This window comes from Streptomyces sp. 4N124 (assembly GCF_052245395.1).
In the GTDB taxonomy this organism is placed as follows: domain Bacteria; phylum Actinomycetota; class Actinomycetes; order Streptomycetales; family Streptomycetaceae; genus Streptomyces.
Map to the genome: position 1 here is coordinate 110,123 of NZ_JBQQBS010000016.1, position 54,790 is coordinate 164,912.

General features: G+C 70.1%; 60 protein-coding genes and 1 pseudogene (2 of these 61 cut by a window edge). 29 read left to right on the top strand and 32 right to left on the bottom strand.

What is annotated here, in order from left to right:
• The 3 genes in view from ACTWQO_RS18605 to ACTWQO_RS18615 are tightly spaced (at most 14 nt apart) and all read left to right on the top strand, a layout consistent with a single transcriptional unit that may run on beyond the window.
• Positions 1-55: the 3' end of a carbohydrate ABC transporter permease gene (locus tag ACTWQO_RS18605; protein ID WP_443238457.1), read on the top strand. Its footprint begins 896 nt before the window's first position; 55 of the gene's 951 nt are visible here — the last part of the coding sequence; the start codon falls outside the window, past its left edge; the stop codon is at positions 53-55.
• Between the two features lie 14 nt (positions 56-69).
• A complete protein-coding gene (locus ACTWQO_RS18610) occupies positions 70-924 on the top strand; it encodes a carbohydrate ABC transporter permease (protein ID WP_443238458.1) in 855 nt (284 codons plus the stop codon).
• Positions 921-2,291 (top strand): glycoside hydrolase family 32 protein, encoded by a 1,371-nt coding sequence (locus ACTWQO_RS18615; protein WP_443238459.1) that lies wholly within the window; start codon positions 921-923, stop codon positions 2,289-2,291. Before ACTWQO_RS18610 ends, ACTWQO_RS18615 begins: the two co-directional genes overlap by 4 nt.
• Here ACTWQO_RS18615 and ACTWQO_RS18620 read toward each other — a convergent pair.
• Positions 2,254-3,318, bottom strand: coding sequence for a LacI family DNA-binding transcriptional regulator (locus tag ACTWQO_RS18620; protein ID WP_443238518.1), 1,065 nt, complete (start codon positions 3,316-3,318; stop codon positions 2,254-2,256). The genes ACTWQO_RS18615 and ACTWQO_RS18620 overlap by 38 nt on opposite strands.
• A gap of 141 nt (positions 3,319-3,459) precedes the next feature.
• On the opposite strand from ACTWQO_RS18620, the gene ACTWQO_RS18625 reads away from it, so the two are divergent.
• The 4 genes from ACTWQO_RS18625 (at position 3,460) to ACTWQO_RS18640 (ending at position 6,511) form a co-directional block, all read left to right on the top strand.
• Positions 3,460-4,290, top strand: coding sequence for an aldo/keto reductase (locus ACTWQO_RS18625; protein WP_443238460.1), 831 nt, complete (start codon positions 3,460-3,462; stop codon positions 4,288-4,290).
• Between the two features lie 32 nt (positions 4,291-4,322).
• Complete coding sequence (locus tag ACTWQO_RS18630; protein ID WP_443238461.1) at positions 4,323-4,937, top strand: DNA polymerase ligase N-terminal domain-containing protein; 615 nt, start codon at positions 4,323-4,325, stop codon at positions 4,935-4,937.
• 5 nt (positions 4,938-4,942) lie between these two features.
• Positions 4,943-5,965, top strand: coding sequence for a non-homologous end-joining DNA ligase (gene ligD, locus ACTWQO_RS18635; RefSeq protein ID WP_443238462.1), 1,023 nt, complete (start codon positions 4,943-4,945; stop codon positions 5,963-5,965).
• A gap of 111 nt (positions 5,966-6,076) precedes the next feature.
• Positions 6,077-6,511 carry a cupin domain-containing protein gene (locus tag ACTWQO_RS18640; RefSeq protein ID WP_443238463.1) on the top strand — a complete coding sequence of 145 codons (435 nt, stop codon included), beginning with the start codon at positions 6,077-6,079 and terminating at the stop codon, positions 6,509-6,511.
• On the opposite strand, the gene ACTWQO_RS18645 is transcribed toward ACTWQO_RS18640, so the two are convergent.
• The 3 genes from ACTWQO_RS18645 to ACTWQO_RS18655 form a co-directional block, all read right to left on the bottom strand.
• Positions 6,512-8,860, bottom strand: coding sequence for a SpoIIE family protein phosphatase (locus tag ACTWQO_RS18645; protein WP_443238519.1), 2,349 nt, complete (start codon positions 8,858-8,860; stop codon positions 6,512-6,514).
• Between the two features lie 55 nt (positions 8,861-8,915).
• Complete coding sequence (locus tag ACTWQO_RS18650; RefSeq protein WP_443238464.1) at positions 8,916-9,383, bottom strand: peroxiredoxin; 468 nt, start codon at positions 9,381-9,383, stop codon at positions 8,916-8,918.
• Positions 9,384-9,476: 93 nt separating this feature from the next.
• On the bottom strand, positions 9,477-10,223 hold the full coding sequence (locus ACTWQO_RS18655; RefSeq protein ID WP_443238465.1) for a helix-turn-helix domain-containing protein: 747 nt from the start codon (positions 10,221-10,223) through the stop codon (positions 9,477-9,479).
• 78 nt (positions 10,224-10,301) lie between these two features.
• Between ACTWQO_RS18655 and ACTWQO_RS18660 the strand changes: the two genes are divergently transcribed.
• Positions 10,302-11,417 carry an MFS transporter gene (locus ACTWQO_RS18660; RefSeq protein ID WP_443238520.1) on the top strand — a complete coding sequence of 372 codons (1,116 nt, stop codon included), beginning with the start codon at positions 10,302-10,304 and terminating at the stop codon, positions 11,415-11,417.
• 8 nt (positions 11,418-11,425) lie between these two features.
• Here ACTWQO_RS18660 and ACTWQO_RS18665 read toward each other — a convergent pair whose 3' ends face one another.
• Positions 11,426-11,947, bottom strand: a complete 522-nt coding sequence (locus ACTWQO_RS18665) for a MarR family winged helix-turn-helix transcriptional regulator (RefSeq protein ID WP_443238466.1) — start codon at positions 11,945-11,947, stop codon at positions 11,426-11,428.
• Positions 11,948-12,063: 116 nt separating this feature from the next.
• Here ACTWQO_RS18665 and ACTWQO_RS18670 point away from each other — a divergent pair, with 116 nt between their 5' ends.
• Positions 12,064-12,843 carry an Fpg/Nei family DNA glycosylase gene (locus ACTWQO_RS18670; protein ID WP_443238467.1) on the top strand — a complete coding sequence of 260 codons (780 nt, stop codon included), beginning with the start codon at positions 12,064-12,066 and terminating at the stop codon, positions 12,841-12,843.
• Between the two features lie 262 nt (positions 12,844-13,105).
• Positions 13,106-14,134: an SDR family oxidoreductase gene (locus tag ACTWQO_RS18675; RefSeq protein WP_443238468.1), complete on the top strand. Its 1,029-nt coding sequence runs from the start codon at positions 13,106-13,108 to the stop codon at positions 14,132-14,134.
• A gap of 14 nt (positions 14,135-14,148) precedes the next feature.
• Here the strand turns inward: ACTWQO_RS18675 and ACTWQO_RS18680 are convergent, their stop codons facing one another.
• From ACTWQO_RS18680 to ACTWQO_RS18700, 5 genes are all read right to left on the bottom strand, one after another.
• Entirely contained in the window at positions 14,149-15,249 is a 1,101-nt protein-coding gene (locus ACTWQO_RS18680; protein WP_443238469.1) for an FUSC family protein, read from the bottom strand.
• A gap of 129 nt (positions 15,250-15,378) precedes the next feature.
• The gene (locus ACTWQO_RS18685) at positions 15,379-17,493 is read right to left on the bottom strand and encodes a catalase (protein WP_443238470.1); all 2,115 of its coding nucleotides are present in this window, start codon (positions 17,491-17,493) and stop codon (positions 15,379-15,381) included.
• Positions 17,494-17,567: 74 nt separating this feature from the next.
• Positions 17,568-18,431 (bottom strand): Rieske 2Fe-2S domain-containing protein, encoded by an 864-nt coding sequence (locus ACTWQO_RS18690; RefSeq protein WP_443238471.1) that lies wholly within the window; start codon positions 18,429-18,431, stop codon positions 17,568-17,570.
• Between the two features lie 125 nt (positions 18,432-18,556).
• A complete protein-coding gene (locus tag ACTWQO_RS18695; RefSeq protein WP_443238472.1) occupies positions 18,557-19,696 on the bottom strand; it encodes a baeRF2 domain-containing protein in 1,140 nt (379 codons plus the stop codon).
• A 182-nt stretch (positions 19,697-19,878) separates the two neighbouring features.
• Complete coding sequence (locus tag ACTWQO_RS18700) at positions 19,879-20,820, bottom strand: LysR family transcriptional regulator (RefSeq protein WP_443238473.1); 942 nt, start codon at positions 20,818-20,820, stop codon at positions 19,879-19,881.
• 135 nt (positions 20,821-20,955) lie between these two features.
• Between ACTWQO_RS18700 and ACTWQO_RS18705 the strand changes: the two genes are divergently transcribed.
• From ACTWQO_RS18705 to ACTWQO_RS18720, 4 genes are all read left to right on the top strand, one after another.
• A complete protein-coding gene (locus ACTWQO_RS18705) occupies positions 20,956-21,888 on the top strand; it encodes an NAD-dependent epimerase/dehydratase family protein (protein WP_443238474.1) in 933 nt (310 codons plus the stop codon).
• 54 nt (positions 21,889-21,942) lie between these two features.
• On the top strand, positions 21,943-22,485 hold the full coding sequence (locus tag ACTWQO_RS18710; protein WP_443238475.1) for an NADPH-dependent F420 reductase: 543 nt from the start codon (positions 21,943-21,945) through the stop codon (positions 22,483-22,485).
• Positions 22,486-22,553: 68 nt separating this feature from the next.
• On the top strand, positions 22,554-23,048 hold the full coding sequence (locus ACTWQO_RS18715; protein WP_443238476.1) for an SRPBCC domain-containing protein: 495 nt from the start codon (positions 22,554-22,556) through the stop codon (positions 23,046-23,048).
• A gap of 28 nt (positions 23,049-23,076) precedes the next feature.
• A complete protein-coding gene (locus tag ACTWQO_RS18720; RefSeq protein WP_443238477.1) occupies positions 23,077-23,580 on the top strand; it encodes an SRPBCC domain-containing protein in 504 nt (167 codons plus the stop codon).
• Positions 23,581-23,683: 103 nt separating this feature from the next.
• On the opposite strand, the gene ACTWQO_RS18725 is transcribed toward ACTWQO_RS18720, so the two are convergent.
• Entirely contained in the window at positions 23,684-24,220 is a 537-nt protein-coding gene (locus ACTWQO_RS18725) for a dihydrofolate reductase family protein (protein ID WP_443238478.1), read from the bottom strand.
• Positions 24,221-24,562: 342 nt separating this feature from the next.
• Between ACTWQO_RS18725 and ACTWQO_RS18730 the strand changes: the two are divergent.
• Positions 24,563-24,744: pseudogene (locus ACTWQO_RS18730) on the top strand (ISAzo13-like element transposase-related protein); the annotation flags it as partial.
• A 30-nt stretch (positions 24,745-24,774) separates the two neighbouring features.
• Here ACTWQO_RS18730 and ACTWQO_RS18735 read toward each other — a convergent pair.
• Together ACTWQO_RS18735 and ACTWQO_RS18740 are read right to left on the bottom strand one after the other, a co-directional pair.
• Positions 24,775-25,362 carry a DinB family protein gene (locus ACTWQO_RS18735; RefSeq protein ID WP_443238479.1) on the bottom strand — a complete coding sequence of 196 codons (588 nt, stop codon included), beginning with the start codon at positions 25,360-25,362 and terminating at the stop codon, positions 24,775-24,777.
• A gap of 74 nt (positions 25,363-25,436) precedes the next feature.
• Positions 25,437-25,829 carry a winged helix-turn-helix transcriptional regulator gene (locus ACTWQO_RS18740; protein WP_443238480.1) on the bottom strand — a complete coding sequence of 131 codons (393 nt, stop codon included), beginning with the start codon at positions 25,827-25,829 and terminating at the stop codon, positions 25,437-25,439.
• A gap of 106 nt (positions 25,830-25,935) precedes the next feature.
• Between ACTWQO_RS18740 and ACTWQO_RS18745 the strand changes: the two genes are divergently transcribed.
• On the top strand, positions 25,936-26,772 hold the full coding sequence (locus ACTWQO_RS18745; RefSeq protein WP_443238481.1) for an enoyl-CoA hydratase/isomerase family protein: 837 nt from the start codon (positions 25,936-25,938) through the stop codon (positions 26,770-26,772).
• Between the two features lie 323 nt (positions 26,773-27,095).
• Here ACTWQO_RS18745 and ACTWQO_RS18750 read toward each other — a convergent pair whose 3' ends face one another.
• Together ACTWQO_RS18750 and ACTWQO_RS18755 are read right to left on the bottom strand one after the other, a co-directional pair.
• Positions 27,096-27,953 (bottom strand): class I SAM-dependent methyltransferase, encoded by an 858-nt coding sequence (locus ACTWQO_RS18750; RefSeq protein WP_443238482.1) that lies wholly within the window; start codon positions 27,951-27,953, stop codon positions 27,096-27,098.
• 129 nt (positions 27,954-28,082) lie between these two features.
• Positions 28,083-28,688: a helix-turn-helix domain-containing protein gene (locus tag ACTWQO_RS18755; RefSeq protein ID WP_443238483.1), complete on the bottom strand. Its 606-nt coding sequence runs from the start codon at positions 28,686-28,688 to the stop codon at positions 28,083-28,085.
• Between the two features lie 98 nt (positions 28,689-28,786).
• Between ACTWQO_RS18755 and ACTWQO_RS18760 the strand changes: the two genes are divergently transcribed.
• The 4 genes from ACTWQO_RS18760 (at position 28,787) to ACTWQO_RS18775 (ending at position 33,077) form a co-directional block, all read left to right on the top strand.
• A complete protein-coding gene (locus tag ACTWQO_RS18760) occupies positions 28,787-29,266 on the top strand; it encodes a hypothetical protein (protein WP_443238484.1) in 480 nt (159 codons plus the stop codon).
• Positions 29,267-29,609: 343 nt separating this feature from the next.
• A complete protein-coding gene (locus tag ACTWQO_RS18765; RefSeq protein WP_443238485.1) occupies positions 29,610-31,217 on the top strand; it encodes an MFS transporter in 1,608 nt (535 codons plus the stop codon).
• A 142-nt stretch (positions 31,218-31,359) separates the two neighbouring features.
• Positions 31,360-31,878, top strand: coding sequence for an adenylate kinase (locus tag ACTWQO_RS18770; RefSeq protein ID WP_443238486.1), 519 nt, complete (start codon positions 31,360-31,362; stop codon positions 31,876-31,878).
• A gap of 272 nt (positions 31,879-32,150) precedes the next feature.
• Positions 32,151-33,077, top strand: a complete 927-nt coding sequence (locus tag ACTWQO_RS18775) for an alpha/beta hydrolase (protein WP_443238521.1) — start codon at positions 32,151-32,153, stop codon at positions 33,075-33,077.
• Positions 33,078-33,107: 30 nt separating this feature from the next.
• Here the strand turns inward: ACTWQO_RS18775 and ACTWQO_RS18780 are convergent, their stop codons facing one another.
• The 10 genes from ACTWQO_RS18780 to ACTWQO_RS18825 all read right to left on the bottom strand — a co-directional run bounded on the left by ACTWQO_RS18780 (position 33,108) and on the right by ACTWQO_RS18825 (position 41,311).
• Complete coding sequence (locus ACTWQO_RS18780) at positions 33,108-34,124, bottom strand: NADPH:quinone oxidoreductase family protein (RefSeq protein WP_443238487.1); 1,017 nt, start codon at positions 34,122-34,124, stop codon at positions 33,108-33,110.
• Between the two features lie 47 nt (positions 34,125-34,171).
• Positions 34,172-34,537: a MerR family transcriptional regulator gene (locus ACTWQO_RS18785; RefSeq protein WP_443238488.1), complete on the bottom strand. Its 366-nt coding sequence runs from the start codon at positions 34,535-34,537 to the stop codon at positions 34,172-34,174.
• Positions 34,538-34,600: 63 nt separating this feature from the next.
• Positions 34,601-35,440, bottom strand: coding sequence for an SDR family oxidoreductase (locus ACTWQO_RS18790; protein WP_443238489.1), 840 nt, complete (start codon positions 35,438-35,440; stop codon positions 34,601-34,603).
• A complete protein-coding gene (locus tag ACTWQO_RS18795; RefSeq protein WP_443238490.1) occupies positions 35,409-36,647 on the bottom strand; it encodes an NAD(P)/FAD-dependent oxidoreductase in 1,239 nt (412 codons plus the stop codon). The genes ACTWQO_RS18790 and ACTWQO_RS18795 overlap by 32 nt, the downstream gene beginning before the upstream one ends.
• Positions 36,644-36,841, bottom strand: coding sequence for a ferredoxin (locus ACTWQO_RS18800; protein ID WP_443238491.1), 198 nt, complete (start codon positions 36,839-36,841; stop codon positions 36,644-36,646). The genes ACTWQO_RS18795 and ACTWQO_RS18800 overlap by 4 nt, the downstream gene beginning before the upstream one ends.
• Before the next feature lie 47 nt (positions 36,842-36,888).
• Entirely contained in the window at positions 36,889-38,130 is a 1,242-nt protein-coding gene (locus ACTWQO_RS18805; protein ID WP_443238492.1) for a cytochrome P450, read from the bottom strand.
• A gap of 291 nt (positions 38,131-38,421) precedes the next feature.
• Positions 38,422-39,147: a response regulator transcription factor gene (locus ACTWQO_RS18810; RefSeq protein ID WP_443238522.1), complete on the bottom strand. Its 726-nt coding sequence runs from the start codon at positions 39,145-39,147 to the stop codon at positions 38,422-38,424.
• Between the two features lie 23 nt (positions 39,148-39,170).
• Positions 39,171-39,677: a MarR family winged helix-turn-helix transcriptional regulator gene (locus ACTWQO_RS18815; protein WP_443238493.1), complete on the bottom strand. Its 507-nt coding sequence runs from the start codon at positions 39,675-39,677 to the stop codon at positions 39,171-39,173.
• Positions 39,678-39,812: 135 nt separating this feature from the next.
• The gene (locus tag ACTWQO_RS18820; protein ID WP_443238494.1) at positions 39,813-40,463 is read right to left on the bottom strand and encodes a TetR/AcrR family transcriptional regulator; all 651 of its coding nucleotides are present in this window, start codon (positions 40,461-40,463) and stop codon (positions 39,813-39,815) included.
• A 158-nt stretch (positions 40,464-40,621) separates the two neighbouring features.
• Complete coding sequence (locus ACTWQO_RS18825) at positions 40,622-41,311, bottom strand: TetR/AcrR family transcriptional regulator (protein ID WP_443238495.1); 690 nt, start codon at positions 41,309-41,311, stop codon at positions 40,622-40,624.
• A gap of 113 nt (positions 41,312-41,424) precedes the next feature.
• On the opposite strand from ACTWQO_RS18825, the gene ACTWQO_RS18830 reads away from it, so the two are divergent.
• From ACTWQO_RS18830 to ACTWQO_RS18850, 5 genes are all read left to right on the top strand, one after another.
• Complete coding sequence (locus ACTWQO_RS18830; RefSeq protein WP_443238496.1) at positions 41,425-42,174, top strand: SDR family oxidoreductase; 750 nt, start codon at positions 41,425-41,427, stop codon at positions 42,172-42,174.
• A gap of 82 nt (positions 42,175-42,256) precedes the next feature.
• Positions 42,257-43,159: an SDR family NAD(P)-dependent oxidoreductase gene (locus ACTWQO_RS18835; RefSeq protein ID WP_443238497.1), complete on the top strand. Its 903-nt coding sequence runs from the start codon at positions 42,257-42,259 to the stop codon at positions 43,157-43,159.
• A gap of 96 nt (positions 43,160-43,255) precedes the next feature.
• On the top strand, positions 43,256-44,218 hold the full coding sequence (locus tag ACTWQO_RS18840; protein ID WP_443238523.1) for an ATP-dependent DNA ligase: 963 nt from the start codon (positions 43,256-43,258) through the stop codon (positions 44,216-44,218).
• Between the two features lie 146 nt (positions 44,219-44,364).
• Entirely contained in the window at positions 44,365-45,141 is a 777-nt protein-coding gene (locus tag ACTWQO_RS18845; RefSeq protein ID WP_443238498.1) for an NPP1 family protein, read from the top strand.
• A 79-nt stretch (positions 45,142-45,220) separates the two neighbouring features.
• The gene (locus ACTWQO_RS18850; RefSeq protein ID WP_443238499.1) at positions 45,221-46,804 is read left to right on the top strand and encodes an MGH1-like glycoside hydrolase domain-containing protein; all 1,584 of its coding nucleotides are present in this window, start codon (positions 45,221-45,223) and stop codon (positions 46,802-46,804) included.
• A gap of 466 nt (positions 46,805-47,270) precedes the next feature.
• On the opposite strand, the gene ACTWQO_RS18855 is transcribed toward ACTWQO_RS18850, so the two are convergent.
• Positions 47,271-47,426 (bottom strand): PPE family protein, SVP subgroup, encoded by a 156-nt coding sequence (locus ACTWQO_RS18855; RefSeq protein ID WP_443238500.1) that lies wholly within the window; start codon positions 47,424-47,426, stop codon positions 47,271-47,273.
• On the opposite strand from ACTWQO_RS18855, the gene ACTWQO_RS18860 reads away from it, so the two are divergent.
• Both ACTWQO_RS18860 and hemC read left to right on the top strand, forming a co-directional pair.
• On the top strand, positions 47,358-47,819 hold the full coding sequence (locus ACTWQO_RS18860) for a GNAT family N-acetyltransferase (protein WP_443238501.1): 462 nt from the start codon (positions 47,358-47,360) through the stop codon (positions 47,817-47,819). The two genes, ACTWQO_RS18855 and ACTWQO_RS18860, sit on opposite strands and share 69 nt — an antisense overlap.
• 55 nt (positions 47,820-47,874) lie before the next feature.
• Positions 47,875-48,810 (top strand): hydroxymethylbilane synthase, encoded by a 936-nt coding sequence (gene hemC, locus ACTWQO_RS18865; RefSeq protein WP_443238502.1) that lies wholly within the window; start codon positions 47,875-47,877, stop codon positions 48,808-48,810.
• Positions 48,811-48,813: 3 nt separating this feature from the next.
• Here hemC and ACTWQO_RS18870 read toward each other — a convergent pair whose 3' ends face one another.
• The 4 genes from ACTWQO_RS18870 to ACTWQO_RS18885 all read right to left on the bottom strand — a co-directional run bounded on the left by ACTWQO_RS18870 (position 48,814) and on the right by ACTWQO_RS18885 (position 51,628).
• Complete coding sequence (locus ACTWQO_RS18870) at positions 48,814-49,335, bottom strand: hypothetical protein (protein WP_301977354.1); 522 nt, start codon at positions 49,333-49,335, stop codon at positions 48,814-48,816.
• A gap of 190 nt (positions 49,336-49,525) precedes the next feature.
• The gene (locus ACTWQO_RS18875; RefSeq protein WP_443238503.1) at positions 49,526-50,374 is read right to left on the bottom strand and encodes an ABC transporter permease; all 849 of its coding nucleotides are present in this window, start codon (positions 50,372-50,374) and stop codon (positions 49,526-49,528) included.
• Complete coding sequence (locus ACTWQO_RS18880) at positions 50,334-51,176, bottom strand: ABC transporter ATP-binding protein (protein ID WP_443238504.1); 843 nt, start codon at positions 51,174-51,176, stop codon at positions 50,334-50,336. Before ACTWQO_RS18880 ends, ACTWQO_RS18875 begins: the two co-directional genes overlap by 41 nt.
• Complete coding sequence (locus ACTWQO_RS18885) at positions 51,173-51,628, bottom strand: MarR family winged helix-turn-helix transcriptional regulator (protein WP_443238505.1); 456 nt, start codon at positions 51,626-51,628, stop codon at positions 51,173-51,175. Before ACTWQO_RS18885 ends, ACTWQO_RS18880 begins: the two co-directional genes overlap by 4 nt.
• Positions 51,629-51,873: 245 nt before the next feature.
• Between ACTWQO_RS18885 and ACTWQO_RS18890 the strand changes: the two genes are divergently transcribed.
• A complete protein-coding gene (locus tag ACTWQO_RS18890) occupies positions 51,874-52,665 on the top strand; it encodes an RNA polymerase sigma factor SigF (RefSeq protein WP_443238506.1) in 792 nt (263 codons plus the stop codon).
• Positions 52,666-52,701: 36 nt separating this feature from the next.
• Here ACTWQO_RS18890 and ACTWQO_RS18895 read toward each other — a convergent pair whose 3' ends face one another.
• A complete protein-coding gene (locus ACTWQO_RS18895) occupies positions 52,702-53,022 on the bottom strand; it encodes an ANTAR domain-containing protein (RefSeq protein ID WP_443238507.1) in 321 nt (106 codons plus the stop codon).
• 140 nt (positions 53,023-53,162) lie between these two features.
• Between ACTWQO_RS18895 and ACTWQO_RS18900 the strand changes: the two genes are divergently transcribed.
• The gene (locus ACTWQO_RS18900) at positions 53,163-53,966 is read left to right on the top strand and encodes a VOC family protein (RefSeq protein ID WP_443238508.1); all 804 of its coding nucleotides are present in this window, start codon (positions 53,163-53,165) and stop codon (positions 53,964-53,966) included.
• Between the two features lie 11 nt (positions 53,967-53,977).
• Here ACTWQO_RS18900 and glgX read toward each other — a convergent pair whose 3' ends face one another.
• A protein-coding gene (gene glgX / locus ACTWQO_RS18905) for a glycogen debranching protein GlgX (RefSeq protein ID WP_443238509.1) crosses the window boundary here: on the bottom strand, positions 53,978-54,790 show its final stretch. It continues 1,332 nt past the right edge of the window; 813 of the gene's 2,145 nt are visible here — the last part of the coding sequence; its start codon lies beyond the right edge, outside the window; it ends in the stop codon at positions 53,978-53,980.

Here is a 54,790-nt window from a genome sequence, read left to right on the forward strand (position 1 = left end):
GGCGGTGACCGCCGTCCAGTTCCGGCTCAGCCGGCGTTTCGTCCACTACGAGTGAGCCGGGTGAGTCCCTTGAGCCAAGCAACCCTGTCCCTGAGCCGTGCGCGGTACTCGCTCGCGCCCTGGGCGCGGATCGCCGGCCTGACGGTGTGCGCCCTGCTGACCCTCGGCCCGGTCATCTGGACCGTCTCCACCTCGCTGCGCACCCCGGCGGAGTCCTTCGACCTGCCGCCGCAGATCATCCCGACCAGCCCCAGCACCGAGGCCTACAGCGGAGTCTTCGACCAGATCGACGTCTGGCTGCTCGCCCTCAACTCGACGCTGGTCACCGCGCTGATCGCCGTCGGCCAGATGATCACGGCGGGGCTGGCCGGATACGCCTTCGCCCGCCTCGAATTCCGGTTCAAGAAGCCGCTGTTCGGCCTGGTCCTGGCGACCATGATGGTGCCGTTGCAGGTCACCATCGTGCCGGTGTTCCTGGTACTCAAGCAGCTGAGCCTCACCGACACCCTGCTCGGCCTGATCATCCCGGCCTTCCCGACCGCCTTCGGCACCTTCCTGATGCGCCAGTACTTCCTCGGCATGCCGAAGGACCTCGGCGAGGCGGCGATGCTGGACGGCGCCGGTCCCTGGCGGATCTTCCGGTCCGTCTACGCCCCGCTGGCCGCGCCCGGACTCGCGATCGTCGGTGTGCTCGCCTTCAACTACCACTGGAACGAATTCTTCCGACCGCTGATCCTCGAGACGTCCGGCCAGAACTACACGCTCCCGCTGGGCCTGGTCTCCCTCCAGGGCAATCTCGGCACCGGCTCCATCTCGGTCGTACTCGCCGGAGTCGTCCTCTCCATGCTCCCCGCCGTCGCCGTGTTCATCATCGGCCAGCGCCCTCTCCGCGAGGGCATCACCTCCGCAGGAGTCAACCGTTGAGCCTCGCCGCTCCACCCCAGGACCCCAACGCCCCCCGCTTCCGGGTCCGTCCGCCCGCCAACTGGATCAACGACCCCAATGGGCCCTTCCGTTGGCGCGGCCGTTACCACCTGTTCTACCAGCACAACCCCGAGGCTCCGGTCCACGCGAACGTCCACTGGGGCCATGTCTCCAGCCCCGACCTGGCGCACTGGGAGCACCACCCCCTGGCGCTCACCCCGACCCCCGGCGGCCCGGACGAGGCGGGCTGCTGGTCCGGGTGCGTGGTGGACGACGACGGCGTACCAACAGCCGTGTACACGGGCGTTGGCCGCCACCACACCGGCCTCGGCACGATCTGCCTGGCACGGGCGCTGGTCCCGGAGGACGAGACGCTCACCGACTGGAAGCCGCTGCCCACCCCCGTCGTGAGCGGCCCGCCCGCCGGTCTGGACGTGGTGATGTTCCGCGACCCGTTCGTCTTCCGGCACCAAGGCCGCCGCTGGGCCCTGGTCGGCGCGGGTCACGGGGACGGCACCCCGTCGGTGCTGCTGTACGACTGCGACGACCTGACCGACTGGCGGTTCGCCGGAGTGCTCCTGGACGGCAACGACCCGGTGGCGGCCGACGCGTTCGGCGACCGGGCGACGGGCTGGGAGTGCCCGCAGCTGTTCGCGACCGAGGCCGGGGAGTGGGTGCTGGTGGTGTCGCTGTGGGACGGGAACCCGCGCACCACCGGCTACCTGACGGGGCGTCTGGAGACCGGCGGCGAACGGGGATTGAGCTTCCGGCCGTACACCGGAGGCCCCCTCGACCACGGTCGCGCCTTCTATGCTCCCGCCGTGCTCCAGGAATCGGACCGGGCGTTGATGTGGGGCTGGTCCTGGGAGTCCCGTGCGCAGGTCGAGGTGGACCGCGCCGGCTGGGCCGGTGTCCTGACCGCGCCCCGCGTCGTCGACGTACACCCCGACGGATCGCTGCGTGTCGTGCCGGCCCCGGAACTCGAACTGCTGCGTGCGGCGGAGCCGTTCGTCACCGCGCCGGGCCGGGTACCGCTGCCACAGTCGTACGACGTGACGGTCACCGCCGTCGGCCGGACGACCCTGAGTCTGCCGCGCTCGACCGTGCGCCTGGACCCGGACGAGGGCACCGTGGTGTTCGACTCCGGGGAGGAGGGTTCCGCGCCGATCGTGGTGCGGGTGCCGGGCGGGGAGCGGCTGGAGGTGCGCATCCTTGTGGACGGTTCGCTGCTGGAGCTGTTCGCCGGTGACCGGGCCATGGTCACCGAGCGGGTCTACCGGCGCCCGGACCAGGTGCCCGAGCTGGTCGTGACGGGGTGGGGGGCCTCCGTCACCGGGTGGGAGCTGGTCCCACCGACGCACGACTGATCACCGGGCAGGCCAGCCGCCGCACGGTCGCGGGCGGGGTGCGGCCCGTGTCGATGGCGTCGAGCAGCAGCCGCGTGGCGGCCTCGCCCATCGCCCGGTGCGGCAGCGCGACCGAGGTGAGGGGCGGGGTCAGGAAGGCGGCCATGTGCTCCTGGTCGTCGTAGCCCACGATCGACAGCTCGTCGGGGACGGTGATCCCGAGCCGGGTCGCGGCGTGCAGGACGCCCGCCGCGACGCGGTCGTTGTAGCAGAAGACCCCGGTGGGCCGCCGTGCGGCGGGGGCGTCGGCGAGCAGCTGCTCGGCGCCGCGGTAGCCGCCGGAGATCTCGCCTCCGGTCCGTACGACCCACTCCTTGGGGACGGTGATCCCCTCCGCCCGCAGCGCGTCCCGGAAGCCGCGCAGCCGCTCCACCGACGCGATGTCGTCCTGCCCTCCCACCAGGGCGACCCTGCGGTGGCCCTGCTCAAGGAGCAGCCTCGCCGCCGTACGGCCGCCGGCCCGCTCGGCGGGGATGACGGAGGGCAGCGAGTCGTCCTCGGGCAGACAGTTGGCGAGCACCGAGTGGGTGCGGTGCAGGCCCTCGGGGACACGGACACGGCGCAGGGACATGGCCGCGTAGATGATGCCGTCCACCCGCCGGTCGAGGAGTTCGGCGACGGCCGCGTCCTCCTTGGCCGGGTCGCCGCCGGAGTCGACGGTCAGCACCAGGTGCTCACTGCTCCAGGCCGTGTCCATGGCGCCCCGCAGCAGCCGGCCCGCGAACGGCGACGAGGCGATCTCGTCGGTGACCAGCCCGATCACGGCCGTACGACTGCGGCGCAGTCCGCGTGCGACAGGGTCGGGCCGGTAGCCGAGCTGGGCGGCGGCCTGCCGGATGCGTTCCTGGGTGGCGGGCGAGAGGTTGCCCTGGGCGCGGCCGTTGAACACGAAGGAGACAGCGGTGTGCGAGACGCCCGCCAGCCGGGCCACGTCCCGTGACGTGGGACGCGCGGTGCCGTTCGTCTGCCTGTCCTCGGCGCTGCCCATGCCGTCCGCCGCCCTCATCCCCCACCCGTCCGGTTGATCACTCCTCAGCCTATCCGGCACCCGGAGGCCTCGGCCCTGCCCGCCCCGGCGCGAAATCGCATACTGGCTGGACGACGACACAGTCAACGGGAAGGTCCGACCGTGCTCAGCATCCCGGCACACACGCTCAACGACGGTACGCAGATCCCCGCCATCGGCCTGGGCACCTGGCCGATGAATGACACACAGGCCGAGCAGGCGGTCGGCGCCGCGCTGGAGATGGGCTACCGGCTCGTCGACACGGCGACGAACTACCGCAACGAGACCGGAGTCGGCCGGGGCGTCGCGAGCAGCGGCGTACCCCGTGAGGACGTCGTGGTGACCACGAAGCTCCCGGGACGGCACCACGGCTACGAGGAGACCCTCGCCTCCTTCGAGGAATCCCGCGGCCGGCTCGGCCTGGACTACGTCGACCTGTATCTCATCCACTGGCCGCTCCCCCGCGTCGACAAGTACGTCGACTCCTGGAAGGCCATGATCAAGCTCCGCGAGGACGGCCTCGTACGGTCGATCGGGGTCTCCAACTTCACGGCCGAGCACATCGAACGGCTGGAGAAGGAGACCGGGGTCCTGCCGTCCGTGAACCAGATCGAGCTGCACCCGCTGTTCCCGCAGGAGGACCTCAGGGCCTTCCACGCCGGCAAGGGCATCGTCACCGAGAGCTGGAGCCCGCTGGGCCGTGGCTCCGACCTGCTGGACGATCCCGTCGTCACCGGCATCGCCGAGGCGCACGGGGTGAAGCCGGGCCAGGTCGTGCTGCGCTGGCACACGCAGCTGGGCGCGCTGCCCATCCCGAAATCGGCCAGCCCCGAGCGGCAGCGCGAGAACCTCGACGTCTTCGGCTTCGAACTCGATGACGCACAGCTGGAGGCGCTCGCCGACCGCGCGCACCGGCGCCTGGGCGGGGACCCCGAGGTGCACGAGGAGTTCTGAGTCAGCACCTCGAGGAGGGGTACCCGGGGCTCATGGGACAGCACGAGCGGCTGCGGGACTACCGCGGCAAGCGCCGTTTCGACCGGACCCGTGAGCCCGAGGGCCGCCAGGCGCCCTCCGGTGAGGAGTCCCGGTTCGTCGTACAGATCCATGATGCGAGCACCCTGCATTTCGACTTCCGGTTGCAGGTCGACGACGTACTGAAGTCGTGGGCGGTGCCGAAGGGGCCGTCGGCGGATCCCCAGGACAAGCGGCTGGCCATGCCCACGGAGGACCACCCCCTGGAGTACGAGGAGTTCGAGGGCGTCATCCAGGAGGGCGAGTACGGCGGCGGGACCGTGATCGTGTGGGACCACGGCACCTATGAGCCCCTCAGCCACGACCGCAAGGGCCGGCCCGTCGACTTCGAGGAGTCGCTGGCGCACGGCCACGCCACGTTCCGCCTCAACGGCTCGAAGCTGCACGGCGAGTACGCGCTCACCCGGTTCCGCGGCGGCAAGGGCGACGGCGAGGGCGAAGCCTGGCTCCTGGTGAAGGCGTCCGGCGGGCGGGCCCGCGGGCACGGCACCCCGGATCCCCGGCGGGCCCGCTCGGCACGCACCGGCCGTACCCTCGCCCAGGTCGCCGCGGACGACCGTGAGGAGTGAACGGAGTGTCCGGCCTGCCGACCACGCTGCCCGCCGAGCAGCGCCGGCTGCTGCGGAAGGCGCGCCCCGGGGCGGAGTTGGCCGCGCAGCCGATGCTCGCCACGCTCAGTGACCGGCGGGACTTCTCCAGCGAGTGGATCTTCGAGCGGAAGCTGGACGGCATCCGCGTGCTCGCGGTCCGCGAGCAGGGCCGGACGCTGCTGCTGTCCCGTGCGGGGCACCGCCTCAACGACACCTATCCGGAGATCGTCGACGCGCTCGCGGCCCAGGACTGCACGGACTTCACGATCGACGGGGAGATCGTGGCGTTCTCGCACGGCCGCACCGACTTCTCCCGGCTCCAGCAGCGCATGGGGCTGACCCGGCCGCGGGACATCGCGGCGAGCGGTGTCGCCGTGACGTACTACGTCTTCGACCTGCTCAGGCTGGACGGGTCGGACACCACCCGGCTGCCGCTGCGGACCCGCAAGTCCCTGCTGCGCCGCGCGTTGACCTATCGCGCCCCGCTGCGGGTGACGTCCCACCGCAACGGGGGCAGCGGCGAACTGCTCGCCGACGCCTGCGCCCGCGGCTGGGAAGGGCTGATCGCCAAGCGCGCCGACGGCCCCTACCGTCCGCGCCGGTCCACGGACTGGCTGAAGCTCAAGTGCTCCCAGGGACAGGAGTTCGTCGTCGGCGGCTTCACCGAACCGGCCGGCTCCCGCGTGGGCCTCGGCGCCCTGCTGCTCGGCTACCACGAGGAGGCCAGGTTCCGGTACGCGGGCAAGGTCGGCACAGGCTTCGACCGCGGTACGCTGCTCGCACTCCGCGAACGCCTCGACGAACTGCGCACCTCGTCATCGCCCTTCGACGACCCGGTGCGCGAGTCCGGAGCCCGCTGGGTGGAGCCGACGCTGGTCGCGCAGATCGCCTTCACCGAATGGACCCGTGACGGGATGCTGCGTCATCCGCGGTATCTCGGGTTGCGCGACGACAAGCGTCCACAGGATGTCGTACGGGAACGTGTGTCGGACCGTGTGGCGGGTTGACCGGCGTTCCCCCGTGCATGTGACCGGATTCTGCCCCAACTGGCCTTCCCCTCCTCTATGTTCACAGCGGCACGTCGTCGATCGTCCGCTCACGCCGGAAGGCCGTTTCCCATGCGCATGTTCCTCCGCACCGCCATAACCGGGGCAGTCGCAGCCGCCACTTTCGCGACCTGTGGCACCGCTCTGGCGACCCCGCCCGGTCCGGGGGTCACCGGAAAGGTGATCGCCCAGACCACGGTCGGCGGCACCGACTACATCCTGCGGGAGATCACCGTCCCGCCCGGGCAGGCGACCGGCTGGCACTACCACGACGGTCCGCTGTACGCCGTCGTGCAGCAGGGCACGCTCAGCCACTTCGACTCCACCTGCGCGTCCGACGGCGTGTATCCGAAGGGCAGCGCCATTCAGGAACCGGCCGGGGCGGACCATGTCCACATCGGCCGCAATCTGGGCGACACGGCGGTCGTCCTCGATGTGCTGTACGTCCTGCCGCACGGGGCGCCGTTGTCGCAGGACGCGGCGAATCCGGGCTGCCCGTTCGAGTGATCAGGGCGGTGGCAGCGGCTGTTCGGCCCAGATGGTCTTGCCGCGGCCCGTCTGCCGGCTGCCCCACCGCTGGGTGAGCTGGGCGACCAGGAGGAGACCACGGCCGCCCTCGTCGTAGGCGTGTGCCCGGCGCAGATGCGGTGAGGTGGAACTGCCGTCGGAGACCTCGCAGATGAGGGTGCGGTCGCGGATCAGCCGTAGCTGGATGGGCGGTTCGCCGTAGCGGATGGCGTTCGTGACGAGTTCACTGACGACGAGTTCGGTGACGAAGGCGGCCTCGTCCAGCCCCCACGCGGCCAGTTGCTCGATGGCCTCCTGCCGGGTGACGGCCACGTGCGCGGGGTCCGGGGGCACGTCCCAGGTGGCGACCCGGTCGGCGCCCAGCGCCCGGGTACGGGCGAGCAGGAGGGCCACGTCGTCGCTGGGCTCCTCCGGCAGTACGGCCTTCAGCACCGTGTCGCACAGGGCGTCCAGGGTGTCGGTGCGGGCCGCCAGCGCGCGGCACAGCTCGGACGTGGCGTGGTCGACGTCGCGATCCCGGTCCTCGATGAGGCCGTCGGTGTACAGGGCTACGACGGCTCCCTCGGGGAGCTCCAGGTCCACCGACTCGAAGGGCAGCCCGCCGACGCCGAGCGGGGGCCCGGCATTGATCTCGACCAGCCGCGTGGTGCCGTCGGGGAGGACCACGACGGGCGGGGGGTGTCCGGCGGCGGCCATGGTGAGGTGCCGGGTGACGGGGTCGTAGACGGAGTACAGGCAGGTGGCGCCGAGTTCGGCGGCCTCTTCGTCGCGGTCGTCGGACGCCAGGTGGGTGACCAGGTCGTCGAGGTGGGTGAGGAGTTCGTCCGGCGGCAGGTCCACGTCGGCGAGGGTGCGGACGGCCGTGCACAGGCGGCCCATGGTCGCCGACGACGGGATGCCGTGCCCGACGACGTCGCCGACGACCAGGGCGACCCGGCTGCCGGACAGCGGGATCACGTCGAACCAGTCGCCGCCGATGCCGGCGAGGGAGCCGGAGGGCAGATAGCGGTGGGCCACCTCGACCACCGCCTGTCCGGGCAGTCCGCGCGGCAGCAGGCTGTGCTGGAGAGCCAGCGCGGTCGTGCGTTCGCGGGCGAAGCGGCGGGCGTTGTCGACGCAGACGGCGGCCCGGCTGGCGAGTTCCTCGGCGACGGCGGCATCGTCCGGGCCGTAGTCGTCGGGGTTGGCGATGCGGACGGCCACCGCGACGCCGAGCGTGGTACCGCGGGCCCGCAGCGGTACCGCGAGCATCGAGTGGACGCCCTTGCGGTGCGGCCGGCCGGCCGGGGCCCGCGCGTTGCGTTCGGCGACCCAGCGCGTGAAGTCCGGCTCGCCCGCCTGGCCGAGGACGGCTCGCCCCTCCCGCAGGGCCCGGGCTGGCGGCGAGTACCCGGGGTAGATCTCCGTGCCGCCCAGGTGCACGGCCGCCTCCGGAGTGCCTTCGGTACGGGAGCCGTGGGCGACGCGGCGCAGGACGATCTCTTCGTCCAGTGCCGTCGGCGCTTCGTCCGCCACGAGGACCCAGTCGAGCAGGTCCACGCTGGCGAAGTCGGCGTAGCGCGGGACCAGGAGTTCCACGAGTTCTTCCGCGGTGCGCACCACGTCCAGGGTGGTGCCGATGGCGGCCGCCGCTTCGTTGAGCAGGGCCAGCCGCTGCCGGGCCCAGTACTGCTCGGTGCTGTCGAGGGCGGCCAGGGCGACACCGGTGACGTCACCTGAGTCGTCCCGCACGGGCCACATCTCGATGTTCCAGGCGTGTTCCCGGTTGAGGGCGGGCGCACCGGTGAAGCTCTCGTAGTGGACCGGGCGGCCCGTCTCGGCGACGCGGCGCAGATTGTTGTGGAAGCCGCGGCTGTGCTCGCCGTCCTCCACCGTATCCAGGAAGGGCCTGCCCAGCAGTATCTCCTCCGGCACCCCCATGACCCGGCAGGCCGTCTCGTTGAGGCGCAGATAGCGCTGCCGGGTGTCGAAGACCGACATGGACATCGATGCCTGCTGGAAGGCCTGGCCCGCCAGGGTGGGTTCGGGGCCGCCGGGCCGGGCGGTGATCACATATCCGCCCGGTGCGCCGTCCGGGCCCAGCACGGCCGTCGCCTGCACGGGGAGCGCCACGGTGGAGCCGTCACGGTGCCGCAGGACGACGGGGCCGGACAGCGCGGTCCGGGCCTCCGGCGACGGCTCCTCGGCGAGCAGATCGCGTACCGCCCGTCCCACGACCTCCTCGGCCGGGTATCCGGTCAGCTGCCGGGCACCCTCGCTCCACCCCGTTACGACACCCGAGGGATCGATGATCACCGTGGCGGAGGCGTGCTCCATGTGGTCCAGAATGGCCCTCTTGTGGGGCCGTATCAACCGGCGCCGCCGGCCCCCTACGGGCCGGAGGTCACTTTTGGTGGGCGCGCAGCGCGGCGAGGGCGCGGTCGGCGTGCGTGTTCATGCGCAGTTCGCTGTGCACGGCCTCGAGGACGGTGCGGTCCTCGGCGATGACGTAGGTGACGCGCTTGGTGGGCGCCATGGAGAAGCCGCGCTTGACACCGAACTGTTCCCGGACCGTCCCGTCGACATCGGACAGCAGCGGCATGCCCAGGGTGTGCCGCTCGGCGAACTCCTGCTGGCGCTCGACGGAGTCACCGCTGATCCCGACCGGGCGGGCGCCGACGGCAGCGAACTCGGCAGCCAGATCCCGGAAGTGGCAGGCCTCGGCAGTACAGCCCGGCGTGAGGGCGGCGGGGTAGAAGAAGAGCACCACCGGTCCCTCGGTGAGCAGTTCGGACAGGCGACGGCGGGTGCCGGTCTCGTCCGCCAGCTCGAAGTCCTCGGCCTTGTCCCCGACCCCTATGCGTCCGCTCACTGTGTGCCCCTCGTGTGATTCCTGCGCGCGATCACTGGAGCGTAGCGCGGTCGCCCGCCCCTTCCCGAGGGGGCAGGCCTCAAAAGGGGCTTTTCAGGAACGGCGGTTGTGCGTTCCGGGCGTGTAGCCGAACGAGCGGCGGAAGACGTCGATGAACGCGCTGGTGGAGGACCAGCCGCAGCGGTGGGCGACCGTGGTGACGGGCATTCCGTCGGCCAGCATCCGCAGGGCGTGATAGAGGCGCGACTGGGTGCGCCACTGCGGGAAGGTCATACCGAACTCACGGCGGAAGAGCCGGCTGAGCGTGCGCTCGCTCGCGCCGGTCGCGGCGCCGAGTGCGGCGAGGGTACGTACGTCAGCCGGGTCGGTGTGGACGAGGTCGCAGACCGCGGCCAGGCGCGGATCGGTGGCGGTGGGCAGCCGGAGCGGCTGCTGCGGTGAGGCGCGCAACTGGTCGCGCAGGACGGCGAGCAGCCGGTGGCGTTCGGGGCTGTCGTCGTCGGGGTCGCGGGTGTAGGCGAGGATCAGTTCGCGCAGGAGGGGGCTCACGGCGAGGACGGTGGGGTTGTCCAGGCCGAGCGGGTTGTCGTCGGCGGGAAGGCCGACCAGGTGCAGGTCCAGGTGGCCGTGGGCGCGATGCGCGTGGACGGTGCCTGCCGGGACCCAGATGGCGCGGGTGCCGGGCGCGAACCAGGTGCCCGCGTCGGTGGTGACGGCCAGGACGCCGGAGCCCGCGTAGACGATCTGGTGCTCGTCGTGCCGGTGCGCGTCGATGCGCTGACCGGCGGCCAGGTTCTGGGCGCCGGTCGGCGCTTTGGGCGTATGGCGGATGTCCGGCACAAGTCGGCAGTTTATCGAAAGCAGGCCGTCGGCCGGCCCCGCGAAGATCGCAGGGTGACCACGAAACCGATCACGCTGATGTCTGTGGGGCATGCCTGCGTGGACGTGTACCAAGGGGCCGTGGCGGCCCTGGTGCCGTTCTTCGTCGCCGAGCGCGCCTACACGTATGCCGCAGCCTCGGGCATCGTCCTGGCCGCGTCACTGCTGTCGTCGGTCGTGCAGCCGCTGTTCGGGGCCCTCACCGACCGGTGGGCGATGCCGTGGCTGTTGCCGCTGAGCGCGCTGACCGGCGGTGCGGGAGTCGCGTTGAGCGGGGTCGGCGGCTCGTACGCCCTGACCCTGACGGCGGTCGCGGTGTCCGGGATCGGGGTCGCCGCCTACCATCCGGAGGCCGCCCGCGCCGCACGGGCCGCCGCGCGCGGCAGCCATGTGGCCATGGGGTGGTTCTCGCTCGGCGGGAACATCGGCTTCGCGCTCGCACCCTTGCTGGTGTCCGCCGTGATCGCCACGGGCGGACTGCGGGCCTCTCCCCTACTGATCGTGCCCGGCGTCGCGGGGGCCGTCCTGTGTGCGGCCGCTCTGCGCTCGGCCCGGACACCCTCGGCCGCCGCGGTGACCGAGGGCAGCGGCAGCGATGACTGGCCGTCGTTCCTCCGGCTGTCCGGGGCGATCGTCTGCCGGTCGGTCGTCTTCGTCGGGCTGAGCACGTTCGTTTCCCTGTACGTCCGTGAGCGCACGGCCGGTGGGGAGGTGGCGGGCACGGCCGCGCTGTGCGTGCTCTACGTCGGCGGCGCACTCGGGACCGTGGCGGGCGGGCGGCTCGCCGAGCGGTACGGCCGGGTCGCGGTGGTGAGGTGGTCGTATGCCCTGACGGTCCTCGCCGTCGCCGGGACCGTCCTCGTACCCGGCCCCGCGGTCTACCTGTTCATCGCGCTGACGTCAGCGGGCCTGTACGTGCCGTTCTCGCTGCACATCACGCTCGGCCAGGACTATCTCCCCCGGCGTGTGGGGACCGCGAGCGGCGTCACGCTGGGTCTGACGGTGAGTGTCGGCGGGCTCGCCGCCCCTGTCCTCGGCGCGGTCGCCGACGCCACGTCCCTGCGGACCGCGCTGCTCCCCCTCATTGCCCTGCCCGCACTGGGACATCTGCTGCTGCGGGGGCTGCACGAGCCCGGCCGCCCCGCTCAGGCCTAGCTCAGAGCTCAGGCAGTGCCCGCCGGTGCCACCGCGTCGGGTTCCGACTCGTCGTCGATGGCGTACGACAGGAAGTCGTCGACCATGCGGTGGAAGAGGGTGGCGAGCTGGCGCAGCTCCTCCGGAGACCAGTCGCCCAGGGCCAGTTGCATGCCGCGGGCGCCCGCGTCGCGGATTTTGTCGATGGCCTGGCGCCCCGCGTCGGTGAGCTGGATGCGCTGGGCGCGGCGGTCGTCGGGGTCGGGGACGCGGGTGACGTAACCGGCCTTCTGCAGCTGCTGCACGGTACGGGTGACGTGCGAGGCCTCCACCCCCAGCCGGGTGGCCAGCTCCCCGGGGCGCAGCGGCTCCGAGTCGGCGACCTGGCGCAGCAATGCCACGGCGGCCCGGTCCAGCGGCACGCCGGCCAGGGCCATCAGCCGGTCGTGCTGCCGGGCGCGCGTGCTCAGGTAGGTGATGCGAGTGAGCGCCCGCTCGATCTCGATCACTTCCGGGGACGCGGGGGCATCAGGCAGCTGTGGTGTGGGCATACGAGCCACTTTACCATCTTGTTGCGTAACTCAATTAATCTACGGCTCGTGCGAGGGCACGTCTCCATCGCGGGCGGTAGCGTCGTCAGTACGCCACGGAAAGCCGGAGAAGAACCGTGCCCGAACTACCGGATGTCGAAGGATTCCGCCAGGTCCTGCTCGATTGCGGGAGTCGCCGGTCCGTCACGGACATCGAGGTACGGGACGCCGGAGTTCTACGGGGTGTCACCGAGAAACGACTCCGGAAGGAATTGAAGGGGAAGCGTCTCGGGAAGGCGTGGCGGCACGGAAAATGGCTCTTCGTCCCGACGGACGGCGACCCGACGCTTGTCTTTCATTTCGGAATGACAGGATCACTGCGGTGCTGTGCCCAGGAAGAACCGATCGAGGCGCATGACCGCATCGTCCGGGCACTCGACGGTACTCGGAATCTCTGCTATCGCGATCAACGCAAGCTGCAGGGCGTGCAGTTGGCCGACGACGACGCCGTTGACCGAATTCTGGACGGCCTGGGCCCGGACGCCCGAGCCGTGAGCCGAGAAGAGTTTCTGGAACTGCTGTCGGGGCGACGGGGTGCCGTCAAGAGTGCCCTCATGGACCAGTCCGTCATCGCGGGCCTCGGCAACCTCCTGTGCGACGAGATCCTGTGGCGGGCTCGTGTCGCCCCTCGCAATCCGGCGCGGAACCTGGACGAGAAGACACTGCGGCGCATCCACGCGGCGATGGGCCGTGTCCTGACGACATCCGTGCGCGACGGGCGGGTGCCGCCACGCCGCTCCTGGCTCACCGGGCGCTGGGACGACAGTGAGCCCACATGTCCCCGCTGCGGCGATTCCCTGCGTTCAAGTCGCAGCGCGGGACGCCGTACGGTCTGGTGCCCGCAGTGTCAGGCATGAACGGCGCCATGGCGCCGTAGGGAAGGGTGAGGCCGTGGACGCGGGTCCCACCGCGTCCACGGCCTCTTTCCCACGGCCGCTCAGCCACGACACGAGTGCCCCAGGGCCACGCGAGCAAACACACTCCCCGCCGAGCTGAACCGTGTGGCGACCTTTCCATCGCGTGCGTCCCCGGGCACCGGGTACTCGGGGCTGAGCACGCTCATGACGCGTGGATCAGCCATGACGCGTGGATCAGCCCATCGCCCGAAAGGAGCCGGTCGTGAGGAGCGAATCCGGCGGCAAGGTCGTCGTCACGGGAGCCACCGGCAACGTGGGCACCAGCCTGGTGCGCCTGCTCGTGGAGGATTCGAAGGTCGGTTCCGTGCGGGGTCTCGCCCGTCGGATTCCGGACTGGTCGCTCGACAAGACCGAGTGGTCCGCGGTGGACCTGGCCGCCGAGGACGCCGACCTGGTTGAGGAGTTCGAAGGCGCCGACGCTGTGGTCCATCTGGCCTGGGCCTTCCAGCCCACGCACGATCCGGCCGCGACCTGGCGCACCAACGTGCTCGGCAGCATCCGGGTGTTCGAGGCAGTGGCTGCGGCTAAGGTGCCGGCGCTGGTCCATGCCTCCTCCGTGGGGGCGTACTCGCCGGGGCCCAAGGACCGCGCGGTGGACGAGTCATGGCCGACGCATGGATGGCCGGACGCTGCTTACTGCCGTGAGAAGGCCTACCTGGAGCGGGCCCTGGACTCCTTCGAGCACCAGCACCCGGGCATCCGGGTGGTGCGGATGCGGCCCGCCTTCCTCTTCAAGCGGGAATCGGCGAGCGAACAGCGCCGCATCTTCGGCGGCCGCTTCCTCCCGGGACCGCTGGCGCGTCCCGAAATGCTGCCCTTCCTCCCCGACATCCCGGGCCTGCGGGTGCAGGCCCTGCACACCGACGACGCGGCGCAGGCCTACCGGCTGGCGGTGCACAGCCACCTGGGCGGCGCGTTCAACCTGGCGGGCGAGCCGCCCGTCGACGCGCAGATGCTGGGCGAGATGCTCGGAGCCCGCCCGGTACGGCTGCCACGACCGGCCGCCCGCTCCGCCATCGCGGCCGCATGGGGCCTGCATCTGCTGCCCGCCTCGCCCCACCTCTTCGACGCCGTGCTCCGGCTCCCCCTCATGGACTGCTCACGGGCCCACACCGAACTCCACTGGCAGCCGGAGCGTACGGCCGCAGAGGTGCTGGAGGAGTTCCTGCACGGGCTGCAACGAGGAGCCGGCGCGGAGACAGAGCCCCTCCAGGGCCGCAAAGTGGGCTGAGCCGTCCCCTGCGCTCACGCCTGGCGCCGGGTCTGCGGGACGTGCTGCGCGCCGGCGACGGTGGTGAGGTCGTCCAACAGCCGATGCGTGTCCAGGGCCAGACCGCCCAGGGCGGGGGTGGTCTCATAACGGCCGTCGGCGAGTACGGCGGTCAGACGCCGGTGTGCGGCGGTCGCCTCGTTCAGCGCGCGGTCGCGCTCGGCGGCGGTGTCGGGGTCGAGCACGTCGCCGGCCGACTGCAAGAGGGGCGAGAGGATGCCTGGTACGCAGTCCGGAAGCGTGGTGGCGTCGTTCAGCGTACGGATCGTCGCGCGGATGTGTTCGGTGATCCGGTCCCAGGTCAGGTCCCAGTCGGCCGACGGCGGTGGCACAACGGTCCGGCGCAGCCTGTGGCCCGGGTTGAAGCGGAAGCTCTCGTCCGACCAGCGGCGCGCGTCCCGCAGCTCCGCGACCACGTCGGTCAATCGCACGGCCCTGTCGTACCAGCTCCGCACTCGGCCGTCGTCGGACGCGCCCTCGACGCCGTCGGCGACCTCGTGCAGCAACGTGGCGCAGTCCCGCGGGAGTTGGTTCCGCAGGTGACGGACTCGGTCGGTATGGACCGGCGGCAGTACCAAGGCGTTCACGCAGACCCCGATGGTCGCTCCGAGCAGCGTCTCCAGGAGGCGGTGCAGGATGTCGAAGCCGGCGTACGACTCGTACACGAGGACGAACAGTGCGGCGGTGGGTGCGTACAGGCCCTGAGAACCGAACCGGGTGTAGTTGCCGAGCAGGACCGTCAGGGGCAGGGCCACCGCCATCGCGGCCATGGTGTTGGGGGTGAGCACGCCGGCGCCGGCGGCGAGAAGCGTTCCCGCGACGACCACCACGAATTGCTGCAGCGCGGACAGCAGGGAGCGGTAGACGGTGCTCTGCACCAGGAACAGCGCGGTCCATGGCGCCAGGAGGGCCATCGGCGCGTTCCACCACCAGCCGGCCAGCGCCCAGGCCAGCAGCGCGGCGCCCGCCGTCTTGAGGGACTGGACCGTGGTGTAGCGCTCGGGGCCGGGAGCGGTGACGCACCTGCGGACCGAGCGGCAGACGGATGTGGCTTCCCAGGTGAGTGAGTGCCACACGATGACGCTCGACTCCTTCCTCGGGTGAACTCGCGTTCCTCGGGTTCCTCGGGCAGGGGCGTGCCGCCGGTGGCGTTGCAGATCGAGGCGGTTTCGGGGAGCAGGGCCGGTGGGCACCGGCGCCGAGGCTCAGCGGTGTACTGGCGGCCGGTCCCAGTGGCGGTGGGCGGCGATCGCGGCGGTCAGCTGCGACAGGAACCCCTCGCTGGCCGGCCCGGTGGACGTCTCGGAGACCACGCCGCGGTCGGCCACGGTGCCGTCGCCGTCTCCGGCCAGGCGCAGACCGTCCGGCTCCAGCATGGCGACCAGGTCGATGCCGCTGCCCAGGGCGCCGACCGGCTTGCCGTGCCGGTAGGCGTCCCGTACGAACCGCTGGACCGTCGCGTCGCCGGCGAGCTCGCGCGCGCCGCCCGGGACGACCACCGCGTCGTAGAGCACGGACGCGACCGTGGGCAGCGCCCGGTCGACCCGGTGCCGGCCCTCGTCGCTGTCGCGCACCGTGCCGTCGTGGAAGGCCAGTTCCTCGACGATCGCACCGCCGTCCTCCAGGACTTCCCGTACGGTGCCGACCTGGGCCGCGTCCACGCCGTCGGCGACCAGGACCGCTACCTGCCGGGTACGGATACTGCCGTCGCCGCGGAGTTTGTCGCTCGTCATGCTCAGCGCCGGGGAGGGTTCCGGCTGCGGGGTGTCCTCCTTCTCGGGCGGCTCGACACCGATGCCCTCGGCCACGGCGGCGGCCAATCCGTGGTGCACATGGCCCAGTTGCTCGACGGTCCGCTGCCGTACCTGCGTCGACCCGACCTTGCCGAGCTCGAAGCGGAAAGCGTCGATGATGTGCTGCCTCTCCCAGTCGGACATGCTCAGCAAGAACAGCGCCGCCTGGGTGTAGTGGTCCTTGAAGCTCTCGCTGCGCTTGCGGATCTTGTTCCCGTCGACCCGCTCCTGGAGATGGCTGTACGCGCTCGGGTCGGCAGCCCCGGCCAGCACCGGGCAGCCGCCGCTCAGGGAGTTGGGGCTGTAGCTGGTGCCGCTGTGTATCTGTCCCTGGTGGAAGCCGTCCCGCTGGTTCGTGCGGACGTCCACGACCGGCCGGTTGACCGGGATCTGGGCGAAGTTGGGGCCGCCCAGGCGGATCAGCTGGGTGTCCAGATAGGAGAAGTTGCGGGCCTGGAGCAGCGGGTCGTTGGTGAAGTCGATGCCCGGCACGACGTTGGCCGTGTGGAAGGCGACCTGTTCGGTCTCGGCGAAGAAGTTCTCCGGGTTGCGGTCGAGGACCATGCGCCCGATGGGCCGTACGGGGATCTCCTCCTCCGGGATGATCTTCGTGGCGTCCAGGAGGTCGAAGTCGAAGGAGTGCTCGTCCTCTTCCGGCACCAACTGGACACCCAGTTCATATTCGGGGTAGTTGCCGGCCGCGATGTTGTCCCACAGGTCACGGCGGTTGAAGTCCGGGTCGCGGCCCTGCGTCTCCTGCGCCTCGTCCCACACCAGCGAGTGAACGCCGAGCACGGGCGTCCAGTGGAACTTCACGAACGTGCCGTTGCCCGCGGCGTCCACGAACCGGAAGGTGTGCACGCCGAAGCCCTGCATCGTCCGGTAGCTGCGCGGAATGGCGCGGTCGGACATCAGCCACATCATCATGTGCAGGGTCTCGGGCTGGAGGGAGACGAAGTCCCAGAGGGTGCCGTGCGCGGACCCGCCCGTGGGGATCTCGTTGTGCGGTTCCGGCTTCACGGCGTGCACGAAGTCGGGGAACTTGATGCCGTCCTGGATGAAGAAGACCGGCATGTTGTTCCCGACGAGGTCGTAATTGCCCTCCGACGTATAGAACTTGGTCGCGAAGCCGCGGACGTCGCGCACCGTGTCCGCCGAGCCGCGCGGGCCCTGCACCGTGGAGAAGCGCACGAACACCGGCGTCCGCACGGACGGCTCCTGGAGGAAGGCGGCTTTGGTGAACTCCGCACAGGACTGGTACGGCTGGAAGTAGCCGTACGCACCGGCCCCTCGGGCATGCACCACGCGCTCCGGGATCCGCTCGTGGTCGAAGCGGGTGAGCTTCTCCCGGAAGTGGAAGTCCTCCATCAGCGTGGGGCCGCGCTCGCCCGCCCGCAGAGAGTCGTCGGTGTGATCGACCACCACTCCCTGATCCGTGGTGAGCGGACCACCGGCCGGGTCGGGGGCGCGGTGGGCGTCGCGCTGCCGCTGCTTCGCGTCGGCGGGACGGCGTTCGTGCGTGGTCATGACGGTTTCTCCCTCGACTCATCGACTGGGTCGGCTGGTTGGCTGGTCGGCCGTCGCGCGCTCCCCCGCACCGTTCAGTGCGCGTGTCCCTCCCGTAGCCGGATCTCGACCAGGCCGTCGCTGAGGCGTACGTCGAAGGAGGGCTGCGGTGCCGTGGACGGTCCGCCCACGCAGGCGCCGTCCGCGAGCCGGAACGTGCTGCCGTGCCAGGGACAGGTCACGCATCCGTCACTGATCTCGCCCTCCGACAGAGGGCCCGAGAGATGGGCGCACCGCTCCGCCAGCGCGTGTATCTCTCCGGGACTGTCGGAGTCCCGTACGAGCAGCACAGGCACCTCCCCGACCATCCGCCGGACGACGCTGCCGCGCGGGAACTCCTCCGGGTCACCGACCGCATGCCAGCCCGCGTCGATCAGATGCGGCACGGCCTCGCTGTGGTTCACCCCCGCGGCCTGCCGGTATGCCAAGTGGCCGCCGAGAAACCCGCCGACCGTGGCGGCCGTGAGTCCGGCGAAGCCGAGCAGCCGACCGCTCCGGCCCCTGCTGCGGGCCACGAGCGAGGCGGCGTAGCAGGCGATGGCCGCGGTGTTCGCCGCCGCGTGCACCACGCCCACGCGCTCCTGCTCGGGATGCTGGTCCGCGAAGTCGACGGCCCCCGCCAGCGCGGCCGGGGCGGCGCCGGCGAGCCCGACGGCGACCAGCAGCCGGGCCGCGCGCTCATTGCCGCGGGTCAGATCGAGCAGCGCGGCGGACGTCCAGGCGCCGATGGGGGTCTGCACCAGCACCGGGTGCAGGGGGTGGCCCTGCCAACGGCCGCGCAGCGCGTCCCGCAGGGGCCCGAGGGGCAGAGCGTGGACGCCTGTCCGTACGGGGGCCGCGACACGGTCGAGCAGGTCGGCGTCCTCCAGGACTTCGATCTTCGACAGGGGATTGCGCATGTGCGCCGGGTTACCCGATCACTGAGGCGAAAACCTGGCAACCGGCGTTCCTTCCAGCTCATCGGCACGGTGATCAACCGGCCTGAGCGCGGGTGATCGCCGGTTCGCGCCGCGAGGGTCGGCGCTCAGCCGGCCGAGGCGTACGTCCACCGCAGCAGGGCGCCCAGGCCACCCGCCGGGACGTCCCTGCCCTCGCTGTCCGCAGGAGGAATGATCAGCACGTCGGCGGCGGTCACCGCGGCCGTCCGCAGCAGTGCGTCGTCGGCGCGCACCGGGAAGGGATCGCCCCCGCCCAGGGTCTGCGCATCGGTGCGGCGCACCGCCACTTGGTCGGGATCGTCACCCGCCCATGTCTCACGGGCCAGATCCGCCCCGTCGGGACGAATCAGCAGCGTGTCGACGCGGTGCTCCCTGACCGCTTCCACCAGGGCCGGAACGCCCTCCACCGCGTCCGCCGGCCCGTCGGTGCCGCTCCGTCCGGCACGGAACCGGTCGAGTGCCTCCTCGATGCGACGCCGGGTGTACTCCTGGCGGGCCTGCTCGACGGCCTCTTCCAGCGCGGGAGAGAAGGAGCCGGCGGCATGGCCACCATGCTCCGTTTCCACCGTGACCTCCCGAACGGCCTCCGGCAGCTCGTCCCGCACGGCAGGCCGCTCGCGCGGGTCGCCGACCAGGACGACCAGCTCGGCCCCGGACTCCGCGTACGCCGAACTCAGCGCTTCGGCGATCTCACCGGCGTTCTGGTCCCAGGTGTTCTCGACCCTCAGCTGGAAATGCCGCTCCGACCAGTCCGACGAGGCCGTACGGTGCACCGGCCAGTGCCGGCCCTCGACCTGCCCGGCGTCCTGCGGGCCGGTCGCCCCGCGCAGTTCGAAGTCGGCGCCGGTCCGGTCGATGTAGGCCACCAGGCAGACCGGATCCTGAGCGGAGAGCTCCAGCAGCGGTGTGAGCCGGGGCAGGGCGGTCCAGCGGGCGATCTGCCGCTGCGGCGGCCGGGAGAGATTGAGGCTGAGCACCACCTCTCCCCCGGCGGCGAAGATCGCTCGGCCGGCCGGGGCGTCCGCGGGCCGGATGTTCGCCAGGGCCTCGCGCACCGCCTGCACGGTCGCCGCGTCGGCGCCTTCCTCCTCCAGGTCCCGGCAGGCTTCCCGTACGAACAGCTCACGCCGTTTGGCCCCCGACTCGTCATTCTGAGCGGGGTCGAAGTACACGGTGGCCCATGGGCCACGGCGCTCGAACAGTGGTGCCAGAAATGACAGCTGCACGGTTCCTCCTCGTTCATCCCTGTTCCCGGGCCGAGTTCCCGGAGGACGAGGAGAGACACCCGGCAGGCCACACCAGCCGACTGCCGGAGTCAGGCGGTCGCTTCCTGTCGCCGTGTCCGGTACCGGAGAGGGTGCCTTGTCGGCAGACCTGGTCGTCCGCTGCGTGGGCTGCCCGGCGACGCTCAGGAGGACGGTCGTGGTGTCTCGGCCGGAGGACTGTCCTGTGCGAGCTGAGCCCGCACACCGCGAGGCACACGCATGCCGTGACTGCGCAGGTCGCCGATGAACCGTGCGACGAGCGGATCCGGTTCCCCGGACGTCACCGCCACCAGTTGCCTGACCCAGCGCGGAGAGAACGATCGCACGGCTCCCGGAAAGCCATCACTGACCGCACTCACAGGGCACACGGCGATTCCCAGACCGGCAGCCGCCAGCTGTGGTGCCGCCGCAGTAACCGACGTCCTCATCACCGTCTCCGGGTGGACTCCGGCGCGGGCGAACGCCTGGTCGAGCCAGGCGCTGAGGCCGTTGTCCGGCGCGAAGTGAACGAGCGGCGCACCGTCAAGATCCTCAAGGCGTACAGCCGACTGCTCGGCCAGCACGTGGCCGGTGGGTGCCGCCAGCACGATCTCCTCCTCGGCGACGGCGGTGATCGTGAAGCTGCCGGTCGAGGGAGCGGTCAGCACTGCCACGTCGACTTCGTCGGAGTCGACGAGGCCGAGTGCCTCGTCCATCGCCGTGGACTCGCGCAGCGTGATCGCGACCTCCGGGTAGCGGCGAAACCACCGGCGAATGACCGCAGCGAGCAGCGGCACCGTGAGGCTCTGCGCACAGGCCAACCGCAAGACCCCTCCGGCCGCTTGACCCGCCGCACGTGCCGACCTCACCGCAGAGGCGGCCGCTTCGATCGCTCGTCTGGCATCCGCGACGGCGGCACGCCCCGCAGGAGTGAGCTTGACCCCTCGGGGCTCGCGGCGAAGCAGGACCGTTCGGGTCTCGCGTTCCAACGAAGCGAGCTGATGAGAGACAGCGGGTTGCGACGAATGCAGCAGTTGTGCGGCCTGTGTGATCGACCCGGAGTCCGCGACCGCGACGAGGCACTCGAGTGCCCGAAGAGAAGCCATCCAAAAACTTTATCGCAGAGCTCCAAAGTATGAATGAAGCTGAGGGAAGACCTTGGGACCCCTGATCGCTCCAACCCACGACACCTTCTCGCGCAAGGCAGGCGAGAGGGCCGGCACAGAGCGAAGGAGAGGTTCATGGCACAGGCGTTCGTCACGGGCGGTTCGGGGTTCATCGGCCAGGTGCTGGTACGACGACTGCTCAACGAGGGGCACTCGGTCCGTGTTCTGGTCCGAAGCGAGGCATCGGCCGCAAAGGTCTCGGCGCTGGGCGCCAAGCCCGTGCGGGGCGAGTTGACCGACCCGACCACGTGGCGCGACGAGGTGACGGGCAGTGATGTGGTGTTCCACCTCGCTGCCGAGACGGACATCACCGCTGACCGTGAGCGTCATGAGCTAGTGACGGTTCATGGCACCCAGGCAGCCGTCGATGCGGCCCGCTCCGCGCAGGTTCCACGGTTCGTCCACTGCGGGACCGAAGCCGCGCTCCTCGCCGGCGACCCGCTCGTGGACGTCGATGAGACCGCACCGCTGCGGCCCGACTCGGAAGCCGCTTACAGCGCGGTGAAGGCCGTGGCCGAGAAGATCGTGCTCGACGCGCATACGCCGGACTTCGCCACGGTATCGATTCGCCCGAGGTTCGTCTGGGGTCCCGACAGCTTCCTCATCGAAGGCCTGGTGGCGGCGGCGAAGGCGGGACAGTTCGCCTGGATCGGCGGCGGCCGGCACACAACTGACATCACGTTCGTCGAGAACGCCGTCGAGGGATTCATGCTCGGATGGCAGCGCGGCCGACCAGGTCAGGCCTACTTCGTCACAGACCGGCACCGCGTCACGCTGCGCGAGTTCATGGAGACCCAGTTCGCGATCTATGGCGTCGATCTCCCGATCCCCGACCTGGACGCCGAGACCGCCGCCCGCCAGGTCCCCGTTCCCGCTCGATGGTTCCTCGGGCAGCAGTGCACCCTGCGGACGGACAAGGCGGTAGCCGAGCTCGGATACGAGCCCCTTGTTTCGTACGCCGCCGGTCTGGACGCCGTCAGGAACTCGGTGGCCGTCAGCCGCGCATAAAGCGTCATCCACGTTCAACGGCATACGTCAATTTCAACTCAAGGAAGCCACAGAATGAAGATCGTCACGATCGGAAGAGGAATGATCGGCGGAGGACTGGCCGCTCTATGGCGAGACGCAGGCCACGAGGTCACAGTTCTCGGCCGTGACGGCGGGGATGCCTCGGACGCGGACGCCGTCCTGGTTGCAGTACCCGGCGCAAAGATCTCGGACGCCCTGAGCAAGGCGACAGGGCTCAAGGGGAAGATCGCGATCGACGCGACCAACATCATGCCCGCGCGTCATGGCAACTTTCCGTCATACGCCGAGGAGGTGAAGTCCTTCACTCACGCCCCGGTAGCCAAGAGCTTCAACATGAACTTCGGAGCCCTGTACGGCGAAGTGCGCAGGCAGCGAGTGCGGCCGAGCAATTGGTACGTCGCGGACGAGGGCGCCCTTGACGTCACCGAGCAGCTCATCCGCGACGCCGGCTACGACCCAGTACGCGTAGGAGACCTCTCACGAGCCCGCGACTTCGAAAACGCGGTCTGGCTGCTCATGGGAATCCAGCCGGTCGGCGGCGTATTTTATCGGTTCGCCGTTCCCGGCGAACTCTGACCGAACTGGTTGGGCATTACATTCGAGGATATCCCTACGAGGGAGCCGTCCAATGTCTGGAGATTTCCGTGTTCGAAGCAATAGATTGGCCGGAGGGCCTGGCCCCCAGTCGCTCCCCGATCCACTTCACCAACGAGCTCGAGGTCGAAGCCTCCCCGGAAACGATCTGGTCCCTGCTCGTAGACCCCCAGACCTGGCCCACCTACTACCCAGGCGTCGAACATGTCCAGCTGCTTGACGGCCACGACTCGCTGCGCCTCGGAACTCGGTTCGAAACCAACCTGGCCGGTCAGGACATATTCGCATCCATACAGGAATTCCAGCCTGTGACGCGTATCGCCTGGGGTGGTTACCCCAAGGCGTCGGAAGCATCCAGGGCTTACCACGCTTGGATCATCACACCCACATCGAAGGGGAGCCACCTCTGGACCGAAGAGACGATGCAGGGCCCGCTCTGGATCGAATTGGCGAAGCAGGATCCTGAAGTCTTTTGGCGCACACACGAGAACCTTCTCGCGGCGCTCGCCGAGGTAGCGACTGAGCGCGAAAATCACTCCGGTTAACTCGTAGATACAGAAAGGAAACCAGCGGATGTACGACAAGGTGAATTGGCCCGAACGGCATGACCCGAAAAGTTCGCCTCTCTACGCACTCAACGATATCGACGTGAAGGCGCCGCCCGAGGTGGTATGGAGGCTGCTCATCGACGCCGAGAACTGGTCGAGCTATTTCCCTCCCGAAGATCACGTCAAGATCCTGAGCGGCGAGTCGGAACTGGTGCTCGGAACCAAGTACAGCCGAGTAACGGTCGGATTTCCCATGACTCTCAATGTGACGGAGTATGAGCCCTTCACCAGACTTTCGTGGGAGACGACAGTCGACGGCGACGAAACCGGTTCGAGCGCCTACCACGGCTGGGTCATCACGCCCACGGAACGTGGTTGCCACGTGCTGACCGAGGAAACGCAGCAGGGTCCTTTCTTCCTCGAGGAGCTCGGTCGTAAGCATCCCGGTGCGCTCTACCGCTATCACCAGGATTGGGTCGAACGCCTCGCCCATGCCGCAGAGTCGGAAGTGGCGAAGCGCGCGGCCTGACCCGCACAGATGGATGGGGGCGTGAGCGGGGCCCCAGAGCGAAGCTGGGACTGCGGGCAGGCTGGTCTGACAGCGGTATGCGGCCCCGCCCCGGGCCCTTTGGTCAGGCGGGTCGGTAAACGTGGGCGATGGCACCGCCACTGAACGCTGTCGTGCTGATCAGCCTCAGGTCCATCGGATCGGAGAACATCGGCAGGCCGCTGCCGAGTACGACCGGGTGAACCAGTAGCCGGTATTCATCGACGAGCCGCAGCCTCGACAGTGACCATGCGAAGCCGGCGCCGCCGTGGGCCAGGATGTCTTTTCCGGGCTGTTGTTTGAGGCGGGCGATCTCGGTGGCGAGGTCACCGTCGGCCACGCGTGAGTCGGCCCAGTCGGCCTCCTTTAGCCTCCGGGAGAAGACGACCTTGGGAATTTCGTTCATCGGGGCGGCGAAGACCTCGGTGGACGTCGGCCAGTGGGCGGCCATGCCGAGGTAAGCAGTCCGCCCCATGATGTGAGTGCCGGCCTGCCGGAGGGTCTCGGCCAGCCAGGCAGTCGCATCGTCGGTGAGACTGGGGAAGATCCAGTCGACGCTTCCACTGTCCGTTCCGACGAATCCGTCGACCGAGACGGATATCTTCAATACCAGCCTTCTCACGTCGAGCCTCCCTGTCCGTATGGCATCCATCGATACCTCTGGGGACTCTGGCCGTGGGAAGAACTCATCGCCCTGGACGCGGCACGAAACGGTGCAACTACAAGCCAAGCGATCAGGCTTCTGCTCGATGGGGCTTGGCGTGGGCAAGGCGCTAGGAGTCGGTGCCGGTCTCGATGATCGTGCCGTCTGAGGTCAGGCGGTCGACGATCTCCGCGCAGAGGCGGGCGGGCCTGCAGGAACCGGTGGAACCCCTGGAAGATCTGCTCGTACGCACGCCGGGTCGACATCTTGCGTCCCTTCACCGCGAGATCCCGGGCGACGAACGCGTCGACACACGCGGCCAGGCTCCGTCGTCCCGGTGGATGCCGGAAGCAGGCGACCGAGCTGGATCCGGGGCTGCGGCCCGCGCTGCTGACGTTGGTCGCGCCCGATGAGCGGGGCGATCCCCGATGTCGCCGCTGCGCTGGACAACGAAGTCGACCCGGAAGCTGGCAGCAGAGCTGACCCGGCAGGGCCACCGGGTCTGGCTCCGATCGTGATCGGAGAGACAGGACCTAAGCCTGGATTGGTGCGGCCGACCTGGCGGCCTGCTCGATCTTCGCGCAGTGGGCTGCACGGGCTTCCTCGTCGATCTGCTTCTCGTGTTCGGCGCGCAACCCGGTCCGGCCGTCGAGGCCCTCGCGCAGGATATCGGCGTGCCCGGCATGCCGGACGGACTCGCTGAGGACATGGACCATGATGGCGAACAGGTTCGTGTTGGGATAAGGCTCCGTCCACCACGGCACGTGGCCGGGGGCGTCGAGGGGAAGCTCGTTGATCGTCGCGTCCGAGTGTTCCCACGTGCGCTGGTAGAACCCGATGATCTGATCGCGGGTCTCGTCCTCGGTCGCCCACAGATCACTGCCGTTGGAGTGGTCCTGCCACCGGGGCAGCGGTTCCGGGGAAGGACGGTCGAAGACCTCGCCGAAGTACCTGGCCTCGACGTTGGCCACGTGTTTGACCAGGCCGAGGAGGTTGGTCCCGGTCGCTGTCAAAGGTCGGCGGGCGTCGTATTCGGACAAGCCGTCGAGTTTCCAGAGCAGCGCCTTGCGGTCCCGCCGCAGTCTCCCGTGCAGGTTGTCTTTCGCGAACTCATCGATCATGCGGCATGAGCCTGCCATGGGCTGCTCGTGGTCTCAAGATCCCGCACGTGGTCCGCAACGACGTGAGACGACCTTTATGTGTCAGCCCGGCTGTCGTACGCCCGCTGGCAGTTCTGGATTTCCTCGCTGTGCTCGACAGTCCAGCTGTAAAGATGCCCGAAAGGCTCGCGCAGGGACTCACCCAGCGCCGTGAGCGAGTACTCGACGCCGACCGGTGAGGTCGGCAGTACTTTCCGCTGGATCATGCCGTTCCGCTCAAGACGGCGCAGTGTCTGAGTGAGGACACGCTGCGTTACGCCTTCCAAGCGGCGCTTCAACTCGTTGAACCGCATGGGCCGCTCCAGAAGCGCCATGACCATCATCGACCACTTGTCTGCTATCTGGTCGAGGATCGGCCGACTGGGGCAGTCCGCCCGGAAGACGATGCGTGTTCCCGCGTCAACGCCGCGCGGGCCGGTATCCCTCATGATCCTTGGTTCTCCCAGAGTGCGTTCTTGACGGTCCCAGCGGCGTCGCCGACGGTAGGTATGCATTGCAAACCTACACGCCTATCGGTAACTGATGGAGAGCCTCTTGACCACCAATGTCTTCTCAACTCTGCACGTGAGCATCGAAGACGGCGTCGCCCGGATCGTCCTCGACAACCCGCCGGTGAACGTGCTCGACGCGACGATGATGCGCGAACTCCGCACGGCGCTGGACGCCTTGAGGGGCGATTCATCGGTCCGGGTGATCGTCTTCTCCAGCGCCGATCCGGAGTTCTTCCTCGCTCATGTGGACATGCGGATCGGGGAGAGGATGGACGTTCTGGAGCAGCTCGCTGCGTCGGCGCCGGCGGACGTCAACGTGTTCCAGGCCGTAGGCGAACTCCTCCGCCACCAGCCCCAGGTGACCATCGTGAAGCTCGCCGGGAAGGCCCGCGGAGGCGGGGCGGAATTCGTAGCCGCGGCGGACATGGCATTCGCCGCTGCCGAGATCGCCGGAATCGGCCAGATCGAAGCGCTCATGGGCATCGTCCCCGGCGGAGGCGGAACGCAGTACCTCCGTGACCGCGTGGGCCGCAACCGTGCACTGGAGGTGGTGCTCACCGCAGACCTGTTCGATGCCGAGACCGCAGCGTCTTACGGCTGGATCAACCGGGCTCTGCCGGCCGACCAACTCGATGAGTACGTCGACCGTATCGCCCGCAATATCGCTGCCCTGCCCGATGGTGTCATCGAAGCGGCCAAGCGCGCATTGCCTGCCGAGCCCATGAAGGACGGACTCCTCCGCGAGAACGAGGCGTGGGCTACTCAGATTGCTTTGCCTGCTGTTCAGCAATTGATGGGCCGAGGACTGCGCAACGGGGCGCAGACACCCTCAGGTGAACGCGACCTCGAGGAACTGATGCGCTGTGCCATGCGCCGATGAGCCCAACCAGTAGTTGGTGCGATCCGTCAGCTTCCGGCGTCGCGAGCAGATGAGCGCGCATTCGAGAGTGAGGAGGGCTTCGTGGATTAAACCAGCGCAGATGGGCGGACGAACGGCGATGACTTCGAGTCCCACGCGCAGCACGGCGATGAAGACGAAGCACGGAGTGCGGGAATTCGTCGCAGGCCCCGCCTCCGGGGGCGGCAGCACCCCCGGGCACGTCGCACTTGGGGCAGTCCGTGCGCCCCACACGTCCGAGGGGCCGTAACGCGCCCCTCGGACAAACCCGGCCGGCACCGGCGAACCCCGTCGCGGATGGCGTGTCAGTTGCGGCGCGCGGCCCAGACGGTGCGCTCGGTGCGTACCGCGAGGTCGTCGCGGTGCAGGATGCTGTGCGGGCTGCTGGTGTCGAGCAGTCGGTCGAGCGCGGCGAGGTCTTCCGCCGCGAGCTCCGCGGCGGCGGCGCTGCGGATGCGCTGCAGTGCGCCGAGGGCGTAGCGGCCGATCGCCGTGTCGCGGGACCCGTCGATGTCGACTGCGAGGGTGAGGTCGCCTTCGACGGTGAATCCGGCGGCATTCAGCATGGGACCCCAGTCGGCGCCCCGGTGAGGTACGTGCTCGGCATGGAAGCGGTCGGTCACGGCGTGGGCGCGCTCTTCCAGTCCCGGTCGGTCTTCGGGTGCGGTTTCGGGCAGGAAGCGGGGGAGGCCGGCCAGCTCGACGACGGCGAACAGGCCGCCGGGTGCGAGCAGGTCGTGGACGGTGCGCAGGGTGTGGTCGGGGTCGGCCATGTGGTGCATCGAGGCCGATGCCCACACCAGGTCGGGCGTACCGAGGTCGGGCCAGGTGACGTCGTCGAGGTCGGCCTGCACGGCACGTACGCGGTCGTCCACACCGCGGGCGCACGCCTTCTCCCACAGCCGCCGCAGGTGTCCGGGCGAGGCGTCGACGGCTATGACGTGCGCCTCGGGGAAGCGGTCGAGGAGCGCGAAGGTGCCCGCTCCCGTGCCGGAAGCCAGGTCCAGGATTTGGCGCGGGTGGGTCTTCAGGGGCAGCCACTCGGTGATGGCAGCGATGTGCTCGGCGAGGACTTCCGCGTCCAGGTCGAGGATCTCCGCCTGCCCGCTGTCGGCGCCGCGTTGCTGCTGGTGGTCATGGTGGGAGGTGTGCGTTTGGGGCATACCGCGACAGTAAGCCGCTCATGCGATTTCAGCATGCTTCCTTGCGGAATAGGCAAGACAATGGCCTTACATACTGCCGGGCGCGCAAGGTGCACCCCGTGCGAGGGCGGGCCGACGGCGCCGTTGTGGCTACGGGCCGGCGCCTTGCGCGTCGCTGTCGCCGTTCTCGCGCTGATCGTCCGTCTCGCGATGTCCTCGGCGGGCGTCGCGGTCGAAGATGCCCATGATCTCGCAGGGCCCGCTCTCGGCGCCGATGGCGTGCGGCATCATCGTCGGGAACTCCGCGGCCTGGTTGGTCTCGATGCGGAAGCGGCGGTGGCCCAGCATCAGGATCGCGGTGCCGGACAGTACGACGAGCCACTCCCGGCCTGCGTGGGCGCGCATCTTGGAGGGATTGTCGGGCGGCGGCTCGGTCATCCGCTGACGCATGACGCTCATGGCCGGGTCACCCTTCATCGGCCAGCTCAGACCGTGGGCACCGTGGATCATGGGGCTGATGACGACATTGTCGGCGGCGTTCTCGACGAGCTGATCGAGGGTGGTGTCCAGGGCGCGGGCCAGGGTGACGAGCTGGTCCAGCGCTAGGCGGCGCCGACCGTTCTCAATGCGGCTCAGCGAGGACTGGCTGAGGTGGGCGCGGGCGGCCAGTTCCTCCAGGGACAAGCCCTGTGCGACCCGCAGAGCGCGGATGCGTTTGCGTACGAGGCTGTCCAGCGCACCATCTTCTTGCGTCATAGGCAACATGGTATGCCCTTGATGCAATCCGGGCTTAACGTCAAAGGCAGATGGCCCGGACGGGCCGAGGCCGCGCACGACAGAAAGGGTGCGAGGAGATGTCCGTGCAGACTTTCGCGCACACGAGCGACGCACCGCCCCACGAAGCCGTGGACGCCGTCGTGATCGACAGCGGCATGCCCCGCAAGGCACCGGCCGAGGCCATGCACGGCTTCATCGTGCTGGACGGTACGCAGCCCACCGAGATCCTGAAGCGCTGCCGAGAGCAGGTGCGTCAGTACTGCGGCTGGGTCGTCTTCAGCGAGGTGGCCTCGGCCGAGCCTGCCGCTCCGTCGGCCGACGGGGATCTGCGTTTCACCATCGCCCCGACCCACGGCCGGACCATCACGGCACTCCGTGTGCTGGTGGCCACCGGCCTGCGGGACATGCTGCCCGACGTTCCCGGGCTCGCGGAACACCGGGACACCGCGCCGTGCACCGCCCGTACTGCCACGGTTGGGAGGTACGCGACGAGCCCATCGGGATCCTCGCCGCCGGCCCCGCATCCATCCACCACGCCCTGCTCTTCCGCCAACTGACCGACGACCTCGTCTACTTCACCCGCAATACCGCACTCGCCGCGGACGCCCGGGGCATCCGCATCGTCGACATCCCCGTGGAAGAGATCGTGAAGGCCGATGACGGCGGTGTCGCGGGCGTGCTCCTGGCCGACAGACCTGATCACCCAGGCCGGCGCCCTGGCCGCATCCCACATCCACGCCCTGCTCGCCACGGCCGACACCGACGCGGCCCTCGCCACAGCCCGGAGCGGACCGCCACCCCCTGACATCCGCAGCGCGCACTGCTGCTCCTTCCATCCGCATTCCGGCGTCCGAGCGGGGTCCGATGCCGAGCTCCCCCATGCCCTTTTGAGAGGAATTCATGAGTACGAACCAGCCCGCGCAGAGGACCGCCGCCGTAGCCGACGGCGAGGGCGGTGCACCGGACGCGCGTCAGCTGCGCACCATCCTGATCGCAGTCTCCATCGCGCTGATGGCCGTCATCGCGTCGGTGTCCGGGCTGAACGTCGCCCAGACCCACATGGCCGTCGAGTTCGGGGCCTCACAGAACACGGTTCTGTGGATCATCAACATCTACACCCTGGCCCTGGCCGCACTGCTGCTGCCGCTCGGCGCGATCGGTGACCGCCTGGGCCGCAAGCCCATGCTGATCGCCGGACTTGGCATCTTCGGTGTCGCAAACGTCCTGGCGGGCCTGGCCCCGACCGCCGAGATCATGATCGCGGCCCGTGTGGCCGGCGGTGTCGGCGCAGCGATGATCATGCCGATCACCCTTGCCGTCATCACCTCCACCTTTCCCGAGGAGCAGCGCGGCAAGGCGATCGGCGTATGGACGGGCGTCGCCGGAGGCGGCGGAATCCTGGGCATGTTCCTCTCCGCCCTGCTGGTCGATGTCGCGGACTGGCGCTGGCTGTTCGTGCTGCCGGTGGCCCTGGTCGTCGTGGCCCTGGGCATGACGCTGAAGTCGGTGCCCAACTCCCGTGAGCGCTCGGTCCATTCCTTCGACACCGTCGGCGCGATGGTCTCCACCGTCGCCGTCATCGGCCTCATCTTCGTCCTGCAGGAAGGGCCCGAGCGCGGCTGGACCGCTCCCGTCACGCTGGTCAGCCTCGCCGTCGGCCTTTTCGCCGGCATCGGCTTCGTGGCCTGGGAGCTGCACCGCCGAGACGCATCGCTGCTGGACGTACGCCTGTTCCGGGAGCGTGGTCTGGCCGGTGGCTCGATCACGCTGCTGGTGGTCTTCGGTGTCCAAGCGGGCATCGCCGTAGTCCTGTTCCCGTTCTTCCAGGCGGTGCTCGGCTGGTCGGGTCTGCTGTCGACGGTGGCGCTGATGCCCATGGCCGTCATGATGATGATGGCCTCCGGCCTGGCCCCCAAGATGGCCGCCCGCATCGGCGCACGGTCGACCATGGCCATGGGCATCGCCCTGGCCGGTGTGGGCCTCGTGCTGATGGCGCTGTTCGTCTCCGTGGACGGCGGCTACCTGACCATCCTGCCGGGCATGCTCGCCATGGGCATCGGCATGGGCCTGTCCATGACGCCTTCCACCGAGGCCATCACCAGCTCGCTGCCGCGTGAGAAGCAGGGCGTCGCCTCCGCACTCAACGACATCACCCGCGAATTCGGCACCGCGCTGGGCGTCGCCATGCTGGGTGCACTCCTGTCCGCCGGCTATCGCGGCGCGATCGACGACCGGCTGCACGGCGTCCCCCAGGGGACCGCGGACACCGCCCGCGAAGGCATCGCCAACGCCGTCGAGGTCTCGGGCAGCAGCGGCTCGCACGCGCAGCAGATCGTCCAGGCCGCCCAGCAGTCCTTCGTCGACGGCTGGCAGCAGGCGATGTGGGCAGGCGTCGCGGTCATGGGCGCGCTGTTCGTCTACATCGCCCTGCGCGGCCCGAAGAACCCCGCCCCCGTGGCGGTGGACGAGTTCGAGGCCAAGGTCGCCGAGACGATCGTCGCCCGGTGATCGCGTAGGAAACACAGGCCGGCTTGAACCGAGGGTCTCTTGGATCCACGGCAGGGCGGCGGCGGGCATCGTCTGCCGCCGCCCTGCCCCAACTCAGCGGCGCAGGAGCGTTCCTCCCAGGGCGCCGGGATAGGGTGCACCCGTGGAACGGATCTTGGTAGCGGGTGTCACCGGTGCGGGCAAATCGACGCTCGCCCACAGCGTGAGCAGTCGTCTGGGCCTGCCCTACCACGAGATGGACGCGTTGTACTTCAACGGCCCCGGCTGGGCCACCAACAGCCAGTTGACCGAAGACGTATCGAGGCTCACCGCCGAGCCTCGCTGGATCATCGACTCTCTCGGCTATCCGGAAGTCCGTGACCTGCTCTGGGACCGGGCCGACACCGTGATTTGGCTGGACTATTCCAAACGCGTCATCATGCCCCGCGTACTGCGCCGGTCCTTCCGGCGCACCGTCACACGCGAGGTCCTCTTCGGCGGCAACAGGGAAACCTGGACGGGCTGGCTGAGCCGGGAACACCCGGCCTGGTGGGCCTGGTCCCAACACGGCGCCCGCCGCCGCGAAGTCGAGCACCGTGTCCACGATCCCCGCTTCGCCCCTCTCGACACCCTCCGCTTCGGCCACCCCAATGACACGGCGGCCTGGCTGGCATCCCTCTGACCCGGCGGGCAGGCAGCTGGGGCCGGCCAGAAGTCGCTGCTGTCCAGGGCAGCCCCGACGCCACAACCCACGCGACTCTCACTCTCAACTACGGCTGAAACTCTGCCGTTTTGCCGAACTTCAGCTGCCCGTTGTAGTGACCCCTGCCCCAGCCGTCCGTACGCTCCCCGGTGGTACCGATCCGTAGCCGGTCGGTTCGCTGGGAGTGGAGGCTCACCGTGCACCCTCGCCATACCCGTCTGTTGATCTGGACAGCCCTGGTCACCTTGGTCATGGCGGTCCTGCCGGGGACCGCGACAGCGGCCGTCGGCGGCAAGGGCGGAGGTGGCGCCCGGGTCGTGGCGCAGGAGAAGGTCGGGCCGCGCCTGATCGACCTGACTGTTTCGTCGCCCGCTCTGGGGCGTACCGCCAAGGTGCGTCTGCTGACCCCGGACGGCTGGGACGAGCGGCGCAAGCACCAGCGCTGGCCGGTGCTTTTCCTGCTCCACGGCTGCTGCGACACGTATGACAGCTGGACCCGCGAAACCGATGTCGCGTCACTGCCGCAGCTGCGCAACACACTGGTCGTCATGCCCGAGGGCGGACCGGCCGGGTGGTACAGCGACTGGTGGAACCACGGCAACGGCGGTTCGCCGGCCTGGGAGACCTTCCACCTGCGCGAGCTGCGCCCGCTGCTGGAGCACGGCTACGGTGCGGGCCACCGCCGGGTGATCGCCGGGCTGTCCATGGGCGGCCTCGGCTCTCTGCTCTACGCCGCGCACCACCCCGGCATGTTCCGCGCAGCGGCGAGCTACAGCGGTGTGGTGCATCCCCTGTACGGCGACTTCCCGTCCGGCCTGATGGACTTGTTGACGGAGTTCGGCGAGGACCCGCTCGCCCTGTGGGGCGACCCGGTGGCCCAGCGCGCCATCTGGGAGGCGCACGACCCGTACTACCTCGCGAACCGGCTGCGTTCGATCCCTGTCTTCCTGTCGAGCGGCGACGGCACCGCCGGCCCGTTCGACCCGCCCGGCGCCCACGACGACCTCGAGGCACTGCTCAACGACATGAACCACGCTGTCGCCGGCCGGCTGAAGGCCGCCGGAGTGCGGCTCACCACTGACTTCTACGGACCCGGCACCCACGACTGGCCCTACTGGGAGCGCGAACTGCACCGCTCCCTGCCGCTTCTGCTCCACGCCCTCCAGCCGGGCCGCTGACTGAGCTGCTCCGTGAATCACTGGCGGTTCTCAGCGCCAGGGATCGAGGGCGTGCTTGCCAAGGGTCTGGCCCGCTTCGAGTTGCTGCAGCACCGCGGGCCCCTCGGCCAGGGGATGAACCTGGGGGGTGCCAGGCGGGTACATGCCTTGGGCGATGAGTGCCTCGAGTTCGACGAGCAACGATCGATAGATGGACGGGGCCGCGACCGCCAGCGCGCCGATGTGCAGGCCCTTGATTTGGACCTGGTGGGTGAAGACCAGGTCGTGCGTGCTGAGGCCGGCGTCACCGGAAGCGGCGCCGAACACGACGAGGCGACCGGTGAAGGGCTTGGTGACCGACAGGCTGACGTCGAACGTGGCACGTCCCACCGATTCAAGGACCAGGTCAACACCGCCGGCCAGACGGGTGATCGCCTCGGCCAGAGCTGGGTGTGCGCGGTCCAGGACCTCGTCGGCGCCGAGCGCTCGGACGGTGTCGTGCTTGGCTGGTGACGCCGTGGCGATCACGCGCGCACCGTAGTGGCGGGCGAGGCGGACAGCGGCCTGCCCCACGCCTCCGGCCGCGGCATGAATGAGCACCACGTCACCTGACGTGATCTCGCCCAACGGCTTCAGCGCCGCCAAGGCGGTCGCCCAGTTCAGCACCAGGCCGAGGACTTCGGCGTCGCTCCAGCCGGAAGGGACGGGAAGCACACCCGCAGCCGGCATCGTCATGTACTGCGCGAAGGCGCCCGGTCCCGTGCCGACGACGCGGGTGCCGAGTGGGAGCGGGCTCTCGATTCCCGGGCCGACCTCCACAATCTCGCCGGCGGCTTCGAAACCCGCCACGTAGGGCGTCTGCGGACCTCCTCCGTAGGTGCCGTGGGTCTGCATGACATCCGCGAAGTTGACCCCCGCCGCGCCCACTCGGATCAGGTACTCTCCGGACCCTGGGGAGGGGCGGCGATGCTCAGTCGTGAGGGTCAGATCCCTCGGTCCTCGGCACGACCTCTGGACCAGTGCCCGTACCGTCTGCTCAGCAGTGCGTCGCTGCTCGTCGATCTCCATGCACGGGACCGTAGAAGCCTCACACCGACGTCAAGGTCAAGTCGCGGTCATCGATCAGTCCGGCGAGCCTCTCGCAAGTAGGCGTCGAGAGCCGCCCGCTGATCGCTGAGACTGACGATGCGTGCGGCGAGCCGATCACGATACCTCTGCACCTCCCGCAGGAATTCCGCGCACACCACCTCCACGTCAGCGTCAGCTTCGGCAGTGAGGCGGGGCAGGACTTCCTTGATCAACCGCACGGGCAGCCCGGACTCCAGCAGTGAGCGGATGACGCTGACCCGGTCGATGGTGGACCGGCAGTAGTCCCGGTACCCATTGCCGCATCGACCAGGAACGATCAAGCCCTCGTCCTCGTAGTGGCGCAAAGACCTGGCACTCACGCCGCTGACTCGGGACGCTTCGCTGATCTTCATGCCCGTACAACGTCTGGGCGTTCCGCGATCTTCCGGCGCTCAGCGATCCGACGAAGCGAATGGTCACGTCATGCGGTGTCTGCGGATCCACGCGGCCTGGCCGCCGTCGACGAGCAGGTCGGTGCCGTTGACGTACAGCGAGTCCGGGCCGGTGAGGTAGGCCACCGCGGAGGCGATCTCCTGGGGTGTCCCGGACCGGCCCGCGCCGCAGGCCTCCAGCAGCTTGAGCATGTCCGCACCGGATGCCGACTCGGCCTCGGCCTTCGCCATCGCGGTGGAGATCACCCCGGGGCTGACGGAGTTCACGCGTGCACCACGCCGGCTCCAGGCGAGGGCGGCGGCCTCGACCCGTACGTGGTTGGCCCGTTTGGAGAGGATGTACGCCTTGATCCCGTCGTCTCCGACGGTGGTGAGGAAGTCAAGTGCGAGGAGTTCCTCCGCGGGCGCCGTCGCCAGCACGGACTCCTGCTCCTGGCTGAGCGAGGCGTAGTGGCCGGCCATGCTGGAGACGCACACCATCGCTGTGCCCCGGACGGCCAAAGGCTCGAAGGCGTCCAGCACATGGGCCGTGCCCACCATGTTCACCTCGAGGATCGTGCGGACCGAGGCCGTCGCCGCGGAGACGCCGGCGGTGTGTACGACCGCCGTCAACCGCCCGGCGTCGGCGGCGGCTTCAGCGAGCCGTTGGACCGACGCCCGGTCGCACACGTCGACGACCATGCCCTCGACCTCGTACCCTTCGGCGCGCAACGCGTCGACGGCGCGGTCGAGTTGGTCGGGTGAGGCCTCGGCGAGGAACACGACGCGGCCGCTGCCGAGTCGGCGTGCGACCGCCGTCCCCATGCCGCCCGCGCCGGTGACGACCACGACGTCACGATGCTCTCCGAGTGGGGATCCCTCCATGGACGGACTCCTTCAGTTCCGTTGAGGCGGACGCCTCGGTGGGTACGGTTTCGTGCCACTCGGCACCGGATGCGATCGCCTGCCGCCACTGCCGGACGGCCCGGGGCGGCATACCGAGCGCGAGCACGCCGGACACGCGGTCACCGGTGCGGTACACGGCCAGGAACCGGCGTTCCGCCAAGTCGCCGTCCACCACGGCGACTTCGTCATGACCGCGCAGGAACCCGTACGCCTGGACCTTCATGTCGTACTGGTCGGACCAGAAGTACGGCACCGGCGCGAACGGCTTGCGCGCCTCGCCCGAAGAGGCGCGGAGCAGGTTGCGCGCGGCTGCCATGCCCTGTTCGGCGGCGTTCGTACGGTGCTCGATCCGCATCGACGTTCCGAACAGCGGGTTGTACCAGCGGGCGACGTCACCGGCCGCGTACACGTTCTGCGCGGCCTCGCAGTACTCGTCGCAGACCACGCCGTCGCCCACGGTCAGCCCACTGCCGTCCAGCCACTCCGTATTGGGCAGCGAGCCGATCGCCACCAACACCTCGTCGGCGTCGACCAGTTCACCGCCGTCGAGCCGCACCCCGTCCTCGGTCACCTCCGTGACCCGCACTCCGCAGCGCAGGTCCACGCCACGGTCGCGGTGGGCGTGCGACAGGACCTGCCCGATCTCGGTGCCGACGGCGTGCGCCAGGGGCACCGGGGCGGGTTCCAGCAGGGTCACCCGGGCGCCGAGACGCCAGGCGACGGCGGCGGCCTCCGCGCCGAGGAAGCCCGCGCCGACCACGACCAGCCGACGCCCGGGCCCGAGCCGCTCCCGCAGCGTGAGGGCGTCGTCCAGGGTCCGCAGGACATGCGCGCCCTCGCCGGGCAGTCGCCGCGGCCGTACTCCGGTGGCGATGACCAGACCGTCGTACGACACTTCGGAGCCGTCGGCCAAGTGCACGGTGTGCTCGGCGAGTTCGAGTCGGATCGCCTCCGTGCCGAGGCGCAGGTCGAGGCCCAGGGCGGCCAGGTCGCCCGCGGTACGCAGATCCAGCCGTCCGGCGTCCCACTCCGAGCTCAGCAGCTGCTTGGACAGCGGCGGGCGGTCGTACGGCAGATGCGGTTCGTCGCCGACGAGGGTGATCGTGCCGTCGTAGCCCTCGCGGCGGAGCGTCTCGGCCGCCGCGAGCCCGGCGGCCGAGGCGCCGACGACGAGGATCCGGTTCACTGCTCCACCAGTCGGATGGCGGCGGCCGGGCAGATCGCGACGGCTTCCCGCACTTCGTCGAGCAGTTCCTCACCGGGTTGCTCGGCCAGGAGGATGGCGACACCGTCGTCGTCCCGCTGGTCGAAGACGTCGGGGGCGGCCATGACGCACTGGCCCGAGGCCACGCACTTCGGTTCGTCGAGTTCCACTCGCATGGTTGCTTCCTTCGTTCGTGGGGGTGTTGCGCTGTACTGGACGTCGGTCACCAGGCCACAGGCAGACACTTGACGCCGTATGTAGTCCCGGTGTGGTCGAAGGCGAGCTGCTCGATCGGGGCGGCCAGGCGCAGGGTGGGGACACGGCGGTAGAGGGTGCCGTAGACGACCTGGAGTTCGAGGCGGGCGAGGTTCTGCCCCAGGCACTGGTGGGGTCCGTAGCCGAAGGCCTGGTGCTGGCGGGCGGCGCGGGTGATGTCGAGCCGCTCGGCCTCGGGGAACGCCTCGGGGTCCCAGTTGGCGGCGTGCAGGTCGAAGATCATGCCCTCGCCCTTGCGGATGACCTGGTCGCCGATCTCGATGTCCGCCTTGGCGACCCGGCGTACTCCGGTCTGCACGATGGACAGGTAGCGCAGCAGCTCGTCCACCGCGCCCCCGATCACCTTCGGGTCGTCGGTGTCCCGGAGCAGGGCGAGCTGGTCGGGGCTCTCCAGCAGCGCGAGCGTGCCGAGACTGATCATCGTGGCCGTGGTCTCGTGCCCGGCGATCAGCATGGCGACGCCCATGTGGACGGCCTCGGCGTGGGTCATCTCGCCCGCCTTGACCTTGCCCCCCATCTCGGACAGCACATCGTCGGCGGGGTTCTCCAGCTTCTGCTTGAGCAGATCGTCCAGGTACCTGCTCAGCGCACCGCTCGCCTGCCGCACCTCGGCCGGGTCCGCCGAGCCGTCCAGGACGAGGCTGCTGCTGCGCTGGAAGAAGTCGTGGTCCTGGTACGGCACTCCGAGCAGCTCGGCGATCACCAGCGAGGGCAGGGGCAGCGCCACCGCGGTGAGCAGGTCGGCGGGGTTCGGCCCCTCCAGCATGGCGTCGATGAGGTCGTCGACGATCTTCTGGATGTACGGCCGCATGGCCCCGATCCGCTTGACGATGAACGGGGCGTTGACCGAGCGGCGCAGCCGGGTGTGCTCGGGCGCGTCGGTGTTGGTGATGAGCCGCGGGGTGTGGGGGGCGATGTCCGCCCGGTGCGCGTTGACGTAGGGGAAACCGGGGTCGAGGTCGTCGTCGCTGACCCAAGGGTCGGTGAGCAGGGTGCGCTGATCCGCGTGCCGGGTGATCAGCCACGGGGTCGTGCCGTTCCAGATCCGCACCCTGCTGATCGGTTGCGCCTCCCGGATCGGATGCACGGCCGGCGGCGGCGCGAGGGGGCACCGGGCGTCGCGCTGCATGGGGTAGTCCGGTGTCTCCGGGGCCGTGTCGGACGGGGCTCCGGTCAGAGTGTCGGCCATGGCTCTCCTCGGTGGTGGGGGCTCCGTGGGAGGCGGAGCGCCGGGATCAAGTCGTCGAGGCCTCGATGAGCACATGCAAACAGGCCGGGCTGACGCCTTCCGGTCAGTTCCCTGACAGAAGCCTGACGTGACCCGGATCACATCTCGTTGAACATCCAACTCACCCACTGTGCAAGGAAGTTGACAGGACCGGCGCCCTTCGGGCCACGGCGATACAGGCGGTGCCGCACGATGGCGACACCAGCCACACAGGGCGCCTGCCTGCGCCACCCGATTTGCTCTCGGAGCCCGTCAGGCTCCACCCTCCTCGCCGCCCAGCCAGTAGCCGAAGCCCCGCCTGGTGTGGATCAGGACGGGGGCGTCGCGGTCCACCTTGCGCCTCAGCCGTGAGACGAGTTGCTCGATGGCGTTGTCGCCGCGGAAGTCGCCCCAGACGTAACGGCCGATCTGCTCCTTGGTCAGCACCCGGTGCTCGTTGACCAGGAGGTAGCGCAGGAGCCGGTACTCCGCGGGCGTGAGGTCGAGCGCGCGAGTCCCGCGCCGCGCCTGGCACAGCGTGTCGTCCAGGGACAGGTCCTGGTGGCGGAGGGCGCCGTCGCGGGCCCGCGCTGGGCCGGTGCCGCGCAGCAGGACCCGGGCGCGGGCGAGGACTTCGGCCACCCGGAAGGGCTTGGTGACGTAGTCCCGCTCCCCCAGGCCGAGTTCGGGCAGGAGGTTGTCGAGGGTGTCGTACGCCGTCAGGAACAGGACCGGCGGCACGTGCTCGGCGGGCGGTCTGTGTTCCCGGCCGAGGCCCGGCACGTCGGGCAGGGTCGCGTCGAAGACCACCAGGTCGAACCGGCTCTCCAGGACCCGGGCGAGCGCGGTGGCCCCGCTGTCGGCCACGCTGGTGCGGTAGCCCGCCAAGGTGAGGGTGGTCGACAGGAGTTCGGTGGTGTCGGGTTCGCCGGCGGCGATCAGAACGTGCTGACCGGACCCTCGGGCGAGTGCCGGTTTCTGACTGGTGCCTTCATCGATGGACACGTCAGGGCCCCTGTCCGTCAGTCCCCGGGAATGCGGGGCGCCTGGCCCTCATCGGCGGCGTACGCGAGGAGGGCGTCGACCATCCGCCCGAAGAGCAGGGCCAGTTGCCGCAGTTCCTCACGCGACCAGTCGGCGAGGGCGAGTTGCATGCCGCGTGTGCCGATGTCATGGATGCGGGCGACGGCGTCCATACCGAGGGGCGTCGGCCGCACGCGCAGGGCGCGCCCGTCGTCCGGGTCGGGGACGCGCTCGACATGACCGGATCTCTCCAACTGCCGCACCTGCCGGGTGACATGGGATGCCTCCACGGCGAGCAGCTGGGCCAGCTGCCCCAGCCGCAGCGGCTCCGCATCGGCCAGCCTGCGCAGCAGTGCCACCGCCGCCCGGTCGAGCGGCACGCCGGCCAGCGCCGTCAGCACGGCATGCCGCCGGGCACTGGCGTTCAGGTACGCGACGCGGGTGAGGGCCCGCTCGATCTCGACCGCTTCCGGTGACGGGGCGACCGTCGGCGATAAGGGCGACACGCCGAGCACCTACCCTTCTACTTGCCTAGCTCAAGCATTCCATCCCCCCATTGCTTGACTCAAGTAACGCACACCTGCTTGCCTTACTCAAGTAGAAGACCTGTGTACGCGCCGCGCCGGCGGTCCGGGGGACGGTCAGGGGCTCGGTGTCACGGGAGCCAGCCAGATGCCGACGACCGCGTCCGTCAGCCCGGTCGCGGCGTCGCTCCAATTGGCCCTCGGGGTGGGAGCGTTCTCGGCGAGCGCACGCTCCCGTTCGGCGGAGACATGCAGGATCAGATGGCGTGCCATGTCGCCGCGTTCGGCGCGTACCTCGGCCGGCAGTTCGGGCAGACAGCGCCGCAGGCCGTCGACGGTCTGCCGCAGCGTGGGCGAGCTGAGCGACTCCTCGATCATGATCTCGTACAGCGTGGGGTCGGTCATCACCTGGGCGCAGAAGCGGGCGTACCAGGTGGGGCTGCCCAGGGCCGCGAGATGTTCGGGCACGGGGCGCACCAGGCAGTCCACCCAGTCGCGTACGTCGGTGGAGTCGCCGATCCCGGCCAGCAGCCGGGACCGGATCTCCTCTATGCGCCCGTCGTGCTTGCGGACGATGGCGCGGATCAGGTCGGCCTTGGTGCCGAAGTGGTAGCCCACGGCGGCGTTGTTGCCCTGCCCGGCGGCCTCGCTGACCTGACGGTTGGACACCGCGTACACGCCACGCTCGGCGAACAGCCGCTCGGCCGCGGTCAGGATCAGCTCCCGGGTCGCGTTGACCTGTTCCGCACGTACCGCCCTGCCTGCCATGATCACCACTTCGCCGGGACTTCCCTCAGCCCTCCGACGGCCAGCCCCTCGAGCCGCCGCAGGTCCGCCGCGTCGACGGCGAGTTCCAAGGACGGAAGCCTACGCAACCGCACGTCGACGACGGTTTACAGCGCCGTGCGGGCCGGACCGGTGACGCGTCACTTCGCGGAGAGTTTCTCCAGCCACTGCTGAAGCAGCGCCGCCTCCGCCGGGGTCAGTTCCTGTGGCTGTTCGGCCCGCAAGCGGGCTGCGAGTGTGGCAGCCGCGACGGGCACGGCTCCGTCCTCACGGCGTACGGCCGAGTCGCCCGGGCGGGTCAGCGCGTCGATCACGGAGTCGCGCAACCGGGCCGAGAACTGTGGATCGGGGTACTGCTCGGGGCGGGTGAGCATCGACAGGGCGGCTCCGACGTTGGCCGACATGATCACCCGGGTCGCGAGGGCGGGCGGGACGGTCAGCCGTCCGGCCGCCGCGCAGCGTTCCAGGATGCCGTGCAGCAGGTCGTGCGCCTCCTTGGCCGCGGTGGGCGGTGCGGTGAGTTCGGGTGAGTACATCAGGCGGTAGTGGTTGGGGTGGTCCAGCGCGAACCGCATGTGGTTGTCCCAGCCGCTCCGCAGGTCGGCGACCGGGTCGTCGCTGGGGCGGGCCGCCCGCTTGGACGCGAGGTACTGCTCGAATCCCCGGTCGACCACCGCGGACAGCAGCCCGGCCTTGTCGCCGAAGAGCCGGTAGAGCATCGGCGCACCCACTCCGGCCGCGTCGCACACGGCCCGCGTCGAGATATCGGCGATCGGTGCGGCGGCGAGCAGTTCGGCAGCCGCTTCCAGGATCTTTTCCCTCGCGTCCATGCGTTCACAGTACGCCATTCGTAGCGCCGATACGAGTTGGGGGTTACCGACGCTACGAGACTGTGTTATCGTCGATACGTAATCGACGTAGCAGTGCTACGAAAGGATCGATCATGACCACTCCGCAGCAGACAGACCAGCGCGTCGCGATCGTCACCGGCGCCTCGCGCGGCATCGGACGGCAGGTCGCCCAGCAGCTCGCCGCCGACGGATTCGCCGTCGTCGTCGGGTATGCGGGCAACAAGGGCGCCGCCGAGGAGGCCGTGCGCGGCATCGAGGCCGCCGGGGGCACCGCTGTCGCCGCCCGCGCGGACGTCGCCGACGAGGCCGAGGTCGCCGCCATGTTCGACCTGGCGGAAGCCACGTACGGCGGCGTCGACGCGGTCGTGCACGCGGCCGGCCGGATGGCCCTCTCCCCCGTCGCGGAGCTCGACCTCGACGAGCTGGACGCCCAGTACCGCACCAACGTCCGCGGCGCCTTCGTCGTCGACCAGCAGGCCGCGCGCCGGCTGCGTCCGGGCGGCGCCCTCGTCAACTTCTCGACCTCGGTCGTCGGACTGCTCTTCCCCGGCTACGGCGCCTACGCCTCCGGCAAGGCCGCGGTCGAGACCCTCACCCGGATCCTGGCCAGGGAGCTGCGCGGCCGTGACGTGACCGTCAACGCCGTCGCCCCCGGCCCCACCGCCACCGACCTGTTCCTCGACGGCAAGGACGAGGAGACCATCGCCCGCCTCGCCGCGCAGCCCCCACTGGAGCGCCTGGGCACACCCCAGGACATCGCCTCCGTCGTGTCCTTCCTGGTCAGCCCGGCCGGCCACTGGGTCAACGGACAGGTGCTGCGCGCCAACGGCGGCATCGTCTGACCCCTGCCGCCGTTTGCGCCGCCCAAGACCTTTGCCCTTTTCCCCCGGCCCTTCCTCACCTTTCACAGCCCAAGGACCCGTCATGAACGACAGCAAGGTAGTCCTCGTCACCGGCGCCTCCAGCGGCTTCGGCGCCCTCACCGTCCGCGCGCTCGCCCGTGGCGGCCACACCGTCTACGCGGGCATGCGCGCCCTCGGCACCCGCAACGCCCGGGCCGCCGCGGACCTCGCCGCCCATGCCGCCGAACACGGCGTCGACCTGCGGGCCGTGGAGCTGGACGTGGCCAGTCAGGACAGCGCGGACGCGGCCGTCGCTCGCGTCATCGAGGAGCAGGGCCGTCTCGACACCCTGGTCCACAACGCGGGCCACATGGTGCTGGGCCCGGCCGAGGCCTTCACCCCCGAGCAGCTCGCCGAGGTGTACGACACCAACGTGCTCGGCACCCAGCGCGTCAACCGGGCCGCGCTGCCCCACCTGCGTGGCCAGGGCGAGGGGCACCTCGTGTGGATCGGCTCCTCCAGCACCCGCGGCGGCTGCCCGCCCTTCCTCGCCCCCTACTTCGCGGCCAAGGCGGCCATGGAGGCGCTGGCCGTCAGCTACGCGGGCGAGCTCATACGGTTCGGGGTGGACACGACGATCGTGGTCCCCGGCGCCTTCACCTCCGGCACGAACCACTTCGCGCACGCCGGCTCCCCCGCCGACGCCGACCGGGCCGCCGCCTACGACGCCCGCTACAAGGCGCTGATGGACGACGTCAACATACGGCTCGCCGGGCTGATCCCACCGGACGCGGACGTCTCGGAGGTCGCCGACGCCGTCGTACGGGCCGTCGAACTGCCCGCGGGGCGACGGCCGTTCCGGGTTCATGTCGATCCCAGCCGCGATGGCAGCGAGGTGGTCTCCGCGGTGGCCGACCGGATCCGGGCGGAGTTCTTCCACCGGGTGGGCCTCGCCGACCTGCTGACGCCCGCGAGCAGTCTGTAGGCAGCGCCGTTCAGGGGAAACCGGCGGGCGGGACGAGTGGCGGCGGGCGAGTCCGTCGACAACTGAGCCGTGACCACCCTGCCGCTGATCCCGCCCATGCTCGCCACGCCGGGCACCCTGCCACCCTCCGCTCAGGACGCCCGCTGGGCCTACGAGACCAAGCAGGACGGGCAGCGTGTGGTGGTCTATCTCGCCGGGGACGGCAGCGTGGTGCTGCGTGCGCGGTCCGGGGAGGAGATCACCGGCGCCTACCCCGAACTGCGGCCGCTGGGCGGGGCGCTCGGCGTCACGCCGGCGGTGCTGGACGGGGAGATCCTGGCGCTGGACGGACAAGGCCGAGCAGACTTCCAGCTGCTCCAGTCCCGGATGGGCCTGGCACACGCGCCCGCCCGCGCGGCCCGTCTCGCGGCTCGAAGCCCGGTCCATCTCGTGCTGTTCGACGTGATGCACCTGGGAGGGCGCTCCCTGCTCCCTCTCTCCTATGCCCGGCGGCGCGGGGAGTTGGAGGCGCTGGGCCTGGAGGGACCGTTCTGGTCGACGCCCGCCGCGCTGGTCGGCCATGGCGAGCAGGCCCTGCGGGCCACACGCGAGCACGGCCTGGAGGGGCTGGTCTGCAAGCGGCTCGACTCGGTGTACGAGCCCGGGGTGCGCTCCCGGTTCTGGGTCAAGATCCGGAACATGCGCAGTGCGGACGTCGTCGTCGGCGGCTGGGTGCCCGGCAAGGGCCGGCTCCTGACCTCGGGCCTGCCCGGCGCCGTCCTGGTCGGCCAGCGGGCCGCGGGCCGGCTGCGTTACGTCGGCAATGTGGGCACGGGCTGGAGCGAGCCCGAGCGGGAGCAGCTCGCCGGGCTGCTGCGGGCCACCGCATCGGACGTCTGCCCCTTCGACCCCGTCCCGCAGGTGGCCGGCGCGCGCTGGGTCCAGCCCCGGCTGGTCGGCGAGGTCCGCTACAGCACCCGCACCAGGGCGGGGATGCTGCGCCAGCCGTCCTGGCTCCGGCTCAGGCCGGATCTCACACCGGAGGAGTCGGCGGCGGACCTACCGGACGAACCTGTGTGACACGGCGTCACCTCTTCCCATCTATTGGGCTGCGCTTCACCATTGGGACGCCTGCGACCTCTTGGCCGGAAGGGAGGGGTCCGGGATGCTGAACTCCCCATTCCCCCACAGCCGTTGGGCTGCGCCCGAACCAAGAGGAGGACGCAGTGTCGTCGAAGAAGTCCGCCATACACCGCCGGAGATGGCTCACCGGCCTGGGCGGTGCCATCGCTCTCGTCGTTGCCATCCCCACCACCGCCTTCGCGGCTCCCCCCACAGCGCTGCCCGCCAACGCGGAGTCGGCCGAGCAGACGTATCAGCCCGCGTTCGACTACGACACGGACGGCTGCTACTCCACGCCGGCCATCGGCCCCGATGGCACCCTCAATGGCGGCCTGAACCCGACCGGTGCCCTGAACGGCAGCTGCCGGGACGCCTCGGACCTGAACAACACCAACGGGTACTCGCGCTACAAGTGCAACAACGGCTGGTGCGCCTACATGTACGGCTTGTACTTCGAGAAGGACCAGGCCGTCGCGGGCAGCAGCATCGGCGGGCACCGGCACGACTGGGAGCACGTCGTGGTGTGGGTGCAGAACAACGCGGTGCAGTACGTGTCGACGTCGAACCACGGCTCGTTCACCGTCAGCGCCGCCTCATCGGTCCGCTTCGACGGCACGCACGCGAAGATCGTCTACCACAAGGACGGCATCAGCACGCACTGCTTCCGCCTGGCGAACTCGAACGACGAGCCGCCGGAGAACCACGAGGGCACCTGGCAGTACCCGCCGCTGGTCGGCTGGAACGGCTACCCCTCGGGCGTCCGCGACAAGCTCGTCGCGGCCAACTGGGGCAGCGCCAACTTCGGCCTGAAGGACGGCAACTTCAACTCCCATCTGGCCTCGGCCAAGCCGTCCGGAATCTCGTTCGACCCCAACGCCTGATCCCGGCACCGTTCATCGGCACGCTCGTTCTCCAGGCTCCCGGAGCCACCCCGGCTCCGGGAGTCCGGGAGGACGGCACATGGCGGTCGACGAGCGGCAGCGGATCTCACGGCGGCGTTTCCTGGCCGCGCTGGGAACGGCCGGTTACGGCGCCGCCCCCGTGCGTGCGCGGGCCGCGGCCGTGGGGAACGGGTACACCATGCCCTCCCTCGTCTTCGAAGACCCGGCCACCCAGCGGCGGCTCGGCGCCCTGTACGCGCAGGCGCTGACGGACCTGGCCGGCGCGCACACCGTCCCCGCCGACCCGTCGGTGTACGACAGGGCCGGACTGCTCGGCTATCCGCCCGGCACCGTCGTACGGGCCGGTGGCGGGTATCCCGCGCCGCAGCGGTGGACCCGGGACGCGGCCGTCAACGCGTGGCACGCGGTGAGCCTGCTGGCGCCGGACGTCGGACGCAACACGCTGTGGTCGGTCGTCGAGCGCGGTCCGGACGGGCTGATCGTCCAGCAGGACAACCAGTGGTGGGACCAGATCGTGTGGGTCCCGGCCGCCTGGCACCACTACCTCGTCACCGGCGACCGAGCCTTCCTCGCCAGGGCGTACGAGACATCCGTCAACACCCTCGCCGCGCGCCGGGCGCGTGACGTCGACGCCTCCCACGGCCTGTTCCGGGGGCCCGGCTTCATGAACGACGGGATCTCCGGTTACCCGGACCCGCCCGCGTCGGACCGCGTCCGCTCCTCGTTCGTCCTCGACCATCCGGGCACCGACCGGCTGATGTGCCTGTCGACCAACAGCCTCTACTTCGGCGCCCAGTCAGACCTGGCCGCCATGGCGGACGTACTCGGAAAACCGGATCGGGCGGCGTCCTTGCGTGCGGATGCCGCGGAGCTGCGCCGGGCCGTCGACCGGCATCTGTGGCGGCCCGAAGCCGGGACGTACGCCTACCTCCTCCATGCCAACGGGCAGACGGACACGTCGCAGGAAGGCGCCGGGCTCGCACTGGCCCTTGCCCTCGGTGTCGCGGACCGCGGCCAGGCACGCCAGGTCCTGGACACCACCCACTGGCAGCCGCACGGCATCGTCAACGTCTGGCCGCACTTCCCGCGTTTCGACGACACCAGACCCGGGCGGCACAACGTCATGGTCTGGCCGATGGTGCACGGCCTGTACGGGCAGGCCGCCGCCGGCGCGGGCCGCACCGAGCAGTTCGCACGCGCGGTGGACCTGCTCGCCGGCCTCTTCTCCGGCACCGGTTTCCACGAGCTGTACGACTCCGTGAGCGGGGCCGTCGACGGCGGCTGGCAGACCGGCGGGAGCGGACGCGCCGAGCACTTCGTGTCGCAGCCCGATCAGACCTGGTCGGCGACGGCGTATGTGCGGCTGCTGCACGAGGGCTTGTTCGGGCTGACGTTCACCGAGGACGCGCTTCGGCTGCGCCCCTGTCTGCCCGAGGGGTGGGGTCCGGTGAGCCTGCACGGGCTGCGCTACCGGGGCATGACGCTCGACATCTCCCTGACCGGGTCGGGCAGCCGGGTGCGGTCCTGCACGGTCGACGGACGCGGCGGCGAACCCGTGGTGTCCGCGGACGGGACGGGGCATCACACGGTCGAGTTCGTGCTCGACGGCGATCTGCTGGAGCCCGGCGAGCACTCCTCGTGACAGTGGACGATCAAGCCGCCGCACCCGATGATGGACGCATGGATCTTCACGAAAAGCTCCCCTCGGCGATCGACACCAAGTCCCTGCTCGACCTGTCCGAGGGCCATCACGGGCGTGCCACCCGGCCGTTGGGCACGCGAGAGATCGCCGGTCACCTGGTGAAGTCGTACGCCATCGAGGCGCCCGGCCGTACGGTGACCGAGAGGGACGCCGAAGCCGCGCTGCGGATCGCCGAAGACCACCTGGCGCTGGGCCGGTTGCGGGGATCGCTCGGACTCGCCGTGCTGATCGTGCACGCGGGCGGCGACGGGGACTACGTACTGGTCCACACGTGGATCGAGGGATGCATGTCCGACCTCGCCGTGTTCGTCGGCCCGGTGGGGCAGCCCGAGCAGCTGCGGCCCGGGCGGGCCGGGCTGACTCCGTGCGTGTGGGAGGCGGCCGTGCTGTCGTACGAACGGGACGTCTACGCGCGGCGCGTCCTCGACGGTACGGGGACGGTCGAGGACCGTCTCGCCGCCTGGAGCGCGGACACGGTCGAGGGTGACCTGCGGTGACCCCACGCGTCAGGCACGCTGAGCCCGCCGACGTGCGACGCGTGGCCGAACTCGCCGCCCAGCACGCGGCCTACGAACGCGCCGCACCACCCGTCCCCGATCTCGCCGCACGGCTCGCGGGGCTCCTCTTCGGCACCCGGGCACCGCGCCTGCGCTGCCTGGTGGCCGAACTGCCCGACGGCGAACTGGTCGGCTACGCCACCTGCGCGCCCGAGATCTCCACCTGGGAGGGGAGCGAGTACCTCCACATGGACTGCCTCTTCCTGGCCCCCGGCCATCGCGGCCTCGGCCTCGGTCCACTGCTGATGGACGCGGTGGTCGACGAGGCCCGGCGGCTGGGCGTCAACGAGGTCCAGTGGCAGACGCCCGCCTGGAACGAGGGTGCGGTCCGCTTCTACGACCGGCTGGGCGCCCGGGCGAAGGAGAAACTCCGGTACAGCCTCCAGGTCGCCGGCTGACGGCTGTCGAGCAGTCCGCGACTGGCGGATCACGCGGAGGGTCTATCGTGTCCGCATGCCCGTGCCCGATCTGATTCGTATCGTCTCCCGGGACTCGCCGATGGCGCTGGCCCAAGTGGAGCGTGTCCGCGCCGAGTTGACCGCCGTCCATCCCGGTGTGCGCACCGAGGTCGTACCGGTGAAGACGACCGGCGACAAGTGGCTCGGCGATCTGTCGAAGGTCGAGGGCAAGGGGGCGTTCACCAAGGAGGTGGATGCCGCGCTGCTGGCCGGCGAGGCCGATCTCGCGGTGCACTGCGTGAAGGACGTGCCCGCCGACCGCCCCCTTCCGGCGGGCACGGTGTTCGCGGCGTTCCTGAAGCGGGACGACATCCGTGACGCCCTGATCCATCCCGGCGGGCTCACCCTGGACGAACTCCCGGCCGGCACCCGGATCGGCACCTCCTCGGTGCGCCGGGTCGCCCAACTGGCCGCCACCCACCCGCAGCTGGAGTGCGTGCCGTTCCGCGGCAACGCCAACCGGCGCCTGGCGAAACTGGCGGCCGGAGACGCGGACGCGCTGCTGCTCGCGGTCGCCGGGCTGGAACGCATCGACCGACGTGACGTGATCAGCGAGATCCTCTCCCCCGAGGTCATGATGCCGCCGATCGGCGCGGGTGTTCTCGCCCTGCAGTGCCGGGAGGGCGACACCGAGCTCATCGACGCGGTCAGCGCCCTCGGTCACCCGGACACGCATCGGGAGGCCACCGCGGAGCGGATGTTCCTGCACGTTCTGCAAGGGCACTGCAACAGCCCGATCGCCGGATACGCGCAGGTCGACCGGAGTGGCGAACTGTCCCTGCGGGCCTGTGTGTTCACGCCCGACGGCAAGACCCGCCTCAACGCCCACGAATGGGCCGGACGGCTCGACCCCGCCACCCTCGGCACCTCGGTCGCCGTGGCGCTGCTGCGTCAGGGTGCCCGCGAGATCATCGACGGCATCCCGCACTGAGGCTCAGGCGGTTCCTTCTTCCGCCTGTTCCCGCAGGAAGTTGCTGATCTGGTGTGCCAGGCTCTCCCGGCCGGAAGCCGTGTGCGCACCGGCCTGCCCCTCGTCGAGGCCGACGCCGCCCGCCCACAGCCTGCGGTCGGTCCACTCCTCGTCGACCCGCAGCTGGACCTGGACGTCCACCTGGCTCAGGGCGGCTTCGGGACCCGCCGCGAACAGCACGGCCGTGGCGCGGCGCAGCGGGTAGACGTCGAAGCCCTCGATGAACTGCGAGTTGCGCCAGTCGATGAACGCGCTCTCGCCGTCGGGGCCCACCCGCACGTCGATCTGCCCGTCCTCGAGGTGGATCCCGAAGTGCCGCTCGCCGCGGTTCTCGACGGTCACCCGGACAGTGAAGTACGTCAGCCCTTCGGCGGCGTCGTCACGTCCGCGCGGCGGCTCGGCCGCCCGGAGCTGGTGGACGCGGACGCGCAGACCGGCCTGCTCGTCGTACTCCTGCCAGTCCCCGACCACGTTCGGCTCGTACACGGTGCACCTCTTCGACCTCAGAGAGCTGCTTCCTATCTGTGCGCTCAGCGCACTGTCAAATGAGCAGAATGGGCTGTGGCCAGCGATTTCGCCCCCTAGATCACTGATCAAGCGCTGCGCAGGAAGAATCCGCCTCCGGACGGCCCGGCCGCCCTCGCGGGCGTGCCGCACATCACGTCCGCGGGCTTGATCAGCGGGCGAGCCGGCCGAGGAGCGCGGAGGCCGCGGTGATGCCGAGTGCGGCGGCCACGAAGAGCACCGCGAAGTCGGTCGCCAGGTGTGCGTCGGTGCCGAGGAGGAGGCCCCGCAGGGCGTCGACCTGATAGCTGAGCGGATTGACCTTGCTGACCGCCTGGAGCCAGCCCGGCATGACGGACAAGGGGTACAGGGCGTTGGAGCCGAAGAACAGCGGCATCGTGATGGCCTGCCCGAAGCCCATCAGCCGGTCGCGGCTGAGCACGATTCCCGCGATGGTCATCGACAGGCAGGAGAAGAAGGCCGACCCGAGGACCACGACCGCCGCGACGCCGAGCAGTCGCAGTGGGTTCCAGGTGAGTGCCACGCCGAGCACGGCGGCGATGGCGATCACGACGACGGCCTGGATCAGCGACTTCACTCCCGCCGCGAACGCCTTCCCGGTGATCAGCGCGGCCCGCGGGGTCGGTGTGACGAGGAGCTTGTTGAGGATCCCGGCGTCGCGTTCCCAGATGATCTGGATGCCGTAGAAGATGGCGATGAACATCGCGGACTGGGCGATGATGCCGGGCGCCAGATAGTCGATGTAGGGGATGCCCTCGGTCGGGATCGCCTTGAAGCGGGTGAAGGTCTGGCCGAAGATCAGCAGCCACAGGGTGGGCTGGACGGCGCGGGTGTACAGCTCGGTGCGGTCGTGGCGCAGCTTCTGCAGTTCGACGGCGCACATCGCCACGACCCGGGCGGGCAGCAGGCGCCAGCCCGCGCGCGGCTCCGGGGTCTTCAGCAGCAGCCCGAACGCGGGGTCAGCCGACACGGCGTGCGGTGCGGCGGGTGCTTCGGACATCGCGGAAACCTCCTGACTGGTCGTCGAGTCCGCTGCCGGCGATGTCCCGGAAGACGTCCTCCAGGGTGGGCAGCGTGTCTGTGCCGCGGCGGGCGGCGAGCCCCTGGCGCAGTTCCGCGGGGGTGCCGAGGGCGCGGATGCGGCCGTGGTGCATCAGGCCGACCCGATCGCAGTACTGGTCGGCCTCGTCCATGTAGTGGGTGGTCACCAGCACGGTCATGCCGGTGGCCGCACGGACGGCGTTGATGTGTTCCCACACGCCGGTCCGCGCGATCGGGTCGAGGCCGATGGTCGGCTCGTCGAGGATGAGCAGCCGGGGCGCGCTGACCAGGGCCTGCGCGAGTTCGAGCCGGCGGACCATGCCGCCGGAGTACGTCCCGGCCAGCCGGTCGGCGGCGTCGGTGAGGCCGACCGCCGCCAGAGCTTGCCGGACACGCTCGGCGCGTTCGCGGCGCGGCACGTCGAAGACGCGGGCGAACAGGGCGACGTTCTCCCGGCCGGTGAGTCCGGCGTCGGCAGACAGTTGCTGCGGGACGTAGCCGAGCAGCCGTCGTACGGCCATACGGTCTTTTGCGGCGTCGTGCCCGAAGACGCGGACCATGCCGGCGGGGACCGGCAGGAGGGTGGTCACGCAGCGGATCGCCGTGGTCTTCCCGGCGCCGTTGGGGCCGAGCAGCCCGAAGCACTCGCCCTCCAGGACGGCCAGGTCGAGCCCGTCCACGGCGTTCGTGTCGCCGAAGGCGTAGGCGAGCCCGGTACAGGAGATGGCGGCGGGCGGCTCGGCTGATGCGTCCCGGGTCATGACTCCTCGGCCTCCTCGTGCAGCTGAACGGCGAGGGTGCGCAGGGCCGGGATCGCCGCCCGGAGCGCCGCGCGGTCCGCCTCGTCAAGCCGGGCCACCTGCTGTCGTACGAGGTCCGCGCGGCGGGTGCGCCATTCGCGCAGCCGGGTCCGCGCCGCGGGGGTGGGCACCAGGCGCGCGGCCCGGCGGTCGGACGGGTCCGTCTCCCGGATCAGGTACCCCTCGGCCGCCAGCCGGTTGACCAGCGTCGACACCGAGTTGCTCGCCAGATACAGGTCCTTGGCCGCGTCCGAGATGCCGATGCCGGGGCGGGTCACGACCAGGCGCAGGAGTTCCACTTCGGCTCCGCGCAGCTGCGGTGCGGCCATCTCCCGGCGCAGCCGCCGCCGGATCAGCCGCTGCACCCCGACGAGCGCGTCGGCCAGCTCTTCCGGGAAGGTCTCGTCGTCCATGCCGTCGAGATTAGCTCTGTAGCAGAGGTAATTTCCCTCCCCATTGCCCCAAGGGCAGGTCAAGAGGCGATATGCACCAAATTGTTTGGATTCCCCCGAGTGGGGGAATCCACCTTTCAGTGCTTCGGACCGGAGGCACGTCCGTGGAGGCCGGGATTGGTCCCCGGTGCCTTCCGTTCTGGTCCGAGCCCGCGCCTCCCATGGTGACTGTCCATCCAGCACACCTGCTGAGGGAGGTGCGCACGATGCGTAGCGCCGGCGGAACGAAGCAGCATCCGCATGATGACGCCCCCGACACAGCGGCCGCGTTCGAACGGCTGTCGCAGCTGCCCGAGGGGCCGGCGCGCAGGGCACTCCGGGACGAGTTGGTCGAGGCCTGGCTGCCCATGGCGGAGCGGATCGCCGTCCGCTTCAAGGGGCGCGGGGAGTCCCTGGAGGACCTCTACCAGGTGGCCGCCCTGGGCCTGGTGAAGGCCGTCGACCACTACGACCCGTCGCGTGGCCGGGCCTTCGAGGCGTATGCCGTGCCGACCGTGACCGGGGAGATCAAGCGGCACTTCCGCGACCACATGTGGACGCTGCACGTGCCGCGCCGTGTGCAGGACCTGCGCAACCGGGTCCGGCGTGCGGCGAAGGAGCTGGCCCAGACGACTCCGGGGCGCGCTCCGACCGTCGCCGAGATCGCCGAGCACGCGCAGCTCAGCGAGGACGAGGTACGGACCGGCATGGAGGCCCTGGAGTGCTTCACCGCGCTGTCGCTGGACGCGGAGATGCCCGGCACGGACGGGTACGCGCTGGCGGACGGGCTCGGCGGGCCGGATCCGTCGTATGACGTCGTCGTCGACCGGGTGGCCGCCGGGCCCGTCCTGAAGGCGCTTCCCGAGCGTGAGCGGACCATCCTCTATCTGCGGTTCTTCGGCGGTATGACGCAGAGCCGCATCGCCCAGCAGCTCGGGATCTCGCAGATGCATGTCTCCCGGCTGCTCAGCGGCTGCTGCGCCCGGCTGCACGAGGAACTCCTCGTCGAGGCCCGCTGACCGTGGCCGCGGGCCTCCACGCTCACCGTTCCCGGCTCACCGCTCCGGCGGTGCGCCGGGAATCTCCGTGGGGCCGTAGCGGTCCAGACCCTCTTCCAGTTCCACCCTGATCTCCGGCGGCATGACACCGCTGCGGCCCCAGATCAGAATGAGTTCCGCGACATTGCGCAGTTTGATGTTCGTGTGCTGGGAGATGTCCTTGAGGATCTTCCAGCCCTCGCCCGGAGTCACCCGGCCGAGCGCGACGATCATGCCGATCGCCTGGTCCACGACAGCATGCGAGGCGACCGCTTCCTTGAGTTGATCGACCTCTTCCTGCAGCTCGAAGATCCGCTCCGAGCCCCCGTCGGTGGGCATGAGCACCTCCGGTCGGTTGCGCCGATCTGCCGTTTCCGACTCTACGCCTGGGTACTCGGCAGGCGCCCGTGGCGGTTCCGGTTGGACACTGGTACGACCACCGGTGGGCTGCCGGTCGACGAGACCAGGACGCGACTGCGATGAACAAAGACACGACACTCCCCCGTGGTGCGACGGACGTCGTCTCCACCCACTCCGTGTTCGGCGCGCCCTGCTGGGTGAGCCTGACCAGCCGCGATCTCGAGGCCACCGAATCGTTCTACGCGGCGGTGTTGGGCTGGCGCTGGCGGACGGCCAAGCTCGGCGACCGCTTCCGCGTGGCCCTGGCGGGCGGCACACCGGTCGCCGGGATCGCCGGGGTCGCCACGATGTGGCAGATGGCCGTGGCGTGGACGCCCTACTTCGCCGTGCGCAGCGCGGACGAGGCCGTGGCCCGCGCGCAGGAGCGCGGCGGCACGGTGGCGGTGGGCCCGATCTCCTTCCCGCCCGGGCGCGCGGCGCTGCTGGCCGACCGGGACGGCGCCACCTTCGGGATCTGGGAGGGCGAGCTGGTCGGCAACTGGGAGACCTGGCGCCGCTCGGCACCGACCTTCATCCGGCTGCACACCCGCGACGCCTTCGACTCCGCCATCTTCTACGGCGAGATCCTCGACTGGGCGTCGGACCGCCCGGGTTGCTGCGAGGTCCACTACGAGGGCGGCGAGGTCGTGCTGCGCAGCGGTGGCGATGTCGTGGCCCGCATCGAGTCGGGGGCGCTGGGGTCGGCCCCGGACCCCACGATCCGGCCGCACTGGCAGGTCCACTTCGCGGTCACGGACGTCGCGGCCTGCGCCCGGGCGGCGGAGCTGAACGGCGGCAGCGTGCTGTCGGAGAGCCCCGAGGAGGCCGTGCTGCGCGACGCCGACGGCGCGCAGTTCACGGTGACCTCGCAGCGGGCCCGCTGATGCGCTGATCCTCAGCCGGCCGCGCGGGAGGGCCGCGACAGCAGGACCAGGCTGCGTGCCTCGACGGTCATCCCGCTGCCCGCCTTGTGCTCCGACTCGTCGGGGGCGCCCGGCTCGGCGGTGTCGATCAGAGTCGTCCAGCGCTCGCCGTAGGTGACGTCCGGCAGCTGGAAGTCGACCGGTTCCCAGTAGCTGTTGAGCAGCAGCAGGAACGAGTCGTCCACGACGGGCCGGCCGCACGGGTCGGGTTCGGCGATGGCGTCTCCGTTGAGGAACACACCGACGGAGTGCGCGTCGGAGCGCCGCCAGTCCGCGTCCGTCATGGCCTGCGCGTCCGGCAGCAGCCACACCAGGTCGGGCACCGGCTGGCCGGCGTGGGTGACGGTCTGGCCGCGGAAGAACCGGCGGCGGCGCAGTACGGGGTGGGCGGCGCGCAGACCGATGACGTACCGGGTGAAGTCCAGCAGGTCCTGCTGCTCCTCGGTCAACCGCCAGTCGATCCAGGAGACTTCGTTGTCCTGGCAGTAGGCGTTGTTGTTGCCGCGCTGAGTGCGGCCCAGTTCGTCGCCGTGGCAGAGCATCGGGATGCCCTGGGACAGCAGCAGCGTGGCGAGGAAGTTGCGTTGCTGACGGGCGCGCAGTTCCCGCACGGCCGGGGCGCGTGTCTCGCCCTCGACACCGCAGTTCCAGGACCGGTTCGTGCTCTCACCGTCGCGGTTGCCCTCGCCGTTGGCCTCGTTGTGCTTGTCGTTGTACGACACGAGGTCGCGCAGCGTGAAGCCGTCATGTGCGGTCACGAAGTTGACGCTGGCGCGCGGCCGGCG

Bases quoted from the DNA above. Each gene is read 5' to 3' on its own strand.
- ACTWQO_RS18620 (WP_443238518.1), bottom strand. From the start codon at position 3,318: ATGGGCAGCGCCGAGGACAGGCAGACGAACGGCACCGCGCGTCCCACG.
- ACTWQO_RS18630 (WP_443238461.1), top strand. From the start codon at position 4,323: ATGGGACAGCACGAGCGGCTGCGGGACTACCGCGGCAAGCGCCGTTTC.
- ACTWQO_RS18640 (WP_443238463.1), top strand. From the start codon at position 6,077: ATGCGCATGTTCCTCCGCACCGCCATAACCGGGGCAGTCGCAGCCGCC.
- ACTWQO_RS18660 (WP_443238520.1), top strand. From the start codon at position 10,302: ATGTCTGTGGGGCATGCCTGCGTGGACGTGTACCAAGGGGCCGTGGCG.
- ACTWQO_RS18665 (WP_443238466.1), bottom strand. From the start codon at position 11,947: ATGCCCACACCACAGCTGCCTGATGCCCCCGCGTCCCCGGAAGTGATC.
- ACTWQO_RS18685 (WP_443238470.1), bottom strand. From the start codon at position 17,493: ATGACCACGCACGAACGCCGTCCCGCCGACGCGAAGCAGCGGCAGCGC.
- ACTWQO_RS18690 (WP_443238471.1), bottom strand. From the start codon at position 18,431: ATGCGCAATCCCCTGTCGAAGATCGAAGTCCTGGAGGACGCCGACCTG.
- ACTWQO_RS18700 (WP_443238473.1), bottom strand. From the start codon at position 20,820: ATGGCTTCTCTTCGGGCACTCGAGTGCCTCGTCGCGGTCGCGGACTCC.
- ACTWQO_RS18705 (WP_443238474.1), top strand. From the start codon at position 20,956: ATGGCACAGGCGTTCGTCACGGGCGGTTCGGGGTTCATCGGCCAGGTG.
- ACTWQO_RS18710 (WP_443238475.1), top strand. From the start codon at position 21,943: ATGAAGATCGTCACGATCGGAAGAGGAATGATCGGCGGAGGACTGGCC.
- ACTWQO_RS18720 (WP_443238477.1), top strand. From the start codon at position 23,077: ATGTACGACAAGGTGAATTGGCCCGAACGGCATGACCCGAAAAGTTCG.
- ACTWQO_RS18735 (WP_443238479.1), bottom strand. From the start codon at position 25,362: ATGATCGATGAGTTCGCGAAAGACAACCTGCACGGGAGACTGCGGCGG.
- ACTWQO_RS18740 (WP_443238480.1), bottom strand. From the start codon at position 25,829: ATGAGGGATACCGGCCCGCGCGGCGTTGACGCGGGAACACGCATCGTC.
- ACTWQO_RS18750 (WP_443238482.1), bottom strand. From the start codon at position 27,953: ATGCCCCAAACGCACACCTCCCACCATGACCACCAGCAGCAACGCGGC.
- ACTWQO_RS18755 (WP_443238483.1), bottom strand. From the start codon at position 28,688: ATGACGCAAGAAGATGGTGCGCTGGACAGCCTCGTACGCAAACGCATC.
- ACTWQO_RS18760 (WP_443238484.1), top strand. From the start codon at position 28,787: ATGTCCGTGCAGACTTTCGCGCACACGAGCGACGCACCGCCCCACGAA.
- ACTWQO_RS18765 (WP_443238485.1), top strand. From the start codon at position 29,610: ATGAGTACGAACCAGCCCGCGCAGAGGACCGCCGCCGTAGCCGACGGC.
- ACTWQO_RS18775 (WP_443238521.1), top strand. From the start codon at position 32,151: ATGGCGGTCCTGCCGGGGACCGCGACAGCGGCCGTCGGCGGCAAGGGC.
- ACTWQO_RS18780 (WP_443238487.1), bottom strand. From the start codon at position 34,124: ATGGAGATCGACGAGCAGCGACGCACTGCTGAGCAGACGGTACGGGCA.
- ACTWQO_RS18785 (WP_443238488.1), bottom strand. From the start codon at position 34,537: ATGAAGATCAGCGAAGCGTCCCGAGTCAGCGGCGTGAGTGCCAGGTCT.
- ACTWQO_RS18790 (WP_443238489.1), bottom strand. From the start codon at position 35,440: ATGGAGGGATCCCCACTCGGAGAGCATCGTGACGTCGTGGTCGTCACC.
- ACTWQO_RS18800 (WP_443238491.1), bottom strand. From the start codon at position 36,841: ATGCGAGTGGAACTCGACGAACCGAAGTGCGTGGCCTCGGGCCAGTGC.
- ACTWQO_RS18805 (WP_443238492.1), bottom strand. From the start codon at position 38,130: ATGGCCGACACTCTGACCGGAGCCCCGTCCGACACGGCCCCGGAGACA.
- ACTWQO_RS18820 (WP_443238494.1), bottom strand. From the start codon at position 40,463: ATGGCAGGCAGGGCGGTACGTGCGGAACAGGTCAACGCGACCCGGGAG.
- ACTWQO_RS18825 (WP_443238495.1), bottom strand. From the start codon at position 41,311: ATGGACGCGAGGGAAAAGATCCTGGAAGCGGCTGCCGAACTGCTCGCC.
- ACTWQO_RS18830 (WP_443238496.1), top strand. From the start codon at position 41,425: ATGACCACTCCGCAGCAGACAGACCAGCGCGTCGCGATCGTCACCGGC.
- ACTWQO_RS18835 (WP_443238497.1), top strand. From the start codon at position 42,257: ATGAACGACAGCAAGGTAGTCCTCGTCACCGGCGCCTCCAGCGGCTTC.
- ACTWQO_RS18840 (WP_443238523.1), top strand. From the start codon at position 43,256: ATGCTCGCCACGCCGGGCACCCTGCCACCCTCCGCTCAGGACGCCCGC.
- ACTWQO_RS18850 (WP_443238499.1), top strand. From the start codon at position 45,221: ATGGCGGTCGACGAGCGGCAGCGGATCTCACGGCGGCGTTTCCTGGCC.
- hemC (WP_443238502.1), top strand. From the start codon at position 47,875: ATGCCCGTGCCCGATCTGATTCGTATCGTCTCCCGGGACTCGCCGATG.
- ACTWQO_RS18875 (WP_443238503.1), bottom strand. From the start codon at position 50,374: ATGTCCGAAGCACCCGCCGCACCGCACGCCGTGTCGGCTGACCCCGCG.
- ACTWQO_RS18880 (WP_443238504.1), bottom strand. From the start codon at position 51,176: ATGACCCGGGACGCATCAGCCGAGCCGCCCGCCGCCATCTCCTGTACC.
- ACTWQO_RS18885 (WP_443238505.1), bottom strand. From the start codon at position 51,628: ATGGACGACGAGACCTTCCCGGAAGAGCTGGCCGACGCGCTCGTCGGG.
- ACTWQO_RS18890 (WP_443238506.1), top strand. From the start codon at position 51,874: ATGCGTAGCGCCGGCGGAACGAAGCAGCATCCGCATGATGACGCCCCC.
- ACTWQO_RS18895 (WP_443238507.1), bottom strand. From the start codon at position 53,022: ATGCCCACCGACGGGGGCTCGGAGCGGATCTTCGAGCTGCAGGAAGAG.
- ACTWQO_RS18900 (WP_443238508.1), top strand. From the start codon at position 53,163: ATGAACAAAGACACGACACTCCCCCGTGGTGCGACGGACGTCGTCTCC.